This is a genomic window from Maribellus luteus, assembly GCF_003576475.1.
GTDB lineage: Bacteria > Bacteroidota > Bacteroidia > Bacteroidales > Prolixibacteraceae > Draconibacterium > Draconibacterium luteum.
In genome coordinates this window covers 1-57448 of sequence record NZ_QWGR01000016.1, presented here as the reverse complement: position 1 = coordinate 57448, position 57448 = coordinate 1, and the positions used below count along the sequence as shown (strand labels likewise).

Below are 57448 nucleotides of genomic sequence, written 5' to 3'. Positions count from 1 at the left end.
CAGCCTGGCGCATTTCCTGCGATACTTTTAATTCAGGCACCGGGCTGTTAAGAAGGTACAATTCCTTTTCCTTTTCGCGCTCAGGAAGTGATTCCCAACGGGCAATTTCTGCATCGCTCATATCTTCGTCGGGAGCAGCAGGCAATACTGCCACACCTTTGTTGCTTGTCAGAAATCCTTTTTCGCTTACATCAGCGGCCCAAGCAACGGTGATTCCATTCTTCAGCGAATAATCAATAATCTCTTCCAGTTCATTCACCGGTACGTTGTATACTTCATCCCACGACCAGTTATCCGGTACTTCCAGAATAAATTTTGAATAAAACGGATGATGCGTATAAGAAGAAATCTCCACATAATCGTCCATGTTGAGACCAACGTATTCGCTGGCAAAACTTTGCGGAGTGTATTGTTTTCCTTCGTACTCAAATTTGTCAGGCACTTTTCCCAGGTAGGTATTCAGGGTACCTTCAACAGCTTCGTGCCATACAGTACTCAGCGTACGGTTTTTATTGGCCACCACTGCATCCACATTTTGTTTCAGCACTTCGTCCATCTCGCCATGTACGTGCTTTTTCTCGCCGTATTGCAAACCGTTGTAAACCGATTCCGGAACAATTCCGTATTCCCGGATCATGTTGGTAACATCGTGAAAAGCACCGCCGGCCGAAAAGGTATTTTCGCCGTGCAAACGAACATATTTCTGTGCTTTTTCAGAATAGGTATGCCAAACCACAAACATTTCAGACAAATCAACCACTGGTTTCCCCAGTCGAAGCATTTCTGACTCCAGTAATGAAATGGCTGAGAAAGACCAACAGGTACCCGTACGGTACTGATCTTTTACCGGTGTTACAGGCAGTGCTATCTCTTCGTCAAAAACATACCCTACATTCTCTTCCTTCTTCCCCTTATCGTTCTCGGCAAATACACTTAAAACAAATACTGCCAGTAGCGTGGTTAATACAAAGCGCAATTTCATGAAACTAAACTATTTTATTCTTTTAGGTGAATATGAAACGACTGTAAACACAACAAGGCTGTATAAACCATTGTTCTTCAGGCGCTGCATATAAAAATTAACTATCCCTTCATGTACTGAATGGCACCAAAAATAATAAAATATTTGATTTAAGAAAGTGACTAAAAACCTCTTAGCGCTAAATTACAATCCTTCTAAATTATTGCTTTTGAACCTCTTTGTAACGAAAGCAATCAATTAGATGATCATTCACCATTCCGGTGGCTTGCATGTGTGCATAAATCACTGTGGAGCCCACAAACTTAAAGCCTCTCTTTTTCAGGTCGGCCGATATTTTATCCGAAAGTTCGGTCTTGGCCGGAAGCTCCTTTTGCGCTGCGAAAGCATTCACAATCGGGTTATGATCTACAAATCCCCAGATGTAATGATCGAAGCTTCCAAATTCTTGTTGTATCTCCAGAAAACGCTGTGCATTGTTCACACAGGCGGCTATTTTTTGTCTGTTACGAATAATGGAAGCATCGTTGCCCAATTCTTCCAGTTTCTTCTCATCGTACTTTGCCACCAGTTTTGGGTCGAAATGATCAAAAGCCTTTCTGAAATTCTCCCGTTTGTTAAGCACAATCTGCCAGCTTAAGCCGGCCTGAAATCCTTCCAGCACAAAAAACTCAAACAGTTTCCGGTCATCGTGCAAAGGCACTCCCCACTCCTCGTCGTGGTAGCGAATCATTAATTCATTCGAGGTACTCCAATCACAACGCTTACACATTCTTCACAATTTTAGAGCGATAAGTTAAATAAAATTAAGCGAAACGAAGGGCATGCTCCTAAAATGTTATTTTTGTTTGTTCAGTTAAAACAGACGATGAAACAAATCTTTCCAAAAGAAGATGAGTTACATTCAAAACCATAAACGGTGGAGATTTTTAATTAGATGAAAAAACTTACGATCCTATTTTTTATGCTGACGGCCTTTACTTTTATGGCTGAAGCACAACTCAATATCGACCATTTTATCAGGGTGGGCAGAACCCGGATTTCAATTGGAAACTATACCGGTGCCATTGAATATTTCAACATTGTAATTGAATTTAAACCCTACCTGGCAGAGGCATATTTGTACCGGGGAATTGCCAAGCATTCGCTGGAAGACTACCGGGGCGCCATTGAAGATTACAACAAAGCCATTGAAATTAAACCCTACTACCCAATGGCGTACAACAACCGGGGAATGGCGTACCACAACCTGCATCGCTACGACAAAGCCATTGAAGATTACAACCGGGCGCTGGAATTTGATCCCGATGACGAAGCCATCTACAACAACCGCGGGATTGCCAAACTGGCCTTGCGGGATATAAAAGGCGCCATTGCCGACTATGACCGCTCGTTGGAGATCAACCCAAAATCGACACACGCCCTGATGGCCCGAAGCAACGCCAAAATTGTGAGTGGCGATGTAATGGGTGCCATAAAAGACCTAAACCAGGTCATTATTATCCGGCCACACTATGCAGCAGCGTATTTAAACCGGGGACTGGCTCGTTTTGAACTGAATGATTACGCTTCGGCGCTTCGCGATTACGACCAAAGCATCAAGTTTGATGCAACCAACGCCCTGGCCTTTAACAACCGCGGTATTGTAAAGCACAAACTGGAAGATTACACCAGCGCGATTATGGATTATGACATGGCCATTCAACTAAACCCAGAAATGGCGAGTGCCTACTTTAACCGGGCCATGGCCAAAGAAATTTTGGGTCGCCCCGGATACGAAACCGATTACCAGATTGCCGCCCGGTTGAATCCGCAGTACGATTTCAGCAACCGCAAGATCAATGCAGAGCAACTGGCTCAGCAACAACAGCAAAAGGGCAACCAGCAACAGGGGAATACACAAAAGAACAATCAGAAAGACGATCAGAAACAGCAGCAGTCTGCTACTGATCAAACAGCACAAGCCAGTAATCAAAACAACCAGGCGGTGGATTATGCGGCTGCCCAAAAACAAAAAGATGCCCGCGAAGAAGAAGAAAGAGATGCCGAGCGCCGTCGCCGTCATTCGCGCATGGACCTGATTGTGGAAGAAACCCGCGAAATACCCGAAGAAAGCAAGCAGGTGCAGGAAGAAGAAGACATCCAACTTCAGGATAAAAACATTGTGATCGACCTGCAACCTCTGTTTATTATCTCGGCCTTCGAGAAAAATGCGGTGGATTACAACCGGTTTCAGTATTACAACGTGGCGATTGACGACCTGAACGTTAAGAACAACTACAACCCAATTCTGTCGATCACCAACAAACCGGTGGATGCCTACAAAGCCATCTTCGAAAATTTCATTCTCTATTTTAACGAGAAAATTGCGGTACAAGACAATGCACACAACCACCTTAGCCGGGGAATTTTCTACAGTTTAACCGGGAAGTATTCTGCGGCGATCGAAGACCTCGACAAAGCCATCCAGGAGGATGAGAAGCTCGCTGTTTCGTATTTCTGCCGGGCCAACAGCCGTTACCAAATGCACGAGCAAATGGAACTGGTGACCAACGGACAGGAAAACGTTTCCATTGCACTGAACAAAACGGGCAACAAAGCATCGGGCGACGATGTTTCGCTTGATTACCGGCAGATACTGGATGATTACGAAATCACGCTGTTCCTGAATCCCAAATTCTTTTTTGGCTACTACAACCGGGCCTACATAAAACTTCGGCTGGGCGAATACAAAAGTGCCGTGGAAGACCTGAACCAGGCCATTCGCCTGGAGCCTAAATTTGCAGAGGCTTATTTTAACCGGGGCTTGACCAAAATATACCTCGACGATGTGGAAGGCGGAGCAATCGATTTAAGCCGTGCCGGAGAATTGGGAATCGAAGGAGCCTACAACATCATCAAGCGCTACTGTAATTAGCAGCAGACACAGAACTGGAATACAGAAATGGGAAAGTTTACCGAAGGAAAGACCTTTAAAAATGAGAATTTCAGTGACATGGAAGCCCAGGGAGCTGAATTTGAAAACTGTCATTTTATCAATTGTAACTTAGCCGAAGTCAATCTCGGGAGCAGTATGTTCATGGATTGCACTTTTGAAAACTGCGACCTGGGGATGGCTGTGATCCGGAACACGGCTTTTCAGAACGTAGAATTCAATAATTGTAAGCTGATCGGACTGGCATTCGACGAGTGTAACCCTTTCCTGCTGGCAATGAAATTCGAAAACTGTAACCTCGGCTTTTCCACCTTTTATAAGCAAAAACTGAAAAAGACAAAATTCACAGGCTGCAAACTCGAAGAAGTCGATTTCTCGGAAACAGATCTCACGGAAGCCATTTTTGCTGATTGCGACCTGATCGGGGCCATTTTCGATAATACCAACCTGGAACGTGCCGATTTATCGACGGCTTATCAGTTTTCTATAGATCCGGAGAAAAATGAAATCTACAACGCCCGTTTCTCGCATCAAAACGTAATCGGGCTTTTACAGAAGTACGACATCATCGTCGAATAAATTGCTTATTTTTGTGCCTCAACAAAGTCTTCCGACTGTATAAAATTCCGGAACAATGAGCAATCAACCACTTGCAGAACGCCTTCGGCCACGCACGCTCGACGATTACATCGGGCAGGAGCATTTAGTGGGGCAAGGTGCGGTTTTGCGAAAAATGATTGAATCCGGGAACATCACCTCCTTAATTTTGTGGGGACCTCCCGGGGTTGGAAAAACAACACTGGCACGCATTATTGCCAATACACTCGACCGCCCGTTTTTTACGCTGAGTGCTATCAACTCGGGGGTGAAAGACATTCGGGATGTGATTGAAAAAGCCAAGAAACAACAATTCTTCAGCCGTCCCAATCCCATTCTTTTTATCGACGAGATTCACCGTTTTAGCAAGTCGCAACAAGATTCGCTGCTGGGTGCCGTAGAAGATGGCACTATAACTTTGGTAGGAGCCACCACCGAAAACCCCTCATTTGAGGTGATCTCTCCCCTGCTCTCGCGTTGCCAGGTGTATGTTCTGAATCATCTCGACAAAGAAGCGCTGCTGAATATTATCGCACAGGCGATAAAAAAAGACAGTGTTCTGAAAGATAAAAAGATCACGCTGGAAGAAGACCAGGCGATGCTTCGCTTCTCGGGTGGTGATGCCCGGAAACTGCTAAATGTTCTGGAACTGGTGGTGATGGGGGAAGAAGGCAACGAGATTACGATCACCGACAAGAAAGTAACCGACCGTTTGCAAAAGAACCTGGCGATTTACGACAAGCAGGGTGAAATGCATTACGATATTATTTCGGCCTTTATAAAGAGCATCAGGGGAGGCGACCCGGATGCTGCGGTATATTGGCTGGCCCGGATGCTTGAAGGGGGCGAGGATATAAATTTTATTGCCCGTCGTTTGCTGATACTTTCGGCCGAGGATGTGGGGCTGGCTAATCCGAATGCCTTACTGTTGGCACAAAGCACTTTTGATGCGGTACACAAAATCGGTAATCCCGAAGCACGGATCATTCTTTCGGAATGCGTGATCTACCTGGCCACTTCGCCCAAAAGCAACTCGGCCTACGAAGCCATTGATGCGGCTATTGCAACGGTCAGAAGAACCGGGAATCTACCGGTGCCGCTGCACATTCGGAATGCACCTACCAAACTGATGAAAGAAATCGGTTACGGAAAAGACTACAAATATGCGCATGCCTACGATGGCAATTTTGTGGAACAGGATTTTCTGCCCAAAGAAGTAAAACGAGAACGCTTCTACCATCCGCAACCAAATGCATCGGAGCTTAAAATTCTGGAGCGTTTGAAAAAGTGGTGGGGAAAGCGGTTTTAATCAGTTGCCTTTAGTCACTGGTCATTAGTAGCAAATTCCAAATGACCAGTGACAAATTCCCAATGACGGCTTTTAAGCCAAAATATTCTTACAATACTCCACGCACTTCACAATCTCAGTCTGTGCATCGGAGCCCTCCGGAATATCGTATTCCAGTTCAACATCGGCGTAAATCGGCCATTTATTCTTCTTTATCAATCCCAGTATTTCAGCCAAGGGGGTATCTCCTTCTCCCCAAGGACGATTGGTATTCGCAGGATCAGCATTTTTGCCAGTTTTATCTTTTATGTGAATGCTGTAAATACGATCGTGCAATTTTTCGATAAGCTCGTTGGGATGCTGTCCGGTTGATCCGAAATAATGCCCCACATCCAGGTTCAGCTTATTGGCCGGTGAATGCGCCAGGAAATCTTCAAAGTTGAAACCAGGTTGTCCCGGCTGAGAATGGTTGTGGTACGCAGCAACCATACCATGTTTTTCAGCAAATTTACCCAGTCTTCTGCAAGCTTCGTCGCCAATTTCATTGGTAACGGCACCAGCCCCTAAAACCGTTGCAGCTTTAAATGCATAATCCGTTTCTTCATCGCTCCAATTGGCCGGTGCAAATTTTACCGTATGAATATGAATACCCGCCTCGTCGAACATTTTCTTCAGCTCTTTGTATTTGCTGAAATCGCAGGATACGCGCCACTCTTTTTGCTTTTGAGCAGCCACCTGGCTGGCTTCGTGGTAGGCGTTTTTTTCTTCTTCTGTTAGCTCGGCGCCTCTTGGCGGACGTGGTGTACCTGGTGGCAAACCGGCAAATTCCTCTGCCACCGGCCCCATCAGCTCCAGCGAGGTAATATTGCCTTGTTTGCAATAGTTGATAATATCCTGCGCAGTGCTTGGCATGCTTCGCCAACTGTAGGTGATAACACCTATGTGCACACCTCCGAAGGTCGAACCTGAATCGGCTGGACTACAGGCGGCCAGAGGGGCAAATGCCAGAGCAGTGGCTCCGGCAGCAGTGGTACGAATGAAATTTCTTCGTGTAAGTGAATGATTTTTTTGAGTCATACTATTCGGTTTATTTGATGTAAGTTGATTTAAATTTAACAGAATAAATTGGATTAGCCACTTTAGCTCTTTCTGATTGTAATACTCATTTTGAATATTCTACTACACATCGAATCTGAGTCCCTTCCAAGCGGAGCTTTTGTGTTACAGCAACTGACTGCTTCGAAAAGGGAAAAGAGGTGGTAATCCGCTTGTGAAAAGCAAAAAAATCCCGGGCAAATACCCGGGATTTCTTCTATCTGTTCTGTATCTATTACTTTAAAGTTCCTTGCTCAGCTTCCTGAATCATTTGCTCGTTGGCCGTAATGTAAACTTCTACACGACGGTTCAAAGCCCTTCCTTCAGCGGTTGAATTGTCAGCAACCGGTTCGTCGTAGGCTTTCCCTTCAGTAGTCAAACGTCCTCCACTCACACCTTTATCGATAAGGTATTTGGCCACTGACTCAGCACGCTCGTTGGATAATTTCTCATTGATCGCACGTGAACCGGTATTGTCGGTATGCCCGTAAATAGTAACATCGGTCGCAGGATTCGACTGCAGAGAAGCAGCAAACTTAGTCAGTGACTGTTTCGATGCGTCGTTTAACAGGCTTTTACCGGTGGCAAACAAGATTCCGCTGTCAAACGTAACTTTAATCGCTTGCAGGTTATTTACATCGGTAACAGTTTCTACTTGTGCGCCTTCAATGGCTTCGAGCTCTGCCTGCTGTTTGTCCATTTTCTTCCCGATAAGCACACCTGCACCGGTTCCAACGGCTCCACCCACCGCTGCTCCAATAGCTGCTCCTTTTCCTTTACCGGCAATGGCACCAATCGCAGCACCTAAGGCCGCACCACCTGTTCCGCCGATTACACCGCCTTTGGTAGTGTTACTTCTCTCTGCCCATTTTGATCCCGAACATCCGGAGAAAATCAACACTCCACATAACATAAAAATCGCTAAATAATTCATTGTTTTCATATGATTAAAATTGTTTGTTTTCAATGGTATCATATGTAACTCGCACCCTACTTATTTCCTTTGATATTTTAAATAAACATGCTCGTTTCATATGTATTCAAATTTTGAGGTATGTAATATAATCTATGAAGATAAGCTAAACCGGTTTTATTGATTTGATCCTTTGAGTTAAATAATAAAAAAGAGGGGTATTTTGTTCATTTTTAAACAACGAAAAGCCGGTCAGTCAAATAGACAAACCGGCTTTCTTATCGTTTAAAAGAAAATCTCTATTCTTCTTTCTTTTCTTCAGCTGAATCTGCGCTTTCTTCGGTTTTTGGTTCCTCAGCAGCTTCTTCCGCTTTCACTTCTGCTTTTGGCGCTTCTTTCACTTCAGCAACAGGTGCAGTAGTTTCAGCTTTTTTGCTTCCGCCACGACGTGAACGGCGTTTTTTGCCTTTTCCTGCGTCTTCTTTACCTGCCATCATCAGTTCGTTGAAATCAACCAACTCCATGATACACATTTCAGCGTTGTCACCTAAACGGTTTCCTGTTTTCAGGATACGAGTATACCCACCCGGACGGTCGGCTACTTTTGCCGCTACTTCTCTGAATAATTCAGATACAGCTTCTTTATTCTGAAGATAGCTGAAAACAACCCTGCGAGAATGTGTAGTATCGTCTTTTGCTTTGGTAATCAGTGGCTCAACATACATACGCAAAGCTTTCGCTTTTTGCACTGTAGTTGTGATTCTCTTATGCTCGATAAGAGAACTAGCCATGTTTGCCAACATCGCTTTACGATGCGCTGATTTACGGCCTAAATGATTAAATTTCTTATTATGTCTCATTGCTTGTTACTCCTTATCAAGTTTATACTTGGAAATATCCATTCCAAAGTTCAGACCCATGTTATCCAGGAGGTCATCCAATTCCGTTAACGATTTCTTTCCGAAGTTTCTGAATTTCAACAGGTCGTTGCGGTTGTAAGTAACCAGGTCGCCCAATGTGTCAACATCGGCCGCTTTCAGACAGTTCAATGCACGAACTGAAAGATCCATGTCAACCAGTTTAGTTTTCAGTAACTGACGCATATGCAGCACTTCTTCATCAAACTCTTCGTTGGCAAATTTCTCATCAGTGTCAAGAGTGATCTTTTCATCTGAGAACAGCATGAAGTGATAAATCAGAATTTTAGCTGCTTCTTTTAATGCATCTTTCGGGTGGATAGAACCGTCGGTAGTGATGTCTAAAACCAGCTTTTCGTAGTCAGTTTTTTGTTCAACACGGTAGTTTTCAACAGCGTATTTCACGTTTTTAATTGGGGTGAAGATTGAATCGATCGGGATCACTCCAAACTCCTCCTCTACCGGTTTGTTTTCTACCGCCGGAACATAACCACGACCTTTGTTAATGGTTATCTCCATCTGGATTTTTACATCAGGTTCCATTCTGCAAATTACAAGCTCCGGGTTCAGAACACGGAAACCTGTCATAAATTTGTTGATGTCGCCTGCAGTCAATTGTTCCTGTCCGGTAACCGATATAGAAACTTTTTCACTGTCAAAGTCTTCCACTTCGTTTTTAAAACGAACTTGTTTCAGATTAAGGATAATTTCAGTTACATCTTCAATAACACCTTTAATCGTAGAAAACTCATGGTCAACACCTTCAATTTTAACAGTTGTAATTGCATAGCCTTCCAACGACGATAAAAGGATTCGACGCAGTGCATTACCTACCGTAATACCGTACCCAGGTTCTAAGGGACGAAACTCGAATTTACCGACTTTGTCGTCGGACTCTAACATTATCACCTTGTCAGGCTTCTGGAATGCTAATATTGCCATAATAACTTTAGTAAATTTATTATTTTGAATACAACTCTACGATCAGCTGTTCTTTGATGTTTTCTGGAATTTCTTCGCGTTCCGGACGGTTCAGAAATTTACCGGCCAGTTTTTCTCCATCCCACTCCAACCATTCGTATTGTGAACTTCTACGCGAATGCAATGAGTCAGTAATTGCTTCCAGCGATTTTGATTTTTCACGAACGCCAATAACGTCGCCCGGTTTAACCTGATACGATGGAATATTTACTAAGTTTCCGTTTACAGTAATGTGCTTGTGCGACACAAACTGACGAGCAGCAGCTCTTGTTTTAGCAATCCCCATACGGAAAACAACGTTATCCAGTCTTGACTCAAGTAACTGCAACAATACTTCACCGGTTACCCCTTTAGAAGCCTGTGCTTTTTTGAACAATGAGCGGAATTGTCTTTCCAATACACCATAGGTATATTTTGCTTTTTGCTTTTCTTTTAACTGCAACCCGTATTCCGAAGTTTTTCTTCTTTTCGAAGCTAAACCATGCATTCCCGGAGGATAGTTTTTGTGCTCGAAAACTTTATCCGGTCCGAAGATCGGCTCGCCGAATTTACGGGCGATTTTAGATTTTGGTCCTGTATATCTTGCCATTTCCTTTTCGTTTTAAAATTAAACTCTACGTCTTTTAGGAGGCCTGCAACCATTGTGAGGAAGCGGTGTAACGTCTACAATCTCGGTTACCTGGATACCTGTTGTAGCCAGTGCACGGATCGCCGATTCACGCCCGTTACCAGGCCCTTTAACGAATACCTTAACTTTACGAAGTCCAAGGTCATAAGCAGTTTTAGCACACTCTTCAGAAGCAACCTGAGCTGCATAGGGAGTGTTCTTTTTAGAACCACGGAATCCTTTTTTACCAGCTGACGACCAGGAAATTACTTCCCCGTTCATATTGGTCAGCGTAACAATGATATTGTTGAAAGACGAGTGGATGTGAGCCATACCATTGGCTTCAACCACCACGGTTCTCTTTCTACTTGTTCCTGTTTTTTTTGCCATAACTCAAATTCCTTATTTAGTGGCCATTTTTTTGTTCGCAACAGTCTTACGCTTTCCTTTACGAGTACGAGCGTTGTTTTTTGTGCTCTGTCCGCGTACCGGCAAACCAATACGGTGACGAATACCACGGTAACAACCGATGTCCATCAAACGTTTGATGTTCATCTGGATCTCAGAACGCAATTCGCCCTCTACTTTAAAGCTATTGCCGATTACTGTACGAATAGCGGCAAGCTGGTCGTCATCCCAGTCCTGCACTTTCAGGTCTTTATCTACACCGGCTTCTGCCAGGATATGATTCGACCTGCTACGGCCAATACCATAAATATAGGTAAGAGCAACCTCACCTCTTTTATTATTTGGAATATCAACACCTACAATACGTGCCATAAATTTAATTTTTACAGATTAATGTTACCCTTGACGTTGTTTAAACTTAGGGTTCTTTTTATTAATCACATACAAACGTCCTTTCCTGCGGATAATTTTGCAGTCGTCGCTACGTTTTTTTACTGAAACACGAGTTTTCATCTTACTAGTTATTAAAAAATTTTGTATTCGATGTCCCGCTTTTACTGGCGGGAAAACTCACCGCTCCGTCAGAGACGGAAGCGACTCGTTTCAACTATATACACTCTAATTTTTATATCTGAATGTAATTCTTCCTTTTGTCAGGTCGTAAGGAGACATTTCGACTTTCACTTTATCACCTGGCAAAATTTTAATATAATGCATCCTCATTTTTCCTGAAATGTGGCCGGTTATTACGTGGCCATTTTCAAGTTCAACGCGAAACATCGCGTTTGACAATGCTTCTACAATAATTCCATCTTGTTCTATCGAAGGATGTTTTGCCATAAAAAACGTGAATTACAATTCTTTTGTTAAAGTTACTTTTCTAAATCTCATTACTTTTTACATTCCCATTCCCGGGCGGCCTTTAATACGTCCTGATTTCATCAGTCCGTCGTAATGGCGCATCAACAGGTGGCTTTCAATCTGTTGTAAAGTATCTAATACAACACCTACCAGAATCAGCAACGAAGTACCGCCGTAAAAATAGGCGAACTGCTGACTAATTCCCATAAGCATGGCAAAAGCAGGAAGAATAGTGATCAGCCCCAGGAAAATTGATCCGGGCAGCGTTATCCTACTCATCACAGTATCCAGAAATTCAACGGTTTTCTTTCCTGGTTTAACACCCGGAATAAACCCGCCGTTTTTCTTCATATCCTCAGCCATTTGGGTAGGGTTAATAGTAATAGCGGTGTAAAAATACGTAAAAGCTACCACTAATAAAAATTGAATAAAATTGTACCAAAACCCTGTAAAGTTTGACAATGCGTTTGCAACCCCTGTCAAACTTTCGGAATTAGCAACACCAACAATGGTGATAGGCACCATCATAATCGCTTGTGCAAAAATGATAGGCATAACACCTGCAGCATTTACTTTTAATGGGATGTACTGACGTACACCTCCGTATTGTTTGTTACCAACAATTCGTTTGGCGTATTGTACGGGTATCCGGCGGGTTCCCTGAACCAGCGCAATGGATGCCATAAACACGATAAACAGGATAACAAACTCTACCAGGAACATTACTAAACCGCCCGCGGCAAAACGTGCTCCAAATTCCTGGACCACGGCCATCGGCAAACGAGCGATAATACCAATCATAATGATCAGCGAAATACCATTACCAATTCCTTTATCGGTAATGCGTTCGCCTAACCAAAGTACAAACATCGAGCCCGCAGTAAGAATCACAATCGATGGAGCATTAAACCAAATGCCTTTCATTGCGAAAGCTGTGTCGGGCAACTGCATGTGTAGATTAGTAAGATACGCTGATGCCTGAGGAATCAGAATCAACACTGTTAAATAGCGCGTAATCTGATTGATTTTCCTCCTTCCTGACTCTCCCTCTTTCTGCAACCTCTGGAAATAGGGAACGGCGATACCCATTAACTGGATAACAATTGAGGCAGAAATATATGGCATAATACCCAAAGCAAAAACTGAAGCCTGAGCAAAGGCACCTCCCGAGAACATATTGATCAAGCCCAGCAAACCATCGGCAGTTTGATTTTCGAGGTTTTCTAACTGTGCCGGATCGATCCCCGGTAACGAAACAAAGGAGCCTAACCTGTAAATTAACAGGAAAAACAACGTTGTTCCAATTCTGAACCTTAAGTCTTCAATTTTATAAATATTCTTTAGGGTCTCGATGAATCGTTTCATTACGGTTTAAAGTATTTCAGTGGTTCCTTCTAATTTTTCTATTGCCTCTTTCGCGCTTTTCGAAAATGCGTCAGCTTTAACGTTCAGTTTTTTAGTTAAAGTTCCGCCACCAAGAATTTTGATCTTGTCGTTTTTCGACGCGATACCTGCTTCGATTAAGGCCTGTTTGTCGATTTCGGTTAGGTTATTTTTTACGGCCACGTTTTCCACCACATCCAGGTTGATAGCTTTGTATTCAACGCGGTTGATGTTTTTAAAACCCGATTTAGGAACAACACGTTGCAAAGGCATCTGACCACCTTCGAAACCGATTTTCCTTGAATAACCTGAACGCGACTTGGCACCTTTATGACCACGAGTAGATGTTCCACCACGTCCTGATCCTTGTCCACGACCTATGCGTTTCGACTGTTTAGTCGCACCTTCAGCAGGTTGTAAGTTATTTAAATTCATAATATATTATGATTAAAATGTTTCTTTCAACAATTGGAACAAGGCCCAAAGGCCTGTTCCAATGTTTGAAATATTACTTAACTTCTTCAACACTAATTAAATGTCTCAACTTGTTAACCATGCCAACAATTTGAGGAGTAGCTTCGTGTTCAACCGGATTATTGAGTTTGGTTAATCCCAATGCCTCAAGTGTTGCCTTTTGGCGTTTTGTTGAACCGATACTGCTTTTTACTTGTGTAATTTTTAGCTTAGCCATAACGTGTTATCCTTTAAAAACTTTTTCTAATGAAACACCTCTGTGTTGGGCTACTGTATATGCATCCCTCATTTCAAGCAAAGCAGCCATAGTTGCTTTTACCAGGTTATGTGGGTTGGAAGAGCCTTTTGACTTAGCCAGGATGTCGTGAATACCAACACTCTCAAGTACTGCGCGCATCGCACCACCGGCTTTTACTCCGGTACCCGATGTGGCAGGCTTCAGTAATACGTCGGCTCCACCAAATTTGGCTGTCTGTTCGTGAGGAATTGTTCCGTTAATTACCGGAATTTTCACGAGGTTCTTTTTAGCTGCATCTACACCTTTCGAAATCGCAGTTGTTACTTCGCTTGCTTTTCCAAGGCCCCATCCTACGATTCCTTTTTCGTCGCCCACTACAACAATGGCAGAGAAACTGAATGTACGTCCACCTTTTGTTACTTTGGTTACACGATTAATGGCTACCAACCTGTCTTTTAATTCCAGGTCGCTCGTTTTTACTTTGTTACTTACTTTCGCCATGATATCTTAGAATTTAAGGCCACCTTCGCGGGCAGCATCAGCTAATTGTTTAACTCTTCCGTGGTATAAATAACCATTTCTATCGAACACAACTTCAGTAATACCAGCTGCGATCGCTTTCTCAGCTACAGCTTTTCCTACCAGTGCTGCTTTTTCTGTTTTTGTTCCGGCAGCAGCAATAATTGCCTTGTCGGATGAAGAAGCAGCGCATAAAGTTGTTCCTTGTACATCATCAATCAGTTGAGCGTAGATCTGTTTGTTACTTCTGAAAACACTCAATCTTGGACGTTCTGCTGTGCCGGAAACAACTGTACGTACGCGGCTTTTTATTCTTGCTCGCCTTTGAACTTTTGTTAATGCCATAATAATGAATCTTTTTAGATATTATTTTTTCCCGGCTGCTTTACCAGCTTTACGTCTCAGTACTTCGCCAACAAACTTAATACCTTTACCTTTATATGGTTCAGGTTTACGGAACGATCTGATTTTTGCGGCAGCCTGACCAATCAATTGTTTATCGTGACACTTCAGGGTAATAGTCGGGTTGCTACGTTTATCAGATAATGCTTCAACTTTTATTTCAGAAGGAAGCTGGATGTAAGTATGGTGAGCGAAACCCAACACAAGGTCGAGTACGTTATCGGGCATCAATTCAACACGATATCCAACCCCAACAAGTTCGAGTTTCAATTCGTATCCTTTTGATACACCTTCTACCATATTGTTCACCAGAGCGCGGTATAGTCCATGCATCGACTTTTCACGTTTTGCATCGCTGCCCCTTTTCACATTGACTTGTCCGTCTTCGACGGCAACTTCAATAGTCGGGTCAACTTTTTGAAACAATTCTCCCAGAGGTCCTTTAACGCTCACAACGTTCTCGTCGCTCACTTTAACTTCTACTCCGGCAGGAATTGTAATGGGTAATTTACCTATTCTTGACATGACCGTTCCTCCTTTTTAATATACGTAACATAAAACTTCTCCACCTACATTCAGCTCGCGAGCCTCTTTATCGGTGATAACACCTTTTGAGGTAGAGATAATTGCTATGCCTAAACCATTTAGTACGCGTGGAATACTTGTGCTATCACAATACTGACGCAAACCTGGTTTACTTACGCGTTCTAACGCTTTAATTGCAGATACTTTTGTCTCCGGATTGTATTTCAATGCAATCTTAATGTTTCCCTGGTAACCCACTTCTTCTTCGAATTTGTAATTCAGGATATAACCTTTGTCTTTCAACAATTTTGTTATTTCCTTTTTCATGTTTGAAGCAGGAATATCAACCACACGGTGTTTAGCCATGATTGCATTTCTTACCCTTGTCAGATAATCTGCTATTGGATCTGTTACTTTACTCATTTCTCAAGTTTTTTAACGATTACCAACTTGCCTTTTTAACTCCGGGGATCAAACCATTAGAGGCCATTTCCCTAAAATCAATCCTGCTGATACCGAATTGGCGCATGTATCCTTTCGGACGTCCGGTTAGTTTGCAACGGTTGTGCAAACGAATTTTAGACGAATTTTTAGGAAGTTTCTGCAAACCAACATAGTCGCCTTCTTCTTTCAGCCTGGCACGTTTTTCGGCATATTTCTCAACTAATTTTGCACGTTTAACTTCGCGTGCTTTCATTGATTCCTTAGCCATTGCTTAGTTCTTTTTTACGTTTTTAAATGGTAAACCTAATTCTTTCAACAAAGCAAATCCTTCTTCGTCGGTATTTGCAGAAGTGACAAAGGTAATATTCATTCCGTTGATCTTGCTTACTTTGTCAAGCACGATCTCAGGGAAAATAATCTGTTCCGGAACACCTAATGTGTAGTTACCTTGCCCGTCCATTTTGCTTTCAATTCCTTTGAAGTCGCGGATACGTGGCAGTGCCACAGCGATCAAGCGATCCAGGAACTCATACATTTGGTTACGGCGCAAAGTTACGCGAACACCAATAGGCATTTTCTTTCTCAATTTGAAATTGGAGATGTCCTTCTTTGACAAGGTTAGTACGGCCTTTTGACCGGCAATTTTTGTCATTTCGGTTTGAGCTACATCAATCAGCTTTTTATCGGCGATTGCGGCTCCAACACCTTGGTTGAGAACTATTTTTTCCAATTTAGGAACCTGCATTACAGAAGAGTAATCGAACTCTTTCTTTAGGGCAGGTACAATTTCTTCCTGATATTTCTTTTTAAGAGTTGGTACGTAAGCCATTACTTAATCTCCTCTCCTGATTTTTTCGAAATACGAACTAATTTACCATCGTCATTCAATTTCCTTCCCACTCGCGTTGCTTGTCCTGATTTTGGATCAACCAACATAAGGTTGGAAATGTGCACTGGTGCTTCCTGTTCAATAATACCTCCCTGCGGCGATTTCGCGTTAGGCTTGGTATGTTTCTTGATCATGTTTACACCTTCTACAATTGCTCTGTCGGTTTTACGGATTACTTCCAACACGCGACCTTTACGGCCTTTGTCGTTGCCAGTAATCACAACCACAGTGTCACCTTTTTTTATGTGTAACTTTTTCTGCATTTTGAGCTTTTTTCTAATTACAGTACTTCAGGTGCGAGTGAAACAATTTTCATATTCTTCTCGCGCAATTCACGTGCGATTGGCCCGAAAATACGTGTTCCACGCATCTCGCCGGCGTTGTTTAACAGTACTACTGCGTTATCGTCGAAACGGATGTAAGATCCATCCTGGCGACGAATTTCCTTTTTAGTACGTACAACAATTGCTTTCGACACAGTACCTTTTTTGATACCGCCGTTTGGCAATGCACTTTTCACAGTAACCACTACCGTGTCGCCTACAGAAGCATAGCGTTTCCTTGTTCCGCCTAATACACGAATACAAAGAACTTCTTTTGCGCCACTGTTATCGGCTACCGAACATCTTGATTCTTGTTGTATCATGATTACTTCGCTCTTTCAATTACTTCAACTACTCGCCAGCATTTGGTTTTGCTTAAAGGACGTGTTTCCATAATCCTTACAACATCACCTACGTGGCAATCATTTTTCTCATCATGGACATGGAATTTGGTCGTTTTATTAACGAACTTACCATAGATCGGGTGCTTTACTTTACGTTTTTCAGCCACCACAATCGATTTGTCCATCTTATCACTGACAACGATCCCGATTCTCTCTTTCCTGAGATTTCTTGATTTATTTTCTTCCATCGTTGATTAATTCTGATTTTCGTTTAATTCTCTTTCGCGAAGAACAGTATTCAACCGTGCAATTGTCTGCTTGCTTTCTCTAAGTTTATTAGTGTTCTCAAGCGGAGAAACTGCGTGGTTAAGTCTTAGGCGAACCAAGGTTTCCTTTTCGGACTGTAACCTTTCGACGATCTCTTTGCTCGTCAATTCTTTGATTTCAGTAATTTTCATGATTCACCAAATTTTATTCTTCAACATAATCACGTCTAACCACAAATTTTGTTTTTACCGGAAGTTTCTGAGCTGCCAATCTCAAAGCTTCTTTTGCCATTGCGAATGGCACGCCTTCTGCTTCGATGATTATGCGACCCGGAGATACCGGAGCAACAAATGCCTCAGGAGCACCTTTACCTTTACCCATACGTACTTCCGCAGGTTTTTTGGTAATAGGTTTATCGGGGAAAATTCTGATCCATATTTGACCACGACGTTGCATATGACGTGTTACCGCAACCCTCGCCGCTTCGATCTGGCGACCGGTAATCCAGGTCTCTTCCAACGTCTTTATTCCAAATGAACCAAATGCCAATTCAGTACCGCGCTGAGCGTTACCTTTCATTCGGCCCTTCTGTACTCTTCTAAATTTTACTTTTTTCGGCTGTAACATTCTTTTTCAGATTGTGAGTGTTATACCACTATTTTCTTCTACCTCTACGGTTACCGCCGCCGCCTTTATGTCCACCAGGTGCAGGACGTCCAGATGATTTCTGTCCTACGTTTGGAGAAAGGTCGCGATTTCCATAAACCATGCCTTTACAAATCCAGACTTTCACACCGATTAAACCGGTTTTAGTCAGGGCTTCTGCTAATGCGTAGTCGATATCGGCACGCAAAGTGTGAAGCGGTGTACGGCCGTCTTTATACATCTCAGAGCGCGCCATTTCTGCACCATTCAACCTACCTGAAACCAATACTTTGATTCCTTCGGCTCCCATTCTCATGGTGGATGCGATGGCCATTTTCACTGCCCTGCGGTAAGCAATCTTACCTTCGATCTGACGTGCAATGTTACTTGCTACGATCTTAGCATCGAGTTCAGGACGTTTGATCTCGAAAATGTTGATCTGTACCTCTTTACTGGTAAGTTTTTTCAGCTCTTCTTTCAGTTTGTCAACTTCCTGACCGCCTTTACCAATAATAATACCCGGACGTGAAGTATGAACGGTGATGGTAATCAGCTTCAAGGTACGTTCAATAACGATTCTTGAGATGCTGGCTTTGGCTAAACGAGCGTTCAGGTATTTCCTGATCTTCTGGTCTTCCACCAGCTTGTCGCCATAATTGTCACCACCGAACCAATTTGAGTCCCATCCTTTGATGAATCCCAAACGATTTGCTATCGGATTTACTTTTTGTCCCATCTGTATTAATTAAGATTTTCTTCAACAACACTTTCTTTACTATCTACGTAAATCGTTACATGGTTGGAACGTTTTCTGATACGGTGAGCACGGCCCTGGGGAGCCGGACGTAATCTCTTCAGAATACGACCTGAATCAACCATGATTCGAGATACATAAAGTTCACTTTCTTCTAAACGAACTCCTTCGTTTTTAGCCTGCCAATTGGCAATGGCTGAAAGCAGAAGTTTCTCTACCCTGCCTGATGCTTCCTTCGAAGAGAATTTCAAAACGTCGAGCGCTTTGTTTACCTCCATGCCACGAATCATATCGGCCACCAGTCTCATCTTACGAGGAGAGGTTGGGCAGTTTTTTAAAACAGCAAAATATTGTTGCTTTTTTTCTTCTTTTCTTTTTTCAGCTGCTAGTCTTTTTCTGGCACCCATTGTACTTACTTTTTAAATTTTAAATGCCTTATCTTTTCTTATTACCAGCATGCCCCCTGAAAGTGCGGGTCGGAGCAAATTCACCCAAACGGTGTCCCACCATGTTTTCGGTGACGTAAACCGGGATAAACTTGTTTCCGTTATGTACTGCAATAGTATGTCCTACAAAGTCAGGAGAAATTACTGATGCCCTGGCCCATGTTTTCACTACCGATTTTTTGTTGGTATCATTCATCGCCAACACCTTGTTTTCAAGCTTGAAATCGATAAAAGGACCTTTTTTTAATGAACGACTCATAATTATTCCTCTTTACTATTTTTTCCTACGTTCTACAATATACTTGTTGGAAGCTTTCTTCTTATAACGGGTTTTGTACCCTTTAGCAAGCATACCTTTACGCGATCTTGGATGTCCTCCTGAAGACCGGCCTTCACCACCACCCATTGGGTGATCAACCGGGTTCATAACAACACCACGTACGCGTGGTCTTCTTCCCAACCAACGAGAGCGACCGGCTTTACCCGATTTCTCAATGTTGTGTTCAGTATTTCCAACTGTACCTACTGTAGCCCTGCAGGTTGTAAGTACCATACGAGTTTCGCCTGACGGCAATTTCAAAATTGCATATTTACCGTCACGTGAGGTCAATTGTGCATAAGTGCCTGCACTACGAGCCATGATGCCACCCTGGCCAGGGTAAAGCTCAATGTTGTGTACCAAAGTACCCAGAGGTATTTCGGCCAGGGGAAGTGTATTGCCTACTTCAGGTTCTACACCGGTTCCACTTTTCACCGTTTGACCAACTTGCAACCCGTTAGGCGCAACGATGTAACGCTTCTCACCGTCTTCGTACTGAAGAAGTGCGATGCGTGCAGTACGGTTTGGATCGTACTGAATGGAATCGACAACAGCTGCAACACCGTCTTTATCGCGTTTGAAGTCGATAATACGGTATTTGCGTTTATGTCCCCCGCCTATATATCTCATTGTCATTCGTCCCTGGTTGTTACGACCACCGGACTTTTTGATGGGCTCCAACAATGATTTCTCAGGCGTAGATGCAGTAATGGTATCAAAAGCACCAATAATTTTGTGCCTTTGACCCGGAGTTACTGGTTTTAATTTTCTTACTGCCATTTTATATTAGATATTACTATAAAAGTCAATACTATCTCCTTCTACCAAAGTAACAATTGCTTTTTTGTAAGCAGATGTTTTTCCGGTGATGATACCGCCTTTGGTATATCTCGATTTCACTTTGCCGCCATAAACCATGGTATTCACATTTTCAACCGTCACATTATAAAGGCTTTCAACGGCCTTTTTAATTTGCGGTTTACTTGCTCTGCGATCTACCACAAAACCGTAACGGTTAAAACGCTCCGACTGGTCGGTCATTTTTTCTGTAACTAATGGTTTTACTAAAATATCCATCTTCTTTTTCCGTTAAAGTTTAAATGCTTCTTCAATTTTCGCAACAGATCCTTCACAAAGTACAATTGTTTTTGCGTTAAGAATCTGATAAGTATTTAACTCAGAAGCAGTTACAACCGATACGTCCTGTAAATTTCTGGAGGACAAATATATGTTATTATTTTCAGCCGGTAAAACGAAAAGTGCCTTTTTTTCAGCTATTTGCAGATTGCTTTTCAAGGCTACCATTTCTTTTGTTTTTGGAGCTTCGAAATTGAAATCTTCCAAAACCAAAATGCTTTTTTCGCTTGCTTTGTAAGTCAAAGCCGATTTACGGGCCAATTGCTTCACTTTTTTGTTCAGCTTGAAGCCATAAGTACGCGGACGCGGGCCAAAAATTGTACCACCACCACGGAATACAGGCGACTTAATGCTACCTGCACGTGCAGTACCGGTTCCTTTCTGACGTTTGATTTTACGGGTACTTCCGGCAATCTCACCACGTTCCTTGCTCTTGCTTGTTCCCTGGCGCTGATTTGCCATGTATTGTTTTACATCCAAATAAATGGCGTGGTCGCTGGGCTCAATACCGAAAATCTGGTCGCTTAAAGTGACTTTTCTTCCGGTCTCTTTTCCTTCTATATTCAGTACGCTTAGTTCCATTGCTTTCTAATAATTATGTATGAACCTTTGGCTCCAGGTACTGAACCTTTTACCACAATTACATTCTTCTCAGGAATTACTTTCAATACTTCCAGGTTTTCGATAGTTACGGTTTTGTTACCGTCTCTACCTGCCATGCGCATTCCTTTGAAAACACGTGAAGGCCATGAAGAAGCTCCGATAGAACCGGGTGCTCTCAGCCTGTTGTGCTGACCGTGTGTGGCATCGTTTACCCCACGGAAATTGTGTCTTTTAACTACGCCCTGGAAGCCTTTTCCTTTTGATACTCCAACGATATCAACGTAATCTTTTTCCTGGAAAATAGTTACGTCGATTTCCTGTCCGAGTTCAAACTCTTCCTGATAGGTGTTATGAAACTCTACTACTTTGCGCTTTGGCGAAGTTCCGGCCTTTTTAAAGTGCCCTACTTCTGCTTTGGTGGCGTGCTTGTCTTTTTTGTCGCCATAAGCTAACTGAAGCGCTTCGTAGCCGTCGGTCTCTTGGGTCTTCACTTGTGTAACAACACAAGGTCCGGCCTCAATCACAGTGCATGGGATGTTTTTCCCCTCAACACTGAATACGGATGTCATTCCGATTTTTTTTCCAATAATACCAGCCATTTTTTCGACTACTTTAGATTATCAAACTTTAATTTCTACTTCGACGCCACTGGGAAGTTCCAGCTTCATTAATGCGTCAATTGTTTTTGCGGTTGAGCTGTAGATGTCGATCAAACGTTTGTATGAAGACAACTGAAATTGTTCCCTCGATTTTTTATTTACGAAGGTTGAACGCAAAACTGTGAAAACCCTGCGGTGAGTAGGAAGTGGAATAGGACCACTTACTACAGCACCCGTAGTTTTTACGGTTTTAACGATTTTCTCAGCCGACTTGTCCACCAAGTTGTGATCGTACGATTTCAGCTTAATCCTGATCTTCTGACTCATAAGAGAAAATTGTTATAATTATTATAATAAATCAACTTTTCCATTACACTCTGCCAATACTTTTTCAGCAAGGCTACGAGGCACTTCCTGATAATGGCTGAATTCCATTGAAGAAGTAGCACGTCCTGAAGAAAGTGTACGCAATACAGTTACGTAACCAAATTGTTCTGACAGCGGTACTTTTGCATTGATAACTTTAGCGTTACCTTTTGTTTCCATACCGGCAACTTCACCACGACGACGGTTAAGGTCGCCAATGATATCACCCATATATTCTTCCGGAGTAACGATCTCCAGTTTCATGATCGGTTCCAACAGTACAGGTTTCGCTTTCGAAGTTGCGCTCTTGAATGCCTGACGGGCACAAATTTCGAACGACAACTGATCCGAGTCAACCGCGTGGAACGAACCATCAAGCAGTGTCACTTTCAGGCTGTCAACCGGGAAACCGGCCAACGGACCATTTGAAAGAGCGTCTTTAAATCCTTTTTCAACAGAAGGAATAAATTCGCGTGGAATACGTCCACCTTTTACCTCGTCAACGAATTGAAGACCAACATGACCTTCCGGAGCGGGTTCAACACGAACGATGATATCAGCAAATTTACCACGTCCACCGGTTTGTTTTTTGAATACTTCGCGTAATTCAACCGAATTGGAGATGGCTTCTTTGTAAGCAACCTGTGGCGCCCCCTGGTTACATTCTACTTTGAATTCGCGTTTCAAACGGTCAACCAGAATTTCAAGGTGAAGCTCACCCATACCACGAATAACAGTCTGTCCTGAATCCGGGTCAGTGTTTACTACGAAAGTTGGATCTTCTTCAGCCAGTTTTGCCAAACCATTTGACAGTTTGTCCACATCTTTCTGTGACTTTGGCTCTACAGCGATACCAATTACCGGTTCCGGGAAATCCATGCTTTCCAGTACAATTGGGTTTTTAATATCAGACAAAGTGTCACCTGTACGAATATCTTTAAAACCTACAGCTGCACAGATATCGCCTGCTTCGATCTCGTCTTTCGGATTCTGCTTGTTAGAGTGCATCTGGTACAAACGTGAGATACGTTCCTTCTTCCCGGTGCGTGAATTGAAAACCGAATCACCACCATGCAAAGTACCTGAATATACACGAATGTAAGCCAAACGACCTACAAACGGGTCGGTAGCGATTTTAAATGCAAGCGCTGCCAGTGGCTCATCAGCATTGGCCGTACGAACAACTTCTTTGTCAGTGTCCGGGTTAATACCTTTGATTTCGCCTTTATCCAACGGACTTGGCAAGAATTCGCAAACAGCATCCAGCAAACGCTGAACACCTTTATTTTTGAAGGCTGATCCACACAACATCGGAATAATGATTCCTTTCAAAGTTGCTTTACGAATCACTGCCAGCATTTCTTCTTTGGTGATAGAATCCGGATCTTCGAAATAACGTTCCATCAACTCATCGTCAACTTCTGCCACCGATTCAACCAGTTTTTCTTTCCACTCTTCAGCCTGTTCTACCAGGTCAGCAGGAATATCTTCAAGAGCGTATCTTGTACCTGTGTTTTCGTCGTCGTACCAACGTACGGCTTTCATTTCTACCAGGTCGATAACGCCTTCGAATTTCTCTTCAGCTCCAATCGGAATCTGAACAGGAACCGGATTCGCACCGAGTTTTTCTTTGATATCGTTGTATACATTAAAGAAATCAGCCCCTTGACGGTCCATTTTATTTACAAAAGCAATCCTCGGAACGCCGTATTTCTCAGCCTGACGCCAAACGGTTTCCGACTGTGCTTCTACACCACCAACGGCACAGAAAAGAGCCACAGTACCATCAAGAATCCTCAGCGAACGCTCTACCTCTACAGTAAAGTCAACGTGTCCGGGAGTATCAATGATGTTGATTTTGTGCTCGATATCTTTGTGGTTCCAGAAAGTTGTTGTTGCAGCCGAAGTAATCGTAATACCTCTCTCCTGCTCTTGCTCCATCCAGTCCATAGTTGCAGAACCATCGTGGGTTTCCCCTAAACGGTGAGTCAAACCAGTATAGAAAAGAATCCTTTCTGAAACGGTTGTTTTTCCGGCGTCGATGTGCGCCATGATACCGATATTCCTTGTATATTTCAGATCTTGTTTAGCCATTTTTTAAACCAATTTTCTAATCAAATTTTACCAAAATACTATATCTCTAAACTAGAATCTGAAATGCGCGAATGCACGGTTTGCTTCAGCCATTCTGTGGGTATCTTCTTTCTTCTTGTAAGCTCCACCCTCTTCGTTGAAAGCAGCAATAATTTCTGCAGACAACTTATCGGCCATTGATTTGCCTGAACGTTTCCGGGCAAATAATATCATATTCTTGATACTGATTGAAGTTTTTCTTTCCGCACGAATTTCCATCGGAACCTGGAAAGTAGCACCACCAACACGGCGGCTTTTAACCTCAACAGCAGGAGTAATATTCTCCAATGCTTTTTTCCAAACATCAAGCGGTGCAACTTCAGAGTCTTTCATACGTTTTTCGATCATACTCATTGTATCATAGAAAATAGTGTATGCAGTTGACTTCTTTCCGTCCACCATCAGGTCGTTGACAAACCGGGTTACCAAAACGTCATTAAATTTCGGATCCGGCAATAAATGTCTCTTCTTTGGTTTTGCTTTTCTCATTTTAAAACTTCTTTTAGTGTTATCTAAATTGGTTGCCCGTAGGCGGTCTTCAGTTCATCTCCGGAAGACATTAGAGAGATTTCCTTACTCAACCAAACCACTAATAAATAACAGTGTTAATTACTTTTTCTTACTTCTTGTCTTTCGGTCTCTTGGCACCGTATTTCGAACGACGTTGTGTACGTCCTTCAACACCAGCGGTATCGAGTGCACCACGAATTAAGTGGTAACGTACCCCCGGAAGGTCTTTTACCCTACCTCCACGAACCAGCACAATTGAGTGCTCCTGCAGGTTGTGTCCTTCTCCGGGAATGTAAGCATTCACCTCTTTACCATTAGTTAACCTTACCCTGGCTACTTTACGCATTGCCGAGTTAGGTTTTTTAGGAGTGGTGGTATAAACACGCACACATACACCACGACGTTGTGGGCATGAATCCAAGGCCGGAGACTTGCTTGTCTCAACCTTGCTTTGTCTTCCTTTTCTAACTAACTGTTGAATAGTTGGCATAAATACCTGTTTTTTATATAGTTAATAATCAATTCGCAAAACGGACTGCAAAAGTATGCAAAAATCCTTAATTATCAATTGCTTCTAGTGGGAAATGCATAGTATTCCCCAAAAACGGCTCGCAAAAGTACGCATTTTAATTTATCTGCAATACATTTTCAGCTTTTTTTTGAAAAAATTAAGATTGAAAGCAATTGAGAAAGAGAAGATTGAAGCGGGATGGCGAAAGCCTGAAGCGGGATGTTGGAAGATAAAAGTTGCGAGAATCAATGACGACTGGGGATGAACGAATGATGATGTCAGACGGTATTCAAAAACCAAGACTCATCGACCACACACTACACTTTTCCTCGTGCAATCTTGTACATGAGAAGAGGCCGATCTATCTGAAAATATTGAATCCCTTCAAACTATTCTTTTACAGAACGAATCAGTAAATAATTCAGAAACACTCATATAAACATGGAAACAACACTTGCAACAATATCCGGGAAATCAAAAGTAAGCACTTTTAAAATTAGCTCATAAACAATCATTTCGGTTGTAATATAAACAGAAATAGAAGTATTTGCAGGAATTTACTTTCTTTTAAAATAAACTCAAAAAGATAAGTTAGTGGAAAAAAGATAAGTTGCTAATTGATCTTTCACAAAAGCTATTTAGCAAATAGTACCAAATTGCAAATACCGAGAAACTAATTTAGACATAAAAAAAATGATTGTAAATAAAAACAGATAAATTATATAGCGAGTGAATTACAAATACAACAAAAAACGCATTTTCTCTCCTATACCTACCAAGATAATATGCCAGAGCTAACACAATCCCACCCAAATAGGTGATAAAAAAATAGCCCAAACTATATGTATGACTTAATGCAAATACTGTACTAGATAGCAATAATGCGAGACAAATGTTCTTTCTTGGCCTTTTTATTATCTTTCGTATAGCCTCGATTACTAGCAATTGAAATAACAGTGTTTCAACGATGGGAGCCAAAAATACTGTTAACAGAACATCATGTAATAAACTCTCACTGATAATTGGATCTGCCATTTCTGGTTCCGGTAAAAAAGTAGTAATAACCCCTAACAAAAATGAAAAACCAAATAATATTAAAATAAATTTATGTGTCCGGACTCTAAGTAGGTAACTAATGAATAAAGCAGGATTAAACTGTTTTTGCACTTTTCTTGTTTTTTATATAATGATAAGACGCCAAATATATTATTAGTACGTTTGTTACATATTGAGATAATTTAATTGATGTTTGGGTGCCAAAAACTATGTCCTTCACATGATATCCTAAATATAAAATAAGCGTCGACAGAACAAAACAGAGTAGTCTGGTTGAATTGCTATTTGGAAATTCTTCCTTATCTTTTGACAAAACCATAATCATCAATCCTAAATTAGAGAATAGAATCCTAATACTATAGTATGGCTCAATGTTAACTATTTTAATAAAACTTAGCAAAAACAAAACCATGACCAAAATTAAACCAACATATTTAAATTTGTAGGAAAAAATTACGACAAAAAGCTCCTTTTTCTTTGTTTCAATAAAAACTAGTATTGAACTGACGATTATTATTGTTAACAAAAATATTATATACATTTTAAGATCAAAATTACCTAGTCAATATAGAATGGTGAATCCAAAAATAAAATCCACCATTCTCTTTAAAATTTTTAATAATCAAAGATTAATGAAAATCTTGTAGTGCATTATACATCGCCTGTCCTTCCGGCGACTGTAAACTATCTTCCCAATCTGCTATAACTTCAGCAATAGCTCCCAATATTTTACCTGTCCAATTCCATGCTGGAGCACCGCCATTTATATTTTGTACTTCGTTTTTGGTTAAATCAATCATTTCTATCATGATAATTAAACTTTAGTATTAATGGTTATAAGTTTCTTCGAATCCTTCAACAAAATCATTGTAGCATTGCTCTACTCCTTCATACACAAGTTCTGCTGCAAGTGCTGCAAGGTGTGCATAAACCAATCTAATCCATCCTCCATTTGCGTCCTTCAATTCCTCACTGTCCAGTTCAACGACTCCAAGCAAGTTTAAATCTAATGTCTTTTCCATGATTTTTAATTTTTGTGAGTTAATAAATTAAAACTTAATATGAGTATCGCGACAAACTCATTTACAAGGATAACATATGCCACTCTCAAATTTTGACAGTGAGAAATCTTTTTCAACTAAAAATTGCAAATTTCCAAAGCCTCCGTTAACCTTTTTATAGTCTGACCGTGACAGTTCGCAAGAAAAAAAACCGCACAAAAAGTTTACTTCTTCGGTATAAACATAACTTTGATATACCAGGTTGTAATCTACCGGGGCGCCAAGTTCTTTAATGGTATCAACAATCCGGTAAATGGTTGATTCCGAAACATTGAGTTTTTCGGCTAAAGCTTTTGGGCTTCCTGTTGCTTTCAAACGAATTAACTGGTCAATCCGTTCGATCAATTCAATTTGATTAAACAGTTTTGTCATCTTTTAGAGGCTTTAGATTATAAATTTTGAGTATTGAGATTATTGGCGTCTCCGATTTCCCCCACTTTGGGGGAGATCAAGAAAGAGTCCGGCATCTGTTTCTGCCAAAGGTCAAAATATTTCCCCTGCTGCGCATACAATTCAGCATGGTTCCCCTGTTCAATTAATTTTCCATTTTCGAGCACAACAATATTGTCGGCCAAAAGAACAGTGCTTAGGCGGTGCGCAATAATAAGTATGGTTTTCCCTTCATCTTTCAATTGCTGAATAGTTTGCTGCACATGGTATTCGGCTTCACTGTCGAGCGAAGAGGTTGCTTCGTCCATAATAAGTATTTGAGGATTACGGTACAGGGCGCGGGCAATAGCAAGGCGTTGTTTTTGCCCGCCCGAAAGTGTTGCGCCATGTTCGCCAACCAAAGTATTAAAACCGGCGGGTAGCTTCTCGATAAAATCAATCATGCCCAACTGCCGGCAAATTTCGAGTACACGGGGCATATCAGGGGTAAATTCGCCTACTGCAATATTATCAATCACCCGCCCGGTAAACAGGTCCAGGTTTTGGGGGACAATGCCTACCACCTGCCTCAAGCTTTGGTTACTAAAATATTTTAGGTTGGTGTTGCCTATAAAAATTGTCCCCTCGGATAGTGGGTAAAGTTTTTGCAACAAGGCTGCAATGGTTGTTTTCCCCGAGCCACTTTCGCCAATAATGGCTGCAATTTCGCCTTGCTTAAAGGTGATATTAAACCCTTCAAAAACGTCAACCCTCGTGCCGTAACTAAACGATACATTATCAAAAACAATATCGCCTAACTGAGCTGTTGCAGCATCCACCAGGTCGTCGTCAGCTTCCTGCTCCAAGTCCATAATCTCAAACAAGCGGTCGGCAGCAATGGTCGCATTTTGGTAGGTTTTGTTCATACTAATAAGAGAAGATACCGGCCCGGTAAAATAACCAATAAGGGCGTAAAACGACATCAACTCTCCTGGCGTTATTTCCTGGCGTAATACAAATATACTACCTGCCCACAACAGTATAATAGTAAAAATACGACTGACAAACATGGATGAATTACCTGAAAAAACAGAATTCAACCCCGACTTATAGGCAGATTGCAAGAGGCTGATAAAACGAACTTCTGTTTTCAGGTTCGTGAATTCTTCAATACCAAGCTGTTTAATTGTCTTCTCAGAATTGATGGATTCAACCAACTGTGCTTCCAGATCGGCTGCCTGTTCCATTATTTTTCGCTCACGTTTTTTATTCAGGTAATTGGTTATTAAATAAATGGCAAGATACAAAGGGATTACGAGTAACATAATCAAGGCAAGTTTCCAGTTGTAAATAAACATCAATGAAAAGGCAAACACCACGATAAAAATGTTTACGATGAAACTGATCATTGTATCGTTTATAAATGCCCTGATTTTAACTGCGTCGTTTATCCGAGAAACAATTTCGCCGGTACGCATGGTGTCAAAAAAACGCTGCGGAAGCTTTAACAAGTGTTTGTAATAACCGAGTATCAAACGGGCATCAATCAATTGCCCTGTTTTTAAAACAAAGACAGTTTGCATGACGCCAATAAAAATCTGCAACAACAAGATGACAATCATTACCACACTTAAAAGTGTAAGTAGGTTATTATTTCCGTTTATCAATACATGATCGGTTATTTTCTGAATATAAATGGAGGTAGATAAACCGAGCACGGTAAAAATTACAGCCCCAAACAAGGCCTGCGCCAGCACTTTTTTATGTGGGTGCAACAAAAACATAAAACGCTTTAGGTTAGATACTTTCTCATTTCCGGCTTTAAAACCGCCCGAAGGAGAAAGAAGAATCAGTACGCCGGTCCATTCTTTATTGAATTCTTCTATCGCCTGCTTTTCCAGTTTCCCTGTACCCGGATCCATTTTTTCGACATAGGCCGGAGTTACCTTATAGATAACCACATAATGCTGTAGCTTTTCCTTAACAACAACATGGGCAATAGCCGGAAGAGGTATTTCCGGCAACGCATCGGGAGTTGCCCGAACGCCTTTGGCTGTCATCCCCATTTTTTCGGCAGCTTTAATCAGTCCCCAGGCATTGGTTCCTTTTTTATCTGTACCGGCCCATTGTCGTATTCTCGAAACCGGAAGTTTTAACCTGTAATGCGCTGCCACCGAGGCGAGGCAGGCAGCCCCGCAATCGGTAATATCACGTTGTTTAACCTTTATGTTCATGAGGGTAATTTTTATTCTGAAATGATTTTAGGGTTTAACCAATCGTCCGTTTTATCAAAAAGCAGCTGAGCCAATGTTCGCTTCGTGACTTTAAAACGGGCAGTAACCGTCAGCCCCTTTTTCAAGCTGCCTTTATATCCGTTTTTTAGTGAAAGATGAGATTGATCGAGGCTACTCCTAACTTTAAAAAAAGGCTGATTATTAACAACATAAATTTCATTTGATATCTCGATTATTCTCCCGGATGCCAGTCCCCACTGATTGTAATTGTAAGCATCGATCTGAAAAATTACAGGCATATAAACCTGAAGATATCCTATATCCTTTGGGGATACTAAATGTTCCGCAAGAATCTCTCCATCCGGACTTATTTCGGCAATGCTTTCTCCGGTTGTAACAAAACTCCCTACTTTTATTCCGGAATAATTGGTAATATGACCGGATTCGGGAGCTGTAATAATAAAATTCTTCTTATCGTTTTGTAAGTTCACAATTTCGCTCATATACTTCTTATTTTCCAAACGATAAGAAACGGCAAGGCTTTCCCATTCATTTCTGGTAGACTGGATGTAGTTCTTTAAGTCTTCTCTTATTTTATGAAGAGCAAATTCCTTTTCTTCCAATTCAGCAATAGGAATAACTTGCTTGTCAAAAAGCTGCTTCGCACGTGAATAAACTTTCTCCTGCAATCCGATATTTAAATTGTATTCCTTAAGCTTTTGACGATAACTAGAGTGAGTAGAACAAAATAAATCTGTTTCCAGTGCAGAATATTTATATTCCAACATACGAGATATATCATTCAAATAAGCCTCATTCTCGAGAATAAGATTTTCAATATGAACAATACGTTTCTCAATCTTTTCGTAATCAAGCCAAACCAGCGTATCTCCTTTTCGTACACTTTGGTTTTCCCTTAAAACCGTTTTCTTTACTTCGGCGACCACAGGTGAAACTATTGACACAGATTCAGAGGACGAACGAAAAATTCCCCGTCCCTGCACCGTAATCTCAGTCTTTATAAAAAACATAGAGACTATTACCAAACAGAATACTAACAATACAACAAAGTAAATTAAACGTGAATTTTTACTAAAACGTGAAAAATGACTTTCAACAGATGCTTTAATAATCTCTGGAGGAAATATGGGGTTCATATTATTTGATTTTTAGTGTTTTGGTTAGCAGATGCGTTGAAATTATAAAAAAAAATTAAACACGAATGCTCATATCCAACTTTTTTTCAATCTAAAAACCAAACATGAATTGGAAAAATATTGCAAACATTCCGAAAAATATCTGGTAGGGGCTAACAAAAGATGATACCCAATCAGATCACAACTAAACTTTTTTTTTGGATTCTAAGCCAACAATATTAAATTACTGAGCTATTATATGGTGCAATTTATACCGGCCGGCTATTACACATGAAGCTCACTATAGAGAAAAACGGTTAACCCAAATATTTGGATTATTCCTTACTCCTACCCAAGGCAATTCTCTCCGCATTAGTCCTGATTGTTTTACCTTTAACTAAATGCACAGTCCCTTCCTACATCAACGCCCTCCAGGAAAAACATTTGCCATTCCTGAAGGGCGTTGAGTTTATTTTAGACAGATAATCGATTACTGCATGTGCTCAATTGCTTCGGTGGCGGCAGCAAGAATTGGGTCGTTGGAAAGCGGCGTGCCTACCGCCTTTCTCATCCACTCAGCCGGGGTCAGCTGCCCCAGAGAAAAAATCCGTTCCACTTCGGCGGCAAACGGGTGCGACTTAAAATGTTCTTCCAGCTGGAAGTGAATCAAATGGCCGAACGCATAGTTAGGCAGGTACATCGGCGAATTGATCATGTGCGAGTAAATGGCCAGAATGGTCTGATCTTTCATCCCAAACACCGGTGCAAAATATTCGTTCCACACCGTTTTACTGATTTCCAGCGTGGCATTTTTCAGCTCTGTAGCCGTACATTCAGGATGCTCGTACATCCATTTCCACACTTGCATATCAACCAGTGAAACACCCATAATTTCATATACTGACCAGAAAATGTCGAGCGTTTTCAGGTAGTCTTTGTCCGGATTTTTGTCTTCGATATCCAGCAACTGAAGATCTCTTTGCTGAAAAACAAACGCCAGCGCTTCAGTAAAAGCGGTATTGGGAACGCCGTTCATCATGTAATACGGGACTTCGTGCAAAGAGATGGTTTGCTCCACATTGTGTCCAAATTCGTGAACGGCAATATTGTACCCTTTATAATCCATGCCATTCCCGGGAATGCGGGTACGCAGGTGGGCTTTTTCGTCCTTCATGGAAGCTCCCCATGCATGCCCCGAACCACGAGCCGGATCGGCCGTAATTTTTGAAGCGATGAATTCGGCTTTATCCTTTTCAAAACCCAGCTTTTGCAGCATGCTACCAAAATCGTTTTCGAGCGCCCGGGCATCCGGGTACTTCGAGCGCGTGATCGCATTCAGTTTCTCTTCCGAAATCGAACTACGCGATTTAAAACCGTCGTACCAAATGTCCCACGGTTGCAAGTCACGCCCCAGTCTGTTTTTTATGATTGTACCTACATCTTTCAACTGCGGAGAACCAAGAAATTCGCGAAAAAGCGTTTCCACCTCATCCTGCGGAATTTGCATCCCTCCCGAAAAGGCTCGTTTGATCGCCGTGTTCAACGCTGGGTTGTAGGCATCGAAGGCTTTCATCGCCCTGAAATTGTTAATGATTTGCTGGTAACGATCGTCGGGCTCAGGCGTTGCCTCCACTACCTGCCCGCTTTGATAAATTTTATTTTCTGACGGGTCCCAATTGAATTCTCCCGAGTTGATCACTTTCTCCGGGATCGACTGGTCAACAATTCGTTGCATAACCTGGTAAATCAGAGCTTGCTTTTCAAGCCCGTTCTCCCGATTGCCATAGTTAGCCTTGATTTCGTCGCGCAGGTTCCAGTGGCTCAACAGTACCATATCTTCAGGAAAAAGCGTTTCGCCATTCTTTCCCAGCAGGTGCCCCATGTAAATATTGTATTCAGCAATGTATGCTTCCGATTCGGCCGAAACTTTTGAGCTGTTCTGAATCAGTTCAGAAGGAACCCTCGAACTGAAAATATCCCCCATGCGGGCGTAACCCCATTCCAGGTCAGACCACTGTTTGCCTTGCTCGTTTTTTTCTTCCGTGGAATAAAACGGGAAGTTCAGCGCCACAAGAAAGGCTATTTTATTCTCGTAAAAATCGTTATTCAAATGGGCACTCGGGCTGTACGCCGCAAACATATGATCGACCGGGAACAGCTCGCCGGTCTGCAAATCGACATTTTTACGCAGGTCCAAGCTTATTTTATTGAAATGACCAAAAAGCGATTCGAAATAGTCGGACATTTTAACGAAAACAGCTTGCTTTTCGCTGGCGTCGCCCAAATAGTTGTTGGTGCAGAACGAAACAAACTCATCCGCAGAGCCATCGCTCGCACGCCACAGCGAAGCCGCATGACGAATTCCTTTTTCCATGTTTTGCCGGTCGGCCTCCGGAAACTTTTCAGCAATTTTCTCTATGGCGCCGCTAATCGCACTTTCAGCGACAACCATTTTTTCTTCAGACATTTGTTCTGTTTTATTTGTGCTACAGCCTGATAAGACTATCAGGGTCACGAAAATAATCAATATCGATTTCATACAAATCAGGATAAATATTCAAGACTAATTTAACAGGGCTAAAAATATAGATAATCAACAGTTTATACCTATGACTTTCTACAGCAAAAAGTTATTTACGGGAACTGACTGAAGTACATTACTATACAAAAGCTCCTCGGCAGTTCTCTGGATACGTTAGGATGGTTTGCAAATGAGATAAATGATTAATTGTTGAATAAAGATGCACCTATTCAAATCAAGGAATCTACTTTGAACTCTGAACTCTGAACCCTAAACTACTTCACCCGCTCGTTCCAAAGGGCTTTCAAAGGGTTGAAAAAGCGCTGAATTAAACGCAGGTCTTCGGTAATTACTTCGGCTTCGCCGGTAAGTTGATTTTGCATCTGAAGGTCCCGGTCGTAGTTTGTAACCAGCCCCCGGGGAAACTCAACTTCCACCATGTAAAAATTATCTTCGGGTACCAGCGAAACGCTTTTTACGACTCCGCGCACCAATCCAAATTCCATGTACGGATAGTTGTCGAACTTAACGTTTACATTGAGGCCTTCCTTCACTTTCCCCGAACCACGCACCGGCAATTCCAGTTTGCCGATCACTTTCCCCAGGTCGTCAGGAACGATGGTAAAAGCCCGGTCGCCCGCATTGATGTTCTGGTTCTGTGCGTAAAATTTATTGAACGAGACAGTCCCTTCAATCGGAGTGCGTATCAGATAGGTTAAAAACCAATCGCTAACCGCACTCTTTGTATTGTTAAAAGCTTCCAGCAAAGCCGATTCGTACTGAATTTTAAAATCCCGGAATTCCTTTTCATTTTCGATGACTTTCTGATCGAGCACACCAATATCAATCTGCTGCTGGGCCAAATCGGAGCGGATCTCATCCAGCTCTGATTTTTTCGACAACATTTCGGACTCGGCTTTTTCAAAATCGGTCGTAGCAATTACTTCTCCGGCAATCAGCTTCTTTTGCCGCTCATAATGACGCAATTTGAGCTGATATTCTTTATCCACCGCTTGTTTTCGCTCCCACATCCGGTCGTACAAAATGCGCGCATTTTTAGCCTGTTCGAGATACGACTCCTCCTTCAGCATGTAATAATTACGTTCGCTGAATTCCTTTAACTCCTGAAAACGGGTAAGAAACTGCGAATAATTTTCCTGAATCGGCCCCAGCTGCAATGTTTTGCTTAAATGAATGGCCGGAATAAAATTCAAGGTATCAAAGGCCGGCTGAAGATCGTTAATCAGTTGCTGCAACTGAAGCACATCGATGTAGTTGGCAGGATTCTCGATCAATGCGATAATGTCCCCGGCTTCCACTTTTTCCTTGTCGCTTACAAAAAGCTGGTCGATTTTACCGGTTGCCCGGGCTACCAAAGTTGCCGGCGGATTTTCAGTGGTTACCACAATTTTCGACCGCAATATATCGGGGTAATGAAATACAAAACTGAAAATGATGATCAGCGAAAAGATCGCAATAAACACAAGAATCCCATACCTCACCAAACGGGATGGAACTCCTCCGAGTATTTCCTGCACTTCGCCGGAACGGATTTCTATATTTTGTTTTTCGTCTGTCACGTTAAACTGTCAAATGGTAAAATTGTAAAATTGCTCTATTGTTACATTGAAAACTGATTTTGCTGTGTTAATATTTCAATTTTTCGTTGGTGTAATTTATCAAATTATAGATCTCTTTTCGTAACTGCAGAAGGCTATTTAAATAAGCTGAACTCAAATCCTCCGTAATCAATTCACGAACAGTAGATTTTCGAATCCAATCTTCTGCTTCTTCCAGCGAGCCCATACTTATTCTGTAAAATCTTACTTTGTCCTTCTTCGAATAACGTCCAAAACCCTCAGCAATATTCGCAGAAATGGAATCTGCCGCTTTTACAAACTGTTTTCCTACCGTATCTTTCGCAAAATAGTCCCACGTTACAACTTCTCTCCAAACCTCATTCGAAAATTCGAATGCCAACCGATAAGCGCTAATTTTATCCAAAGTCAAGAATTCTTTTCCCATCATTTTCAATTTAACAATTTATCAGTTTTTCAATAGAACAGTCTTGCAGTTTTTACAACTTATCAATTCCCCAATTCCAATTGATTTCTCACCAACTCAAAATATTTTCCCTTTTTCCCAATTAACACCTCATGGGTTCCGCGCTCCACAATTTCGCCTTTTTCGAGCACGATAATCTGATCGGCATTTTTAACTGTACTTAAGCGATGCGCAACCACAACAACCGTTTTTCCGGCCGAAACTTTCTCCATGTTTTCCATGATCAGCCTTTCGTTGTTGGCATCCAACGCATTGGTGGCCTCATCAAAAAACAGGTACTCCGGCGATTTGTATATAGCGCGGGCAATCAATATCCGTTGCTTTTGTCCCTGGCTCAGCCCCACTCCTTCCTGCCCTATTTTGGTATTGTAACTCAACGGCAGCGATTCGATATAATCCTGAATATTAGCCATTTTCACGGCATCCAGCAAACGTTCGTGATCAACCGTTTCGTCGTTCACCACAATATTTTTGGCAATGCTGTCAGAAAAGATAAAGCCGTCCTGCATCACCACGCCGCAACTGTCACGCCACATTTTGGGGGAGAAATTCGCCAACCGGGTTCCGCCGATTTTAATATCGCCTTCCACCGGTGGGTAAAAGCCCAGCAATAATTTTATCAGCGTAGTTTTGCCACTCCCGCTGGTTCCCACGATTGCTGTTGTCTTTTTCTCGGGAATGTTCAGGCTAATATTGTTCAACACTTTGGGCGAACGCGGTCCTTCATACTGAAACACAAGATCAGAAATACTGATGCCCTTATTTTCAGGCAAGGTCCTTACATAACTGGCTCCTGCTTCACTTTCATCCTTTTTATCATGAATCTCGGCCAAACGTTCCAAGCTGATCTTTGCGTCCTGTGCATTGTGCATAAACTGAATCAGTTGCCGCAACGGAGTATTTAGCTGCCCTATTATATATTGTATAGCCAGCATCATACCAAGGGTCAATTCCCCGTTTACCACTGCAGTGGCAGATATAATAATGATCAGGATATTTTTTGTTTCGTTGATAAATACAGAACCCGCGTCCTGGTATTGCTGAAGCGCGAGGCTCTTTACACTTACTTTAAAAAGACCGGCCTGTACCCGCTCCCACTCCCAGCGTTTTTCCTTTTCGTAGTTATTCAGCTTGATCTCCTGCATCCCGTTGATGATCTGGATCAGCTTGCTCTGGTTTTCGGAGAGTTTGTTGAAACGTTTGTAATCCAGCTCGCGCCGGCGTTTCATAAAAATGTAAATCCACACAAAATAGAGTATCGAGCCGATCAGGAAAATGAAAAAGATTTTCCAGCTGTAAATCGCCAGTACAATGGCAAAAACCACGAGGCTAAAAACCGAGAACAACACTCCAATCGACTGCGCGGTTAAAAAGCGTTCGATACGGTCGTGGTCTTCAATACGCTGCAATATATCGCCGATCATTTTCGAATCGAAGAAACCAAGCGGCAACTTCATCAGCTTAATCAAAAAGTCGGATATAATGGAAATGTTGATCCGGGTGCTGATGTGCAGTAAAATCCAGGAACGAATAAACTCTACCGACATCCGGCTGATAAACAACACCAGTTGTGCCAGCAAAACAAGGTAGATAAAGCCAATGTCCTGGTTATTGATACCAATATCGACCACACTTTGGGTAAGAAATGGCAACACCAGTTGAATCAAACTTCCCAGGAAAAAACCGAGAATCAGCTGAATAACCAGTTTGCGATAGGGTTTCAGGTAGTTCAGCACAAAGCGAAACCCGGTGCGGCTGACTTTCTCCTCCGGCTCCTGGTAAAATTCGGGCGTTGGTTGCAAAAGCAAACAAACACCTTTCTCTTCACCCCCGGTAACCGTCGAAAGCCATTTTTCGCAAAATTCTTTTTCGGAATACTCCAAACGCCCAAACGCCGGGTTCGCCACAAACACTTTCCCTTTGGCGATTTTATACACCACCACAAAGTGCCCTTGCCCCCAATGAACAATACAGGGCAGCGGCGCGTCTTTTTTCAGCTGTTCGAAAGTGATCTTTACGCCCATCGAGCGCATCCCAATGGATTCGGCGGCATCGCTGATTCCCAAAAGTGAAACCCCTTCGCGGGAGATGTATGATTTTTCGCGGAGTGATTCGGTAGAAAAATGTTTCCCGTAATATTTTGCCACCATACGCAAACAGGTAGGGCCGCAATCCATCGCATCAAACTGTTGATAAAACGGGAACTTTGACATAATTAGGTTTTGTTGCGGAAAGATAGAATTTTTTTTGCCCGGAAATCAGTTTTCAAAGCCGACTTATTAACCATGCAATGAGGAAAACACCAAAGACGGCATTTGCTCAACATGAAAGTTCAAGCAGAAGTAGCTAATTACGAACGCTAAAAACATAAAGTCAGAGTTACAACCAGCCGACTAAACTTCTACATTACCAACTGAAAAATCACAAAAGCCAGCGTCGGCAAAAATCCCAGCATTGCCAACGGGCGGGCGCGTGACTGGTATTTTTCCTTGTCGTTCAGCCAGTAGAAAATTCCGATGGGAAGAATGGCAATAAACAACACGGTTCCGAGGTAATTAAAAACCTCGTTCTTGTCGAACAGAAATGCAAAACTGTATGTGCCTTCCTCAACATACCAGATCACGGTTGCAAGTACGGCGGAGAGAAGGATCACCACCACCGGAAAAATCCGGCAACACCATTTTGATTGTGCCATATTTCAGTAATTTTCATTCAGAACCAAATATAAAACGCTAAGAATCGAAATTTATTCCGAAAGCGTTTATTTCTCAAAGATAAAATTTACCGTTAGTGTGAGCAAAATGTGTTATTCCGATTATTAAAAGGAAGTTTTACAAAAAACACCCTCACCCAATTGATCAAAACATTTGACATTCGCCGAATTCCAAATCAACTCCAAAAGTTGTTATCTTGCAGGTGAAAATGATTCAGTAAGAATCGTGCAAGAGTCAGCAAAATGAAGATCCTGATTATTGAAGATGAAAAAGCGCTTTCGGATGCGGTGGTAAACTACCTGACAGCCGAAGATTATCTGTGTGAAGCGGCTTATGATTACGAAACGGCCGTGGAAAAAACCGAGCTTTACGATTACGACTGTGTGTTGGTCGATATCAACCTTCCCGGAGGAAGCGGCCTCGACATTATCCGCCTCGTAAAAAAGCGTAAAAAAAGCATGGGCATTATCATTATCTCGGCCCGCAATTCGCTCGATGATAAAATCGAAGGACTCGACATTGGAGCAGATCACTACCTGACCAAACCCTTTCATTTGGCTGAATTGAATGCGCAACTGAAATCGATTCACCGCCGGATTAATTTCGACGGAAACAACCAGATCATCATCAACGAAATCAAAATACTGCCCGATGCGCACCAGGTTTTTGTACACGACAACCTGCTAAAGCTGACCAAAAAAGAGTACGAGCTGATGCAATTTTTTGCCGCCAACAAAAACAAGGTCATTACCAAAACCGGGCTGGCCGAGCACCTGTGGGGCGACTACATGGAAGTAGCCGACTCCTACGATTTTATATACGGGCACATTAAAAACCTGCGAAAAAAACTACTGGCCAACGGATGCCGGGATTACATACAAACTATTTACGGCGTTGGGTATAAATTCGACACCAGCATCGGAAACTAAAAACGACACCATTCAAAAACAACAGGCGATTAAGACATTATGAAGCTGCTTACCAGAACCAATCTGAATTTTCTATCGATCTCCCTTTTCATTTTCCTGGTAGGGCTCATTGTGTTTTACTTTTTGCTGCGCAAACAGGTGGATGCCAACATCAATGCAGAACTGGCCAAAAAAGAAAGCAACATACGGTCGGAACTAAACATGGCGCACGGCATGGAAAAAGCGCCCCAAAGCCCGGCCGACAAAATTGTCATTGTTCCGGCACCAGCTGACGAAACCGTTCGCGCTTTCACCGACACCATTCTTTTTGACGAACGCGCCAAATATTATGTCCCTCATCGCCAACTCGAATTCACTACCGAAATCAACGGGCAAAAGTTCCTGGTAAAAATCTACAAGTCGCTGGCCGAAACCGACTCGCTGATCGTACGGATTCTGTTGCTGCTAACGGTAGTTGTCGTGATGCTGATCGTGGCGCTGCTGATACTTAACCTGCACACATCGCAAAAGGCCTGGCATTCGTTTTACGACACGCTGGAAAAAGTGAGTCATTACGACCTCAATTCGCAGCAGGAGTTCTCGCTACAATCTTCCGATATTAAGGAATTCAACGATCTCAACCGGGTATTAACAGCGATGACCGACAGAATCAAAAACGACTATTACAACCTGAAAGAATACACCGAAAACGCCTCGCACGAAATACAAACACCGCTGGCCGTAATTACGTCAAAACTGGAGGTATTGCTGCAATCCGACAAGCTTCCGGAGAAGGAATTAAAAACCATCACCGACGCGCTGGAAGCCAGTTCCAAACTTTCACGGCTCAACAAAACACTGCTGTTACTGGCAAAAATTGAAAACCGCCAGTTCCCCGAAACCAAAGAAGTGGATCTAAAAGAGTTGATTCAAAATCATCTCGAAAATTTTGAAGAACTGATCGAGACCAAGCAAATTCAGGTAAAATTACCGGAATCTTCCTTCCCTATAAAAATGAATCCCTTTCTGGCTGATATTATGATAGCCAACCTCATCAAAAACGGGTTGCGCCACAATGTAAAAGGCGGAAAACTGGAGTTTGACATCAACGAAGAAAAACTCATTGTTTCGAACAGCGGCGAAAGAATTCAGGGCGACGAAGAACAGCTCTTCAACCGGTTTTACAAAGCTTCTTCCTCCGATAAATCAACGGGACTTGGACTGGCCATCGTCCAAAAGATTTGCGAAGTATCCGGTTTTCAGGTTCAATACGCTTACCACGAAAACCTGCATCAATTCAGTATTTTTTTCAAATAACCTTCTTGGTCGGGAAGAAGAAGCTTATAGCTTTCAATGGAAAAGCCATGCAATGCCATTAAACTATCAATAAAGCAAAGTCTTTCTATTTCTAATTTTTCAGGATTTATCCGAGCGGGCGCGTCAAAATTCCGTCAGTCGGGCCAGATAGCCACATTGAAAAAAATGCCAAGGTTAATTTTGACTTGATTCTTTTTGCTTCGTTTTTCTCATCTAAGGAGAAAAATGAAGTGGGGTTTGGGGTAAAACCCCAATCAGGCAAAAAAGCATTATCGCTTCTTAGAAAGTAGAATCTTTCCAGAAAATTGTATCGCAACTTAAAAATCAGGAGGAGAAATCCAGAGGAAGCTCTTATCTTCCCAAACCCACTATTTTTTCAAGACAAATTAAAAATAACCCGATTTCACAATTTAAATTTAGATTAAACAACATGTCTCACAAACCGGTATAATCTACACACAAAAACGCGACACAAAACACGCAACTCACTAATCGTCTGCACTTTGACACAAAGCATCACCTTCAGACAGAGATGACATATATCAACATCAAAACAACTTTTTATCACAACACAGAGAAAGCAAAACCGCATTCTGTCAAATCCGGATTTTTTGCACAGATTTTCTACAGATTGTTTTAATATACTTGAACTGCAAATCAGAAAGATTCACAGCGAATGATCGGATTATTAGGATTAAACCACAAGACAGCACCCATTGAAATCCGGGGTAGATTTGTTTTTTGCGAAGAGGATGTCCGGCGTTTTATTCCGGGCCTGAGTGAGATGGGATTGACCGGTGCCATCGTTTTATCCACCTGTAACCGGACGGAGATTTACTTCGATTATTCAGGTTCAAACATTGAATCGTTCAGCGATTACATGCTCTCTACGCTTATTAACTGGCGGAAAGCTGACACCCAGGTTAAACAACATTTTTATACTTATTTCGGTGAAAACGTATCCCGTCATCTGTTCAGGGTAGCTGCCGGGCTTGATTCCATGGCTTTGGGAGAATACCAGATTGTTGGTCAGCTGAAAGAAGCGTTTGCCATCAGCGAACGTCAAAACATCAACAGCTCGGTGCTGATCCGTTTGTTCAACAAAGCGTTTGAAGCCGGAAAATCGGTACGCACCAACACCGAACTGAGCAAGGGAGCCGTTTCGATAAGTTACGCAGCTGTGGAACTGGCAGCACAAAAATTACGCAACCTTACTTCGCACCCGGCTCTTTTGATCGGTGCCGGACAAACAGGCGAACTTACCATGCAGAACATGGTGAAAAAAGGCTGTACCAAATTCACGGTAATTAACCGTACGTTTGAAAAAGCAGCGGAACTGGCTGAACGTTACAACGGCGAAGCCCGTAATCTGGATGAATTGGAGGAATTATTGCTCAACCACGATATTGTGATCGCCAGCACAGCCTCAAAAAAGGCTTTGATCACCAAAGAAAAAATGATGCAGATCATGCCGCTCCGCCACTACAAACCGATGTTCTTTATCGATCTTTCTGTTCCGGCAAATGTGGAAGCGACGGTTGGCGAAATTGACAATACCTTTGTTTACAACGTGGATGATTTAACCGCTGTGGTGGACGAAACCTTCGAAAAACGCAAAGGCGAAATTGACAAAGCCGAAGAGATTATCGAAAGTTTTGTGGCTGAATTTGCCGACTGGCAACACACACGCGAACTGACGGCTACTTTCCAGAGCATCAGTGAAAATTTCCAGAAAATCAACCAGCAGGAACTGGAAGGCTTTATGAAAAAGCAGGTGAAAAACAACGGCGAAGATGCTGAAATGTATGCCGAGCACATCACCAACAAATTCATCCGCCTGATGATCCGCAACGTTAAGTCGGTAACCGACAATGGACGCAAAAAAGAGTACATTGATTTGGTGAACGACCTGTTCAAAATCGCTCAATGAGAAAACACATTCGAATCGGAACCCGCGGAAGTCAGTTGGCCTTGTACCAGGCTTACCGCGTAAAAGATGCTTTGGAGGCAAAATACCCGGAGCTCACTTTTGAGATCGTGGTAATTAAAACCAAAGGCGATAAAATACTGGACGTACCGCTCTCCAAAATCGGCGACAAGGGGCTTTTTACCAAGGAACTGGAAATTGCGATGTTCAACGACGAGATCGACATGGCCGTTCACAGTTTAAAAGACCTGCCCACCGTTTTCCCGGAAGGCACCAAACTCGGCGCGGTACTCGAGCGAGCCAGCGCTTTCGATGCCCTGGTTACCAAAGACCAGCGAACTTTCGAAGAACTTACATCAGAAGATATTATTGCAACATCGAGCCTGAGAAGAAAGGCGCAGTTGCTTAAACTCAATCCGCACCTTACCATTGTTGAAATTCGCGGAAACGTAAACACGCGCATCCGGAAAATGGAAGAAGGTTATTGCAGTGCCATGATCATGGCGGCTGCCGGTTTGCAACGCCTCGGCATGGACGAGCACATTTCGGAAGTGCTTTCGCCCGATAAAATGATTCCGGCCTGTGCGCAGGGAGCCATTGCGATCGAAATATTGGAAAAGGATCACGAGATTGAAAATCTGTTGGATGGTATTAATCATCCTGAAACGATGATCACTTCGGGTGCCGAACGTACTTTTTTACGCACCTTGGAAGGCGGTTGCCAGATTCCGGTGGGAAGTCATTCTGAAATTGAAGGCGACACTTTTACCATCACCGGGTTTATTTCCAACCTCGACGGAAGTGTGTTTATCAAGGATTCAGCTTCCGGCCCTGTTGAAGAAGCCAATAAAATTGCCAACAAGCTGGCGGAAAAATTGCTGAACGAAGGAGGCAAAACGGTACTCGACACCATCAAAGCCAACATTGCGCCACAAACCGGCGAACTTCCGCTAAAAGGAAAAACGATTATTTCGACCCGACCCGTTGAAGTGGGCGACGATCTTTCGCAGTTGCTCAAAGCCAAAGGCGCCAATGTGATCGAAGCTCCGATGATCCGGATTGAAACAGCCGTACTTTCCGGTTCAGAAAAAGTGGTTTTAAAAGACCTGCAAAAATTTGACTGGGTATTTTTCACCAGCAAAAACGGCGTTATCCACTTTTTCAAACAGCTGATTGAAACCAACGGAAACACCACTTTGCCCGAAACCCTGAAGATTGCGGTGATCGGCGAAAAAACGGCGGCCGAACTCGACTATTACGGTTATGGTCCGCAATTTATTTCACCCGAAGCCACGGCTGAAGAATTTGTAGCCGCATTCAAAAAAGAATACCATCCGGAAGGTCAGCAACTATTGCTGGCGTTGGGAAACATCGCCGGAACAAAGCTCGAAGAGCAGCTTTCAGAAAAAAATGACATTACACGGCTGAATGTGTACAACACCTTGCCGCCTGTTACACCGGGTGAAAATGTGCAGCGTCTCATTCAGAACAATCAATACAACTGCATTCTTTTTACCAGTCCGTCAACGGTGCAGAATTTTCATGCTTTGATGGGAAGAGACCTGGCCACGCCGCCCATCATCGGAAGCATCGGGCCGGTAACCACCCAAGCCGTGCAGGAACTGGGCTGGGAAACCGCATTCGAAGCAGCGCCTTACAATTCGGAAGGCCTTGTTTCGTCCATTATTCAGTATTTTAGCAAGTAATCAAACATCAAAACAGACAAGTTATGGCATTTCCACAAACAAGATTAAGAAGACTTAGATACAATTCAGTATTGAGAGACATGGTTACCGAAACCAAACTTTCGGTGGACGACTTAATCATGCCGCTTTTTGTATGCGCCGGAACCAACGTGAAGAACCCGATTTCGTCGATGCCGGGAAACTACCAGTTATCGGTGGAACTCCTGGTGGAGGAGTGTAAAAAAGTAGTGGCCGCGGGTGTTCGTGCGGTGTTGCTTTTTGGAATTCCGGCTGAAAAAGATGAACACGGACTGGTAGCCTGCCAGCACAACAGCATCGTGCAGACCGCTATCCGCGCCATCAAAAAGGAATTGCCCAACCTGTATATTGTGGCCGATGTTTGCAACTGCGAATACACCACGCATGGTCATTGCGGAACGATTATCGACGGCGATGTGGACAATGACAGCACGCTGGTAACACTGGCCAAACAATCGGTTTCGCTGGCCGAAGCCGGAGCCGATATGATCGCACCCAGCGATATGATGGACGGCCGCGTGGGAAGCATCCGCAAGGCGCTGGATGAAGCCCATTTTGAAAAAATACCAATCATGTCGTATGCGGCGAAATACGCTTCCGGTTTTTACGGACCCTTCCGCGAAGCCGCTGAAAGCGCTCCGAAATTCGGAAACCGTGCTACCTACCAGATGAACCCGGCCAACTCGAACGAAGCCATGCGCGAAGTGGCAGCAGATATCGAAGAGGGCGCCGACCTCGTTATGGTAAAACCTGCCCTTTCGTACCTCGACGTGATCTACCGTGTGAAAACCGAATTCAACATGCCGGTAGCAGCTTACAATGTGAGCGGAGAGTTTTCGATGGTAAAAGCCGCCGGTGCAAACGGCTGGATCGATGAAGCCCGCGTGATGATGGAAATCCTGACTTCGATCAAACGCGCCGGAGCCGACATCATCATCACCTACCACGCGGTGGATGCGGCCAACATTATTAACGCGATGAAGTAAACGCGAACAAAGAAAGTTGAATTGAGAAATTATAAAGATATTGTCATTTCAGGAATACCGAACTCTCCCTCATTCCCTCTCTTTGCAAAGAGAGGGACGATCCCGGGTACTCGGGGTCAGGGTGAGTTGCTCCACAAAATATACATAACCATATCTACTCCCTAATGGAGACAAAGTCCCCCTTCAGGGGGATTTAGGGGGTAAAAAACAACAGAACATGTCCTTTACAAAAAGTATAGAAGCCTTTGAAAAAGCACAGCAGGTAATCCCGGGCGGGGTAAACTCACCGGTTCGCGCCTTTAAAAGTGTGAAGCTGAATCCTGTGTTTATTGAAAGAGCCAAAGGCGCTGAAATTTTTGACATCGACGGTAACCGCTACATCGATTTTGTAGCCTCGTGGGGACCACTGATTTTTGGCCACGCGCACGAGCGCATTCTGGCTGCCATTAACGAAGCTGCACAAAAGGGAACCAGCTACGGCGCTCCCACGCAGTACGAAACACAAATGGCCGAACTGATCGTGGAAATGTTCCCGACAGTGGAAAAAGTGCGGATGGTGAACTCGGGTACCGAAGCTACCATGAGCGCGATTCGGCTGGCACGCGGATACACCAAACGCGAGAAGATCGTCAAATTTATCGGCAACTACCACGGCCACGGCGACAGCTTTCTGATCAAAGCAGGATCGGGTGCCATCACGTTGGGCATCCCCGACAGTCCGGGGGTGACCAAAGGAAACGCACAGGATACCTTGCTCGCCGAATACAACAGCCTCGATTCAGTGCAAAAACTGTTTGACGAGGAAAACGGACAGATTGCTGCGGTGATCGTTGAACCGGTTTCGGGCAACATGGGGATGGTGCCTCCGAATCCCGGCTTCCTCGAAGGTCTTCGCGAGATTTGTACGGCCAACGGCGCACTGCTGATCTTTGACGAAGTGATCACCGGGTTCCGGCTGGCCAAAGGCGGTGCACAGGAATATTATGGTATTTCTCCCGACCTCACCACACTGGGAAAAATCATCGGTGGCGGACTTCCGGTGGGCGCTTACGGCGGTAAAAAAGAGATCATGGACATGCTGGCCCCGGTGGGCCCCGTGTACCAGGCCGGAACTTTATCCGGAAACCCGCTGGCAATGGCGGCAGGGATCACCATGCTGACGATGATCAACGAAACAGCCGATTTTTACAGCGAACTGGAACGCAAGGCAGCCAAGCTTGAAAAAGGCATCCGGCAAAACCTCGAAGAAACAGGTACCCCAGCAGTGCTGAACCGCGTGGGATCGATGATGACCCTGTTCTTCACCGAAGAAAAACAGGTGACTTCGTTTGACGAAGCCATGACCTGCGATACCGGAAAATATGCTGAATATTTCCGTCTTTCGCTTGAAAGCGGGATCTACCTGGCACCTTCGCAGTTCGAGTGTTTGTTTGTTTCGTACGCACACACCGACCAAGACATTGATTGTATTATTGAAGCCAACAAAAAAGCGTTGCAAAACCTGAAGAAATAGACATGAGCAATATTTTCGAAAAAACGTTACGGGGAGAAAAAACAGAAAGGCCACCGGTGTGGTTTATGCGGCAGGCGGGAAGAGTGCTTCCCTCGTACCTCGAAATGCGGAAAGAACACAGTTTTCACGAACTGATGCGTTCGCCCGAGCTGGCAGCTGAAGTTACTTTGCTCCCGGTTCATGACCTGGGCGTGGATGCCGCCATTTTGTTTTCGGACATCCTTGTGATTCCCGAAGCGCTGGGGATGAACCTCGCCTTTACCGATTCGGGCCCGCGCTTTGAAAAGGCGCTGAAAGATGTCGCCGATCCGTTGTCGTTTTTAAAAGCCGACGCTCAAAAACTGGAGTATATCTATAACGTAATTGATAGGATTGGAGAACGCAGGCCGGTCGATGTTCCATTGATCGGTTTCTGCGGAGCTCCGTTTACCACGCTTTGCTACATGGTGCAGGGGCTGGGTACCAACCACACCTTCCCCGATGCAGTGGCGTTGCTGTACCAAAACAAAAGCCTCGCCAACGAGCTGCTCGAAGTGATCACCAACCTGTCGATTGAATACGCGCTAAACCAGGTAAAACACGGTATAGCCGCTTTTCAGATATTTGAAACACACGCCGGGTTAATTCCGGTCGATTTATATATGGAACTCATCATGCCGCATGTTCGCCGTATTTCGGCGGCGGTGATGGAAACCGGTACGCCCGTCATCTTTTTACCCAAAGGATTGGGTGTGGGCCTGAAATACCTCGGACCCGAAGATGCCGATTTTATCAGCATCGACTGGCAGGTGCCGCTCGATGAAGCCCGTACTATGCTGCACCCCGGACTGGGTGTTCAGGGAAACCTCGACCCGCGTATTTTGCTGGCTGATCAAGTTACGATCGGGCAAAAACTCGAAACCTACCTCGAGTTTGGTGCCGCCAACGACAAATGGATCTTTAACGTAGGCCACGGTTTTATCCCGGGTATTCCGGTTGAAAATGCAAAGTTTGTGGTCGACTGGATCAAACAGGCCAACTGGGGACGGTAGGGACAGCTGGCAGTCGCAGTTTGCAGTATTCAGTTTTTAGAATATAACGAATTAGCACAAGGATAGTACAATACAAAAATGAAAGTGAACCTGTTTCATTTCGCCGCTGGCGGAAGTCTTAAGTCCCCTTTAGGGGATCTAGGGGTCAGAAACGGGTAGCGGAAAAGACAATAAATCGGGTTCACGCAAAGAGGAAAAAGAAGCGCAAAGATCGCAGAGATGGAATTATCTGCCTCCGTTTTTTGCGTCCTTTGGATTAAAACTTAGCATACTTTGCGTGAAACTTAATGTATAAAACGTAGAACAGAGACTTACAATGATAAACGAAACAGTTCAGCTTTCCACGCTCCTGATCATCCCCACGGTGAAAATCGTTCATTACGTGGTGAGCGTGAGTTTCCTGGTGTTTGCCGTTTTGCTGGTCTACCGCTCGGTAAGCGGAATCCGGCAAAAACGCGAATTTTCGACCTTCGACAAATTCCTGTCGTACGCGTTTATCATCAACCTCTACCTGCAACTCATTTTTGGGATCATCCTGTTCACCGGCCTGGGCACCGACGCCGGCCTCAATTACATGGGCATTGAAGAAGGAGCGGAGAAAGTATCGAAACGGCTGTGGCCGGTGGAGCACATTGTGCTGATGCTTTTTGCGCTTTTTATTGCCAACCTCGGGCTCATCTCCTCACTCAAAACCCAAGACAGCAAAGGCCGCTACCGCAAAGTGCTCATCTACTACCTGCTCTCCATTTTCCTGATCGCCTTTTCGCTGATCTCGATTTATGTTTGATACTTGACCCCCGATACTGGATACTGGATACTAGATGCCATATCCAAAAGAATGTTGAATGACGATTACCCCGCCTGACCGGACGGGCAGGGATTTTAGATCGTAGATTTTGAAAAAGAGATCAGCATTCTGTCTGGAGATGAGTGCATAAGGAAATAACTTGTGGCCCGTAGCTCACAGCGCATCCTACAATTTAACCGTTTTACAGTTTAGCAATAGCTCCCAGCTTCTTTATTTGTCCCCATTTTAGGGGGACGAGGAATTCCGGGGCTTTAGCCACCGGAATGACGGAGGGGTAAAAATGCTGCCGAACAAAATGGCATTGCGAACGCAGAAAAGCTTACTCCTCATTGTAAACGAGGGGTAGAGGAGGAGTGACCACGAAGATGATTTACGTTTAGCGTAGACTGTTTCTTTGAAAACTACATTTCAGTCAGAAACCGGATCGGTAGCTTTTATAAACTCGTAAAATTGATGCCGGTAATGAAACACACAATACGCTGGTTAACGAGAGAGTAACTGTCGGCTACCTTTTTCCCAACGGTGTGATTGGGAAAAGACAATTGCAGGAAGATTTACCTAACAAATCCAGAACAGTCTCCCTCATTACGGTAAAGGATCACCACGTGATACCCTTTGTAAAACTAGCTGCTTATTCAAGAATTTGTGTACTTGTAAAACCTTACGGGAAAAAGTGCAATAGAAAAAAAATACTGTTTGAAACTTGTTCTTAAACTCATTTCTTTACGAACAATAGCTTTAGTTCTTTACCATTTTACGGGTAGCAATCAGAACCTCGCCTACATATAAGTTTATCATGTAAAATCCTCGATTTAGGCTTGACATATTTATAGTGCAGTATTCTTCTTTCCTAGATATGTGTGACATCAGTATATTTCCCATCATATCAACGATTTCAACTTTTAAGTTTTCTTTTAATTCCTCTTCATTTTTTATTACCAGGTAATCCTGGAATGGATTCGGAAAAATACTGATATTCATTTTTTGGGAGGAAAGGGTTTCTATCCCCGTTTCTAGCTTTTCAACATTCCATGAAACAATGAACATATGGATCTGATTGTGTCCATCAACTCGTAATAATCCAGTGGTATCTTCAATTGTTGCACTTAAGTTATTTGAACCTGAAACTAGTTCAAATGATTCAATTTTAACTGAATCAGTATTTAAATCAAATGGTGAATTATTCAAAGTCCATTTAATTTGCAAAGTATTGGGCTCGGGCTCTATCAAATTTAGTTTAAAAGAGATCGGGTAATCTGAAGGATTTAAATTTGTGGATGCAGGGACATATGAAACCAAAGGAGAAACCAATGAATGAATTTTCTCTATAATTCCCTCTTTACAAACAGCACAAAAAGCCGGACCCAAATAGCGCATCTTGCAGTTTTGATGCGGTCTGTACCATGTAGGTGACTCGCTGTGCGGATACAACCCCACTCCAAGGTCTCCATACCAGTTTTTCCATCTTAAAAAATCAACATTTGTTTCCTGTGTCATATTTATTCCTTCTCGTGCGTAATTGTTCCCAGCCCAATATTCATCTACCAAACCAGCAAAGGAATGCCCCAGTTCATGACGGATAAGCTCGAATGCGTCGGAATGAATTGAAGATGTGGATATCCAACCTCCGGACCCTCCATATCTAGCATCATTTACAATCATTAGTACCTGGTCGTATGAAGGAAAATTATTGGCAAGCACATTGGTAACTCTGAACTCTCTTATAGGAACAAGCAACCGTTCGATTCCATAAGCATTGTATGTGCTCCCATAATAATTGTCGATCAGATTATCCGGGTCATCGGCAGCTCCACTTTCATTTGATGGTACTTTTATTAAAAACACATTAAAGTAGTTCCGGTAATTTGAATACGGATCTTCATTAAACAATGCTTCTAAACCATCGCTGGCATCTTTTACAAACTGCCCTAACTGATTCTGAGTATATCCATCCCCAAGAATTACAATGTTAATTAAAGTATCGGCACTGCCATTATATTGAATTGTATCAACATCAAATACTTGTGAGAATCCAATTCTGAACATTAACGAAATCAATATCGTAAAAACTAAATTTTTCATTTTATTATTTGTTCAGATCAACCAATAGAAGCTGTTTGTTATCCTTTTCAAAAGAAACAAATTCAGATCCCGTAGCTAAAGGAATTCTTAACGAAAATTGTGTGCTATCCAACCGAATACTCCTTTTCCCCAAAAGCCCATTTTCATCAACATACTCTATTGTTTTATCAAGTGGGTTTGGCATATAAGAAAAAGAAATAATCTGGTAATTCTTATTTAATAAACAATATCTGAAATTGTCCTGCTCATATGTCTTAGAATTAACCGTTGTTTGCTTAACCCTCCCTTCAGTGATGATTTTATCGATTAAATCCATTTTGTATTCCTGACCAATAGAGTCATGTGATATGGAACAGTTTAAAAAAACCATCAAAGGATTATTGGAATTACTTGTAATATCTGTTGATTCGTTTTGCTTCAATACTTTGCAAGAAGCAAAGCTCATTACCAAAACAAATATTGTTATTCTGGTGATAACCGATATCAAATTGCTTTTCACTTTTTTTATTTTTTTGCCAATGGCAACCCATCTGAAAACCAGCCTCTATACCTGTTTTTATTAAATTTTCCTTTTGGTTTCGAAAAGCAGATTTCACAACAGGCGTCTTTCATTGTACTTATGAGTATTGGGGCTACCGGGGCCAAAAATAGCCTTAAAAGATCGACTTTTGAATATATAATCAAGAAAAAGCGACTCATGATTGCAAGTAACTTACTTATTCCGACAATGTGCATGATTCGCCTCAACATATAGACCGCCGCTATAAAACTAAAGTCAGCTACAGCCCTTTCGATCTATTTCTTTGATACTGCCACTGGATCCCCATTGTTGTTTAACAGTTCCAAAGGGGCGTCTATAGTAATATGTCGGCGTTTGTACAATTTTTCGCTGTTGTGAACCAGTCTTTTGTTGTTTCAATAAAGCTGTTAGGGGGAAAATTATGAAAGCGGCAATCGACACTTGAGCCGAGACAGGGAACTTTACCCCTATCTTGCGGCTAGTAGCTCATTCTCGCATTGCTATTGAAAGGAGTAGTGAAACTTTAAGTAGTAGGAATAAATTAATAAAATTGAAGAACTGAATCTCCAATGATCAACATTAAATATTTAATTGACAATGGATTGTAACTCATGGCTCACCCCTTCTAAATTTGTCCCCATTTCCAAGGCTGACAAGAAATTCCGGGGCATCAACCACTAAAATCACGGAGGAGGTGAGACAGTCGCAGTTTATAGCTTTTGTGGGATGAAAATTTGATACTTGATGTTGATGCTGGATTGTGACGAGCTTTGAACTCAACCCTCTGAACTTTTACCTGCTTTTATTCCATCAAAAATAACAAAACACGAATATAACTATTCGTGTTTTGCATGGTAAACCCCTCAGAGTTTACTTCCGAATCCAGGCTTTTCCTGTTTTTAGCATTTGTCTGCCCGCTAGTTCGTTTAAAATAATCGCTGCCATCATGTACCAGGCCAGTAAGGCACAAACAATTAAAACGATTGCTGCCACCTTGTTAAATAAGGGAAAGCCAAAATGTCCCAGATCTAAAAAGATAAAGCCAGCCAGTAGGGTGGAAAAAGTTAATACCATGGCCGTGTGGATAAACAGTGCTCCCACCCAGAAAATGGCTGTCAGCAGTGTCCAGGCTACCAGGTAATATCCAACATCGGTACCCGAAGAGCTGTAAACTCCCAAATGGTTCAATATCCAGATGATTCCCAACCCAATCCAGAAAGCTCCGTAACTGGTAAACACGGCAAATCCAAAGTTATTTCCGGTTTTCTGTTCCATCAAGCCTGCCATTAACTGGGCCAATCCGCCAAAGATAAATCCCATGGCCACAACAGGTCCCAAGCCCAGTAACTCTAAATTGTGAAATTGAAGTAAAAGTGTTGTTAAACCAAACCCAGCCAGTCCTACCACTGCAGGATTCCCTAATTTTGCATTGTTCATTTACGATGTTTCTCCTGTATTAATTTGGGCGCAAAAATAACAGAATAAGCGTCCGAACTCCGAAGCCCGAAAAATAAAGTTTGCACTCAAAACATTGTGTTAATGAACTTCAGCAAAAGCCCGGGATAGCTCATAGTTCTGTTTTGATGCGTTTCAGAAAAGCCAGAGACTCGCCATTTATTAAAGCATTCACGCACTAAAGCATTTAAGCATTCTCTCCATCAATCCATCAGTCCTTCAGTCCTTCAATCCTTCAATCCATAAAAAAGAGCCACCCATAAATGAGTGACTCTTGTATTTCTTGCAGCGTGCAGCTAAAAGCTCGCAGCTTTCATTTTAAATCTCGAACTTGTAGTTACCCAGATCAGCCAGTTCTGAAGAGCGGATAAACTCGGCATGTGCTTTTACCTGTCCTTTGGCAAAATTCAGGTAGTTCTGAGCCGATTTCAGGAAGCTCTCGTCGCGGTTGCTATCCAGCACCAGCAGGTAACCCATGATAATGTGACCGGCCATTTCCACCAAACGGCGGGCGTGGAAATCAACAAACTCGGTATCGTCGGCTGCCATTACCTTCTTCACGGCGCGTTCGTAATCGTCGGTTAAAATAATCAGCGAACGTTTCAGGTACTCCAGTTTGGGCGATACACGCTCGGCTTCGTACTCACGAATCTGGTTCAGGTAAGAGCCGGTTGTTACACCACGGATGGCAGCAACCACCTGCAACTGGGTTGTTCCTTCGTAAATAGAAGTAATACGGGCGTCGCGGTAAATACGTTCCACCGGGTAGTCTTTCATAAAACCCGAACCACCGTGGATCTGAACAGCGTCATATGCCAGCTGGTTGCTGTATTCGCTCGCCATTCCTTTTACAAGCGGCGTGTAGATATCAGCCAGGCGCTGGTATTTTTTCATTTCTTCGCGCTCTTCTTTTTCCAGCGAACGCTCTTCGGCAATGTGCATGTAAGTTTTGTACATGTCAACAAAACGGGCTGTTTCGTACAACAAGGTACGCGAGGCGTCGAGTTTGCCTTTCATCAGCGAAAGCATTTCGTAAACAGCGGGGAAACGGATAATGGCTTTCCCAAACTGCATTCTTTCCTTGGCGTAGGCCAGTGCTTCGCGGTAAGCAGCTTCGCTCACCCCTACCGACTGAGCCGCGATTCCCAAACGGGCACCATTCATCAGGGCCATTACGTATTTGATCAAGCCCATTTTGCGTGAACCTACCAGTTCGCCCGGCGCATTTTTGAAAACCAGCTCACAGGTGGGTGATCCGATGATCCCCATTTTATGCTCGATACGACGAACGGTTACACCACCGTCCTGCTTGTCGTAGATAAACATTGAAAGACCACGGCCGTCTTTTGTTCCCGGTTCCGAACGGGCCAGTACCAGCGAAATATCGCCGTCGCCGTTGGTGATAAAACGTTTTACACCGTTGAGCAACCATGTTTGTTTCTTTTCGTCCCAGGTAGCTTTCAGCTGCACAGCCTGCAGGTCGGAACCTGCATCGGGTTCGGTCAGGTCCATGGCCATGGTATCGCCGTTCGATACACGCGGCAGGTATTTTTCTTTTTGCTCTTCCGAAGCAAACTCGTTGATGGTTTCGGCGCAGTCCTGCAAGCCCCAGATGTTTACAAAACCTGCATCGGCACGCGACACAATGTCGGCCGCCATAATGTAGGGAACAATCGGGAAGTTCAGCCCGTCGTATTTGTAAGGCAAGGACATTCCCATTAAACCGGCCTGGTTCAGGGCGTCGATGTTTTCCTGGGTTCCGCGGGCATAAATCACGTGCCCGTCTACTACCTGAGGACCTTCGGCGTCGATGCTTTCCGCATTTTCAGCCACAATGTTTCCACAGATTTCGCCTACTACTTCCAGCACACGGTCGTAATTGTCGATGGCATCTTCGTAATCCATCGGGGCAAAATCAAACTCTTTTTTGAAGGAATATTCCCGTTCTTTCAGGCGAACGATCTTTTCCATCAAAGGGTGGTTCAAATGAAATTTTAATTCGCTGTTGTCATTATAATAATTTGCCATTTTTCCGCAATTTAAAGGGTGAATTACTTGGTGTTCTTTTTGTAATACTTGATCATTTTAGGAATCACCTCGGCCACATCTCCGTTAATCACATAATCGGCAATGGCGTTGATCGGAGCTTCCGGATCGGTATTGATCGCGATGATCTGCGCCGATTCTTCCATACCCGCGCGGTGCTGGATCTGCCCCGAAATTCCGCAGGCAATGTACAGTTTCGGACGAACAGTAACACCGGTTTGTCCGATCTGGCGTTCGTGAGCTGTATACCCGGCATCCACCGCAGCGCGCGAAGCACCGACTTCACCTCCCAGCACATCGGCCAGTTCGTACAACAGGTTGAAATTCTCTTTCGAGCCCATTCCGTAACCACCGGCTACCACAATCGGCGCACCTTTGATATTCAACTTGCTTTTTTCAACGTGACGTTCGATGATCTCGACCACAAAATCGGTGTCGCTTACATATTTTGCCACATCAAGTTTTACCTCTTTCCCTTTGTATTTCGGATCGCGAATTTCTTTTTTCATTACCCCCTCGCGAACGGTTGCCATCTGCGGGCGACAGTCGGGGTTGATAATGGTTGCAATGATGTTTCCGCCAAAAGCCGGACGGATCTGGTACAAGAGGTTCTCGTAATTCTTGTCTTGTTTTTTATCGAAATGATCGCCGATCACCAGGCTGGTGCAGTCGGCAGTCAACCCGCTGTGAAGTGCCGAAGAAACACGTGGTCCCAAATCGCGGCCAACCGATGATGCTCCCATCAGGGCAATCTGTGGCTGCTCTTCTTTAAACAGGTTCACCACAATCGAAGTGTGTGGCAGGGTCTGATAAGGGCTCAGCCGTTTGTCGTCGGCAATATAAAGAGTATCTACACCGTAGGGAATGATCTGTTTCCCGATTTCATCGAGTTGATGACCGATGGCAATCGCCTCCAGCTTACAGTTCAGTTCATCGGCTAACGACCGTCCTTTGGTCAGCAGTTCCTGACTTACTTCAGCAACATGGCCGTCTTCTATCTCGCAATATACAAATACGCTATTCATAGTATTCTGATTTTAAGGGGTCCGTTATCCAATTGTATGACTTTCGATCAGCTCGATCATCATTGTTTCAATCTCTTCATCCAGGGCCGAAATCACTTTCGAGTCTTTCGCGTGCAATACCACGTTCTCTACGGTTTTCACTTTTGTAGGAGAACCGGTCAATCCGAGCTGAGAAGGATCCGTTTCGATATCGTTCACTGTCCACTCCGGAATGTTGAGGTCCGGACGATCGTTGTACATATGCGTGTAATCTTCGTTCTCTTTCTGCAATTCGGTAACCGTTTTTGCATGTTTGTATTGCATCAGTCGTTTGGCGTTGCGGGCACGGCAGTCGGGAGCTGTTCCGTTCACTGTCATTACCAGCGGCAGCGGGCACCGCACTGTTTCCACACCGTTTTCGAGCCTGCGTTTTACGGTAATCTTCTTGTCTTTCAACTCAATTACTTCTTCCACATAAGTGATCTGAAGCATTCCGAGTTTTTCGGCTACCTGTGGTCCTACCTGTGCGGTGTCACCATCGATGGCCTGACGTCCGGCAATAATGATGTCGATGTTACCCATTTTCTTCAGGGCTTGTCCCAGCGCATACGAAGTTGCCAGCGTATCAGAACCGGCAAACGCTCGGTCGGTAAGCAAAATACCACCGTCGGCGCCTCTGAAAAGACCTTCACGAATGATATCGGCAGCCCTTCCGGGTCCCATGGTTAAGATCTTCACGGTGCTACCCGGAAATTTATCTTTGATGCGAAGGGCCTGTTCCAGGGCATTTAAGTCCTCCGGGTTAAAAATTGCCGGCAAGACCGCCCTGTTGATCGTCCCGTCAGCTTTCATTGCATCTTTGCCCACATTCCTGGTATCAGGAACCTGCTTGGCCAAAACAATAATGTTGTAAGCTTTCATCTTATTAAAGTTGTTTATTTTTCCATTGTATAAGATGGAACTCGCATATTCTTTCATCACCCCAGGTGCCAAAACATAAGTTACATGCTCGTTTCATCTGTAAAAATTTGTTTATTGTTGCTGAAGTTTGAATTCCACCCGGAAGGGTAGCAAATGAATCAGTATGCTGAGAAGGGTGTTGATCAGAAATTTTTGATACTCATTCATGCAGCCCAATTTAGGTTCGATTCTCTTATTTCCTTCACCTCGCGAACGAAGTAAAATCCCTTCAAATTCTTTCTTTTAAAGCATGAAGAGAGGCAAATATAAAGATTCAGCCCAAAGAAATCAAGATGAAGGAGCCCCGCCAAAAGCAAACGGAAACACAAAAAAAGCGAATGTCGTTCAACAGGGAAAATGATTCGTTTTCAAGGCGCTCAAACTCTTGTGTGACAACGCTTCGGAATAATAAGCCAGATTATTCTAAAAATCAACAGCGGGAAAGAGGCACTTAATTTATAACAATTTTAAGTTAGCATTTGCCTAAAAACGCCCGTTTTGATATGCGATTGAGGGGAAACACTGTCTTGTCCTAAAATAGGTTTACACAAAAAGTAAATTTATGTCAGGATTTATAGTTTATGATGAAAGCTTCAAGCG

Annotated in this window: 64 protein-coding genes (1 of these 64 cut by a window edge); 11 read left to right on the top strand and 53 right to left on the bottom strand. The window is 43.1% G+C overall.

All coding sequences use genetic code 11. The features are described from left to right. Positions 1-982, bottom strand: the 5' portion of a protein-coding gene (locus D1614_RS19820; RefSeq protein WP_119439723.1) for a C1 family peptidase. Its footprint begins 227 nt before the window's first position; only the first 982 of its 1209 coding nucleotides appear in the window; the start codon lies at positions 980-982; the stop codon falls past the left edge of the window. 199 nt (positions 983-1181) lie between these two features. Then, positions 1182-1751, bottom strand: a complete 570-nt coding sequence (locus tag D1614_RS19815) for a DNA-3-methyladenine glycosylase I (protein WP_119439722.1) — start codon at positions 1749-1751, stop codon at positions 1182-1184. 165 nt (positions 1752-1916) lie between these two features. Between D1614_RS19815 and D1614_RS19810 the strand changes: the two genes are divergently transcribed. From D1614_RS19810 to D1614_RS19800, 3 genes are read left to right on the top strand one after another with little or no spacing between them, the layout of a single operon-like run. Further along, complete coding sequence (locus D1614_RS19810) at positions 1917-3896, top strand: tetratricopeptide repeat protein (protein WP_119439721.1); 1980 nt, start codon at positions 1917-1919, stop codon at positions 3894-3896. A 27-nt stretch (positions 3897-3923) separates the two neighbouring features. Further along, positions 3924-4493 (top strand): pentapeptide repeat-containing protein, encoded by a 570-nt coding sequence (locus D1614_RS19805; RefSeq protein WP_119439720.1) that lies wholly within the window; start codon positions 3924-3926, stop codon positions 4491-4493. 55 nt (positions 4494-4548) lie between these two features. Next, a complete protein-coding gene (locus D1614_RS19800; RefSeq protein ID WP_119439719.1) occupies positions 4549-5820 on the top strand; it encodes a replication-associated recombination protein A in 1272 nt (423 codons plus the stop codon). Positions 5821-5892: 72 nt separating this feature from the next. Here the strand turns inward: D1614_RS19800 and D1614_RS19795 are convergent, their stop codons facing one another. The 45 genes from D1614_RS19795 to D1614_RS19565 form a co-directional block, all read right to left on the bottom strand. After that, on the bottom strand, positions 5893-6876 hold the full coding sequence (locus D1614_RS19795) for a sugar phosphate isomerase/epimerase family protein (RefSeq protein ID WP_119439780.1): 984 nt from the start codon (positions 6874-6876) through the stop codon (positions 5893-5895). Between the two features lie 253 nt (positions 6877-7129). Then, on the bottom strand, positions 7130-7828 hold the full coding sequence (locus D1614_RS19790) for a YiaD family glycine zipper/OmpA-like lipoprotein (protein WP_241558139.1): 699 nt from the start codon (positions 7826-7828) through the stop codon (positions 7130-7132). Positions 7829-8106: 278 nt separating this feature from the next. After that, positions 8107-8667 carry a 50S ribosomal protein L17 gene (rplQ, locus tag D1614_RS27850; protein WP_119439717.1) on the bottom strand — a complete coding sequence of 187 codons (561 nt, stop codon included), beginning with the start codon at positions 8665-8667 and terminating at the stop codon, positions 8107-8109. A 6-nt stretch (positions 8668-8673) separates the two neighbouring features. After that, positions 8674-9666 (bottom strand): DNA-directed RNA polymerase subunit alpha, encoded by a 993-nt coding sequence (locus tag D1614_RS19780; RefSeq protein ID WP_119439716.1) that lies wholly within the window; start codon positions 9664-9666, stop codon positions 8674-8676. A 19-nt stretch (positions 9667-9685) separates the two neighbouring features. Continuing rightward, positions 9686-10294, bottom strand: a complete 609-nt coding sequence (gene rpsD, locus D1614_RS19775) for a 30S ribosomal protein S4 (RefSeq protein WP_119439715.1) — start codon at positions 10292-10294, stop codon at positions 9686-9688. Between the two features lie 18 nt (positions 10295-10312). Continuing rightward, entirely contained in the window at positions 10313-10702 is a 390-nt protein-coding gene (gene rpsK / locus D1614_RS19770; RefSeq protein ID WP_119439714.1) for a 30S ribosomal protein S11, read from the bottom strand. 12 nt (positions 10703-10714) lie between these two features. Continuing rightward, on the bottom strand, positions 10715-11092 hold the full coding sequence (rpsM, locus tag D1614_RS19765; RefSeq protein ID WP_119439713.1) for a 30S ribosomal protein S13: 378 nt from the start codon (positions 11090-11092) through the stop codon (positions 10715-10717). Positions 11093-11116: 24 nt separating this feature from the next. Then, complete coding sequence (gene rpmJ, locus D1614_RS19760) at positions 11117-11233, bottom strand: 50S ribosomal protein L36 (RefSeq protein ID WP_119439712.1); 117 nt, start codon at positions 11231-11233, stop codon at positions 11117-11119. Between the two features lie 105 nt (positions 11234-11338). After that, entirely contained in the window at positions 11339-11560 is a 222-nt protein-coding gene (gene infA / locus D1614_RS19755) for a translation initiation factor IF-1 (RefSeq protein ID WP_119439711.1), read from the bottom strand. Positions 11561-11617: 57 nt separating this feature from the next. After that, a complete protein-coding gene (secY, locus tag D1614_RS19750; protein ID WP_119439710.1) occupies positions 11618-12946 on the bottom strand; it encodes a preprotein translocase subunit SecY in 1329 nt (442 codons plus the stop codon). A gap of 6 nt (positions 12947-12952) precedes the next feature. Further along, positions 12953-13399, bottom strand: coding sequence for a 50S ribosomal protein L15 (rplO, locus tag D1614_RS19745; RefSeq protein ID WP_119439709.1), 447 nt, complete (start codon positions 13397-13399; stop codon positions 12953-12955). A gap of 73 nt (positions 13400-13472) precedes the next feature. Then, positions 13473-13655, bottom strand: coding sequence for a 50S ribosomal protein L30 (gene rpmD, locus D1614_RS19740; RefSeq protein ID WP_119439708.1), 183 nt, complete (start codon positions 13653-13655; stop codon positions 13473-13475). 6 nt (positions 13656-13661) lie between these two features. Then, positions 13662-14177, bottom strand: coding sequence for a 30S ribosomal protein S5 (rpsE, locus tag D1614_RS19735; RefSeq protein ID WP_119439707.1), 516 nt, complete (start codon positions 14175-14177; stop codon positions 13662-13664). Positions 14178-14183: 6 nt separating this feature from the next. Beyond that, the gene (gene rplR / locus D1614_RS19730) at positions 14184-14540 is read right to left on the bottom strand and encodes a 50S ribosomal protein L18 (RefSeq protein ID WP_119439706.1); all 357 of its coding nucleotides are present in this window, start codon (positions 14538-14540) and stop codon (positions 14184-14186) included. Positions 14541-14561: 21 nt separating this feature from the next. After that, a complete protein-coding gene (gene rplF, locus D1614_RS19725) occupies positions 14562-15122 on the bottom strand; it encodes a 50S ribosomal protein L6 (protein ID WP_119439705.1) in 561 nt (186 codons plus the stop codon). 15 nt (positions 15123-15137) lie between these two features. After that, on the bottom strand, positions 15138-15545 hold the full coding sequence (rpsH, locus tag D1614_RS19720) for a 30S ribosomal protein S8 (RefSeq protein ID WP_119439704.1): 408 nt from the start codon (positions 15543-15545) through the stop codon (positions 15138-15140). 19 nt (positions 15546-15564) lie between these two features. Further along, complete coding sequence (rpsN, locus tag D1614_RS19715) at positions 15565-15834, bottom strand: 30S ribosomal protein S14 (RefSeq protein ID WP_119439703.1); 270 nt, start codon at positions 15832-15834, stop codon at positions 15565-15567. Positions 15835-15837: 3 nt separating this feature from the next. Further along, positions 15838-16395 (bottom strand): 50S ribosomal protein L5, encoded by a 558-nt coding sequence (gene rplE / locus D1614_RS19710; RefSeq protein ID WP_119439702.1) that lies wholly within the window; start codon positions 16393-16395, stop codon positions 15838-15840. Beyond that, a complete protein-coding gene (rplX, locus tag D1614_RS19705; RefSeq protein ID WP_119439701.1) occupies positions 16395-16718 on the bottom strand; it encodes a 50S ribosomal protein L24 in 324 nt (107 codons plus the stop codon). Before rplX ends, rplE begins: the two co-directional genes overlap by 1 nt. A gap of 17 nt (positions 16719-16735) precedes the next feature. Beyond that, positions 16736-17101 carry a 50S ribosomal protein L14 gene (rplN, locus tag D1614_RS19700; protein ID WP_119439700.1) on the bottom strand — a complete coding sequence of 122 codons (366 nt, stop codon included), beginning with the start codon at positions 17099-17101 and terminating at the stop codon, positions 16736-16738. A 2-nt stretch (positions 17102-17103) separates the two neighbouring features. Then, positions 17104-17370, bottom strand: a complete 267-nt coding sequence (gene rpsQ, locus D1614_RS19695; RefSeq protein ID WP_119439699.1) for a 30S ribosomal protein S17 — start codon at positions 17368-17370, stop codon at positions 17104-17106. Between the two features lie 6 nt (positions 17371-17376). Further along, positions 17377-17580, bottom strand: coding sequence for a 50S ribosomal protein L29 (gene rpmC, locus D1614_RS19690; protein WP_119439698.1), 204 nt, complete (start codon positions 17578-17580; stop codon positions 17377-17379). A 13-nt stretch (positions 17581-17593) separates the two neighbouring features. Beyond that, on the bottom strand, positions 17594-18016 hold the full coding sequence (rplP, locus tag D1614_RS19685) for a 50S ribosomal protein L16 (protein ID WP_119439697.1): 423 nt from the start codon (positions 18014-18016) through the stop codon (positions 17594-17596). A 28-nt stretch (positions 18017-18044) separates the two neighbouring features. Then, positions 18045-18770, bottom strand: coding sequence for a 30S ribosomal protein S3 (rpsC, locus tag D1614_RS19680; protein WP_119439696.1), 726 nt, complete (start codon positions 18768-18770; stop codon positions 18045-18047). A gap of 5 nt (positions 18771-18775) precedes the next feature. Beyond that, the gene (gene rplV, locus D1614_RS19675) at positions 18776-19195 is read right to left on the bottom strand and encodes a 50S ribosomal protein L22 (protein ID WP_119439695.1); all 420 of its coding nucleotides are present in this window, start codon (positions 19193-19195) and stop codon (positions 18776-18778) included. Positions 19196-19223: 28 nt separating this feature from the next. Then, the gene (gene rpsS, locus D1614_RS19670; protein WP_119439694.1) at positions 19224-19493 is read right to left on the bottom strand and encodes a 30S ribosomal protein S19; all 270 of its coding nucleotides are present in this window, start codon (positions 19491-19493) and stop codon (positions 19224-19226) included. Positions 19494-19508: 15 nt separating this feature from the next. Further along, entirely contained in the window at positions 19509-20333 is an 825-nt protein-coding gene (gene rplB / locus D1614_RS19665; protein WP_119439693.1) for a 50S ribosomal protein L2, read from the bottom strand. A 6-nt stretch (positions 20334-20339) separates the two neighbouring features. Next, positions 20340-20630, bottom strand: a complete 291-nt coding sequence (gene rplW / locus D1614_RS19660) for a 50S ribosomal protein L23 (RefSeq protein WP_119439692.1) — start codon at positions 20628-20630, stop codon at positions 20340-20342. 12 nt (positions 20631-20642) lie between these two features. Further along, the gene (rplD, locus tag D1614_RS19655; RefSeq protein ID WP_119439691.1) at positions 20643-21272 is read right to left on the bottom strand and encodes a 50S ribosomal protein L4; all 630 of its coding nucleotides are present in this window, start codon (positions 21270-21272) and stop codon (positions 20643-20645) included. Continuing rightward, positions 21263-21892 carry a 50S ribosomal protein L3 gene (gene rplC, locus D1614_RS19650; RefSeq protein WP_119439690.1) on the bottom strand — a complete coding sequence of 210 codons (630 nt, stop codon included), beginning with the start codon at positions 21890-21892 and terminating at the stop codon, positions 21263-21265. Before rplC ends, rplD begins: the two co-directional genes overlap by 10 nt. 21 nt (positions 21893-21913) lie before the next feature. Continuing rightward, complete coding sequence (rpsJ, locus tag D1614_RS19645; protein ID WP_038558987.1) at positions 21914-22219, bottom strand: 30S ribosomal protein S10; 306 nt, start codon at positions 22217-22219, stop codon at positions 21914-21916. Positions 22220-22240: 21 nt separating this feature from the next. Next, positions 22241-24352 carry an elongation factor G gene (gene fusA, locus D1614_RS19640; RefSeq protein ID WP_119439689.1) on the bottom strand — a complete coding sequence of 704 codons (2112 nt, stop codon included), beginning with the start codon at positions 24350-24352 and terminating at the stop codon, positions 22241-22243. A gap of 51 nt (positions 24353-24403) precedes the next feature. Then, positions 24404-24880, bottom strand: coding sequence for a 30S ribosomal protein S7 (gene rpsG, locus D1614_RS19635; protein WP_119439688.1), 477 nt, complete (start codon positions 24878-24880; stop codon positions 24404-24406). A gap of 130 nt (positions 24881-25010) precedes the next feature. Beyond that, positions 25011-25391 carry a 30S ribosomal protein S12 gene (gene rpsL / locus D1614_RS19630; protein ID WP_119439687.1) on the bottom strand — a complete coding sequence of 127 codons (381 nt, stop codon included), beginning with the start codon at positions 25389-25391 and terminating at the stop codon, positions 25011-25013. Between the two features lie 699 nt (positions 25392-26090). Beyond that, the gene (locus D1614_RS26500; protein ID WP_368077846.1) at positions 26091-26447 is read right to left on the bottom strand and encodes a CPBP family intramembrane glutamic endopeptidase; all 357 of its coding nucleotides are present in this window, start codon (positions 26445-26447) and stop codon (positions 26091-26093) included. Positions 26448-27097: 650 nt separating this feature from the next. Then, complete coding sequence (locus D1614_RS19610; protein ID WP_119439683.1) at positions 27098-27277, bottom strand: hypothetical protein; 180 nt, start codon at positions 27275-27277, stop codon at positions 27098-27100. A gap of 18 nt (positions 27278-27295) precedes the next feature. Then, positions 27296-27490 (bottom strand): hypothetical protein, encoded by a 195-nt coding sequence (locus D1614_RS19605; protein WP_119439682.1) that lies wholly within the window; start codon positions 27488-27490, stop codon positions 27296-27298. Positions 27491-27547: 57 nt separating this feature from the next. Continuing rightward, positions 27548-27901 (bottom strand): helix-turn-helix domain-containing protein, encoded by a 354-nt coding sequence (locus tag D1614_RS19600; RefSeq protein WP_119439681.1) that lies wholly within the window; start codon positions 27899-27901, stop codon positions 27548-27550. A gap of 17 nt (positions 27902-27918) precedes the next feature. Beyond that, positions 27919-30132: a peptidase domain-containing ABC transporter gene (locus D1614_RS19595; RefSeq protein WP_119439680.1), complete on the bottom strand. Its 2214-nt coding sequence runs from the start codon at positions 30130-30132 to the stop codon at positions 27919-27921. 11 nt (positions 30133-30143) lie between these two features. After that, on the bottom strand, positions 30144-31289 hold the full coding sequence (locus D1614_RS19590; protein WP_119439679.1) for an HlyD family secretion protein: 1146 nt from the start codon (positions 31287-31289) through the stop codon (positions 30144-30146). A 469-nt stretch (positions 31290-31758) separates the two neighbouring features. Beyond that, positions 31759-33735, bottom strand: a complete 1977-nt coding sequence (locus D1614_RS19585) for a gluzincin family metallopeptidase (RefSeq protein WP_241558138.1) — start codon at positions 33733-33735, stop codon at positions 31759-31761. Positions 33736-34064: 329 nt separating this feature from the next. After that, positions 34065-35369, bottom strand: coding sequence for an HlyD family secretion protein (locus D1614_RS19580; protein ID WP_119439677.1), 1305 nt, complete (start codon positions 35367-35369; stop codon positions 34065-34067). Positions 35370-35436: 67 nt separating this feature from the next. After that, on the bottom strand, positions 35437-35817 hold the full coding sequence (locus D1614_RS19575) for a four helix bundle protein (RefSeq protein ID WP_206610091.1): 381 nt from the start codon (positions 35815-35817) through the stop codon (positions 35437-35439). 59 nt (positions 35818-35876) lie between these two features. Next, positions 35877-38066 (bottom strand): peptidase domain-containing ABC transporter, encoded by a 2190-nt coding sequence (locus D1614_RS19570; RefSeq protein WP_119439676.1) that lies wholly within the window; start codon positions 38064-38066, stop codon positions 35877-35879. A gap of 188 nt (positions 38067-38254) precedes the next feature. Then, positions 38255-38548: a hypothetical protein gene (locus tag D1614_RS19565; protein WP_119439675.1), complete on the bottom strand. Its 294-nt coding sequence runs from the start codon at positions 38546-38548 to the stop codon at positions 38255-38257. 261 nt (positions 38549-38809) lie between these two features. Here D1614_RS19565 and D1614_RS19560 point away from each other — a divergent pair, with 261 nt between their 5' ends. The 8 genes from D1614_RS19560 (at position 38810) to D1614_RS19525 (ending at position 48760) form a co-directional block, all read left to right on the top strand. After that, entirely contained in the window at positions 38810-39496 is a 687-nt protein-coding gene (locus tag D1614_RS19560; RefSeq protein ID WP_119439674.1) for a response regulator transcription factor, read from the top strand. 39 nt (positions 39497-39535) lie between these two features. Continuing rightward, positions 39536-40792 (top strand): sensor histidine kinase, encoded by a 1257-nt coding sequence (locus D1614_RS19555; protein ID WP_119439673.1) that lies wholly within the window; start codon positions 39536-39538, stop codon positions 40790-40792. A 676-nt stretch (positions 40793-41468) separates the two neighbouring features. Further along, positions 41469-42722: a glutamyl-tRNA reductase gene (hemA, locus tag D1614_RS19550; RefSeq protein WP_119439672.1), complete on the top strand. Its 1254-nt coding sequence runs from the start codon at positions 41469-41471 to the stop codon at positions 42720-42722. Further along, positions 42719-44425: a hydroxymethylbilane synthase gene (gene hemC, locus D1614_RS19545; RefSeq protein ID WP_119439671.1), complete on the top strand. Its 1707-nt coding sequence runs from the start codon at positions 42719-42721 to the stop codon at positions 44423-44425. Before hemA ends, hemC begins: the two co-directional genes overlap by 4 nt. A gap of 23 nt (positions 44426-44448) precedes the next feature. Beyond that, positions 44449-45429: a porphobilinogen synthase gene (gene hemB / locus D1614_RS19540; protein ID WP_119439670.1), complete on the top strand. Its 981-nt coding sequence runs from the start codon at positions 44449-44451 to the stop codon at positions 45427-45429. A 217-nt stretch (positions 45430-45646) separates the two neighbouring features. After that, positions 45647-46942, top strand: a complete 1296-nt coding sequence (gene hemL / locus D1614_RS19535; RefSeq protein WP_119439669.1) for a glutamate-1-semialdehyde 2,1-aminomutase — start codon at positions 45647-45649, stop codon at positions 46940-46942. A gap of 2 nt (positions 46943-46944) precedes the next feature. Further along, the gene (gene hemE, locus D1614_RS19530) at positions 46945-47973 is read left to right on the top strand and encodes a uroporphyrinogen decarboxylase (protein WP_119439668.1); all 1029 of its coding nucleotides are present in this window, start codon (positions 46945-46947) and stop codon (positions 47971-47973) included. A gap of 316 nt (positions 47974-48289) precedes the next feature. Further along, positions 48290-48760, top strand: a complete 471-nt coding sequence (locus D1614_RS19525; protein ID WP_119439667.1) for a hypothetical protein — start codon at positions 48290-48292, stop codon at positions 48758-48760. Positions 48761-49519: 759 nt separating this feature from the next. Here D1614_RS19525 and D1614_RS19520 read toward each other — a convergent pair. The 6 genes from D1614_RS19520 to D1614_RS19490 all read right to left on the bottom strand — a co-directional run bounded on the left by D1614_RS19520 (position 49520) and on the right by D1614_RS19490 (position 56809). After that, positions 49520-50863 (bottom strand): M64 family metallopeptidase, encoded by a 1344-nt coding sequence (locus D1614_RS19520; protein ID WP_119439666.1) that lies wholly within the window; start codon positions 50861-50863, stop codon positions 49520-49522. A gap of 4 nt (positions 50864-50867) precedes the next feature. Continuing rightward, positions 50868-51362 carry a hypothetical protein gene (locus D1614_RS19515; protein ID WP_147384329.1) on the bottom strand — a complete coding sequence of 165 codons (495 nt, stop codon included), beginning with the start codon at positions 51360-51362 and terminating at the stop codon, positions 50868-50870. Positions 51363-52253: 891 nt separating this feature from the next. Next, positions 52254-52820: an acetate uptake transporter gene (locus D1614_RS19505; RefSeq protein ID WP_119439663.1), complete on the bottom strand. Its 567-nt coding sequence runs from the start codon at positions 52818-52820 to the stop codon at positions 52254-52256. A gap of 336 nt (positions 52821-53156) precedes the next feature. Further along, positions 53157-54866, bottom strand: a complete 1710-nt coding sequence (locus tag D1614_RS19500) for an acyl-CoA dehydrogenase family protein (protein ID WP_119439662.1) — start codon at positions 54864-54866, stop codon at positions 53157-53159. Positions 54867-54889: 23 nt separating this feature from the next. Continuing rightward, positions 54890-55909, bottom strand: a complete 1020-nt coding sequence (locus D1614_RS19495) for an electron transfer flavoprotein subunit alpha/FixB family protein (RefSeq protein WP_119439661.1) — start codon at positions 55907-55909, stop codon at positions 54890-54892. 24 nt (positions 55910-55933) lie between these two features. Then, on the bottom strand, positions 55934-56809 hold the full coding sequence (locus D1614_RS19490; protein ID WP_119439778.1) for an electron transfer flavoprotein subunit beta/FixA family protein: 876 nt from the start codon (positions 56807-56809) through the stop codon (positions 55934-55936). Between the last annotated feature and the right edge of the window lie 639 nt (positions 56810-57448).

Bases quoted from the DNA above. Each gene is read 5' to 3' on its own strand.
- D1614_RS19815 (WP_119439722.1), bottom strand. From the start codon at position 1,751: ATGTGTAAGCGTTGTGATTGGAGTACCTCGAATGAATTAATGATTCGC.
- D1614_RS19810 (WP_119439721.1), top strand. From the start codon at position 1,917: ATGAAAAAACTTACGATCCTATTTTTTATGCTGACGGCCTTTACTTTT.
- D1614_RS19805 (WP_119439720.1), top strand. From the start codon at position 3,924: ATGGGAAAGTTTACCGAAGGAAAGACCTTTAAAAATGAGAATTTCAGT.
- D1614_RS19800 (WP_119439719.1), top strand. From the start codon at position 4,549: ATGAGCAATCAACCACTTGCAGAACGCCTTCGGCCACGCACGCTCGAC.
- D1614_RS19795 (WP_119439780.1), bottom strand. From the start codon at position 6,876: ATGACTCAAAAAAATCATTCACTTACACGAAGAAATTTCATTCGTACC.
- D1614_RS19790 (WP_241558139.1), bottom strand. From the start codon at position 7,828: ATGAATTATTTAGCGATTTTTATGTTATGTGGAGTGTTGATTTTCTCC.
- rplQ (WP_119439717.1), bottom strand. From the start codon at position 8,667: ATGAGACATAATAAGAAATTTAATCATTTAGGCCGTAAATCAGCGCAT.
- D1614_RS19780 (WP_119439716.1), bottom strand. From the start codon at position 9,666: ATGGCAATATTAGCATTCCAGAAGCCTGACAAGGTGATAATGTTAGAG.
- rpsD (WP_119439715.1), bottom strand. From the start codon at position 10,294: ATGGCAAGATATACAGGACCAAAATCTAAAATCGCCCGTAAATTCGGC.
- rpsK (WP_119439714.1), bottom strand. From the start codon at position 10,702: ATGGCAAAAAAAACAGGAACAAGTAGAAAGAGAACCGTGGTGGTTGAA.
- rpsM (WP_119439713.1), bottom strand. From the start codon at position 11,092: ATGGCACGTATTGTAGGTGTTGATATTCCAAATAATAAAAGAGGTGAG.
- rpmJ (WP_119439712.1), bottom strand. From the start codon at position 11,233: ATGAAAACTCGTGTTTCAGTAAAAAAACGTAGCGACGACTGCAAAATT.
- infA (WP_119439711.1), bottom strand. From the start codon at position 11,560: ATGGCAAAACATCCTTCGATAGAACAAGATGGAATTATTGTAGAAGCA.
- secY (WP_119439710.1), bottom strand. From the start codon at position 12,946: ATGAAACGATTCATCGAGACCCTAAAGAATATTTATAAAATTGAAGAC.
- rplO (WP_119439709.1), bottom strand. From the start codon at position 13,399: ATGAATTTAAATAACTTACAACCTGCTGAAGGTGCGACTAAACAGTCG.
- rpmD (WP_119439708.1), bottom strand. From the start codon at position 13,655: ATGGCTAAGCTAAAAATTACACAAGTAAAAAGCAGTATCGGTTCAACA.
- rpsE (WP_119439707.1), bottom strand. From the start codon at position 14,177: ATGGCGAAAGTAAGTAACAAAGTAAAAACGAGCGACCTGGAATTAAAA.
- rplR (WP_119439706.1), bottom strand. From the start codon at position 14,540: ATGGCATTAACAAAAGTTCAAAGGCGAGCAAGAATAAAAAGCCGCGTA.
- rplF (WP_119439705.1), bottom strand. From the start codon at position 15,122: ATGTCAAGAATAGGTAAATTACCCATTACAATTCCTGCCGGAGTAGAA.
- rpsH (WP_119439704.1), bottom strand. From the start codon at position 15,545: ATGAGTAAAGTAACAGATCCAATAGCAGATTATCTGACAAGGGTAAGA.
- rpsN (WP_119439703.1), bottom strand. From the start codon at position 15,834: ATGGCTAAGGAATCAATGAAAGCACGCGAAGTTAAACGTGCAAAATTA.
- rplE (WP_119439702.1), bottom strand. From the start codon at position 16,395: ATGGCTTACGTACCAACTCTTAAAAAGAAATATCAGGAAGAAATTGTA.
- rplX (WP_119439701.1), bottom strand. From the start codon at position 16,718: ATGCAGAAAAAGTTACACATAAAAAAAGGTGACACTGTGGTTGTGATT.
- rplN (WP_119439700.1), bottom strand. From the start codon at position 17,101: ATGATACAACAAGAATCAAGATGTTCGGTAGCCGATAACAGTGGCGCA.
- rpsQ (WP_119439699.1), bottom strand. From the start codon at position 17,370: ATGGAAGAAAATAAATCAAGAAATCTCAGGAAAGAGAGAATCGGGATC.
- rpmC (WP_119439698.1), bottom strand. From the start codon at position 17,580: ATGAAAATTACTGAAATCAAAGAATTGACGAGCAAAGAGATCGTCGAA.
- rplP (WP_119439697.1), bottom strand. From the start codon at position 18,016: ATGTTACAGCCGAAAAAAGTAAAATTTAGAAGAGTACAGAAGGGCCGA.
- rpsC (WP_119439696.1), bottom strand. From the start codon at position 18,770: ATGGGACAAAAAGTAAATCCGATAGCAAATCGTTTGGGATTCATCAAA.
- rplV (WP_119439695.1), bottom strand. From the start codon at position 19,195: ATGGGTGCCAGAAAAAGACTAGCAGCTGAAAAAAGAAAAGAAGAAAAA.
- rpsS (WP_119439694.1), bottom strand. From the start codon at position 19,493: ATGAGTCGTTCATTAAAAAAAGGTCCTTTTATCGATTTCAAGCTTGAA.
- rplB (WP_119439693.1), bottom strand. From the start codon at position 20,333: ATGGCAGTAAGAAAATTAAAACCAGTAACTCCGGGTCAAAGGCACAAA.
- rplW (WP_119439692.1), bottom strand. From the start codon at position 20,630: ATGGATATTTTAGTAAAACCATTAGTTACAGAAAAAATGACCGACCAG.
- rplD (WP_119439691.1), bottom strand. From the start codon at position 21,272: ATGGAACTAAGCGTACTGAATATAGAAGGAAAAGAGACCGGAAGAAAA.
- rplC (WP_119439690.1), bottom strand. From the start codon at position 21,892: ATGGCTGGTATTATTGGAAAAAAAATCGGAATGACATCCGTATTCAGT.
- rpsJ (WP_038558987.1), bottom strand. From the start codon at position 22,219: ATGAGTCAGAAGATCAGGATTAAGCTGAAATCGTACGATCACAACTTG.
- fusA (WP_119439689.1), bottom strand. From the start codon at position 24,352: ATGGCTAAACAAGATCTGAAATATACAAGGAATATCGGTATCATGGCG.
- rpsG (WP_119439688.1), bottom strand. From the start codon at position 24,880: ATGAGAAAAGCAAAACCAAAGAAGAGACATTTATTGCCGGATCCGAAA.
- rpsL (WP_119439687.1), bottom strand. From the start codon at position 25,391: ATGCCAACTATTCAACAGTTAGTTAGAAAAGGAAGACAAAGCAAGGTT.
- D1614_RS26500 (WP_368077846.1), bottom strand. From the start codon at position 26,447: ATGGCAGATCCAATTATCAGTGAGAGTTTATTACATGATGTTCTGTTA.
- D1614_RS19610 (WP_119439683.1), bottom strand. From the start codon at position 27,277: ATGATAGAAATGATTGATTTAACCAAAAACGAAGTACAAAATATAAAT.
- D1614_RS19605 (WP_119439682.1), bottom strand. From the start codon at position 27,490: ATGGAAAAGACATTAGATTTAAACTTGCTTGGAGTCGTTGAACTGGAC.
- D1614_RS19600 (WP_119439681.1), bottom strand. From the start codon at position 27,901: ATGACAAAACTGTTTAATCAAATTGAATTGATCGAACGGATTGACCAG.
- D1614_RS19595 (WP_119439680.1), bottom strand. From the start codon at position 30,132: ATGAACATAAAGGTTAAACAACGTGATATTACCGATTGCGGGGCTGCC.
- D1614_RS19590 (WP_119439679.1), bottom strand. From the start codon at position 31,289: ATGAACCCCATATTTCCTCCAGAGATTATTAAAGCATCTGTTGAAAGT.
- D1614_RS19585 (WP_241558138.1), bottom strand. From the start codon at position 33,735: ATGTCTGAAGAAAAAATGGTTGTCGCTGAAAGTGCGATTAGCGGCGCC.
- D1614_RS19575 (WP_206610091.1), bottom strand. From the start codon at position 35,817: ATGATGGGAAAAGAATTCTTGACTTTGGATAAAATTAGCGCTTATCGG.
- D1614_RS19570 (WP_119439676.1), bottom strand. From the start codon at position 38,066: ATGTCAAAGTTCCCGTTTTATCAACAGTTTGATGCGATGGATTGCGGC.
- D1614_RS19565 (WP_119439675.1), bottom strand. From the start codon at position 38,548: ATGGCACAATCAAAATGGTGTTGCCGGATTTTTCCGGTGGTGGTGATC.
- D1614_RS19560 (WP_119439674.1), top strand. From the start codon at position 38,810: ATGAAGATCCTGATTATTGAAGATGAAAAAGCGCTTTCGGATGCGGTG.
- D1614_RS19555 (WP_119439673.1), top strand. From the start codon at position 39,536: ATGAAGCTGCTTACCAGAACCAATCTGAATTTTCTATCGATCTCCCTT.
- hemA (WP_119439672.1), top strand. From the start codon at position 41,469: ATGATCGGATTATTAGGATTAAACCACAAGACAGCACCCATTGAAATC.
- hemC (WP_119439671.1), top strand. From the start codon at position 42,719: ATGAGAAAACACATTCGAATCGGAACCCGCGGAAGTCAGTTGGCCTTG.
- hemB (WP_119439670.1), top strand. From the start codon at position 44,449: ATGGCATTTCCACAAACAAGATTAAGAAGACTTAGATACAATTCAGTA.
- hemL (WP_119439669.1), top strand. From the start codon at position 45,647: ATGTCCTTTACAAAAAGTATAGAAGCCTTTGAAAAAGCACAGCAGGTA.
- hemE (WP_119439668.1), top strand. From the start codon at position 46,945: ATGAGCAATATTTTCGAAAAAACGTTACGGGGAGAAAAAACAGAAAGG.
- D1614_RS19525 (WP_119439667.1), top strand. From the start codon at position 48,290: ATGATAAACGAAACAGTTCAGCTTTCCACGCTCCTGATCATCCCCACG.
- D1614_RS19520 (WP_119439666.1), bottom strand. From the start codon at position 50,863: ATGAAAAATTTAGTTTTTACGATATTGATTTCGTTAATGTTCAGAATT.
- D1614_RS19505 (WP_119439663.1), bottom strand. From the start codon at position 52,820: ATGAACAATGCAAAATTAGGGAATCCTGCAGTGGTAGGACTGGCTGGG.
- D1614_RS19500 (WP_119439662.1), bottom strand. From the start codon at position 54,866: ATGGCAAATTATTATAATGACAACAGCGAATTAAAATTTCATTTGAAC.
- D1614_RS19495 (WP_119439661.1), bottom strand. From the start codon at position 55,909: ATGAATAGCGTATTTGTATATTGCGAGATAGAAGACGGCCATGTTGCT.
- D1614_RS19490 (WP_119439778.1), bottom strand. From the start codon at position 56,809: ATGAAAGCTTACAACATTATTGTTTTGGCCAAGCAGGTTCCTGATACC.